Origin of the sequence: Rhizobium sp. NPDC090275, from assembly GCF_044772225.1 — a bacterium.
In the GTDB taxonomy this organism is placed as follows: Bacteria; Pseudomonadota; Alphaproteobacteria; order Rhizobiales; family Rhizobiaceae; genus Rhizobium.
The window spans coordinates 1-55,305 of sequence record NZ_JBIVYL010000012.1 but is presented as its reverse complement, the minus strand read 5'-3'; the positions used below and the strand labels follow the sequence as shown (position 1 = coordinate 55,305).

55 protein-coding genes (1 of these 55 only partly in view) are annotated in these 55,305 nt (G+C 62.2%); 23 read left to right on the top strand and 32 right to left on the bottom strand.

The window, feature by feature from the left end; translation table 11 throughout:
- Positions 1-7, top strand: partial view of a RidA family protein gene (locus ACIQUB_RS25650; RefSeq protein WP_047508761.1) — the 3' portion only. It extends 479 nt beyond the left edge of the window; only the last 7 of its 486 coding nucleotides appear in the window; the start codon falls outside the window, past its left edge; it ends in the stop codon at positions 5-7.
- Positions 8-240: 233 nt separating this feature from the next.
- On the opposite strand, the gene ACIQUB_RS25645 is transcribed toward ACIQUB_RS25650, so the two are convergent.
- Complete coding sequence (locus tag ACIQUB_RS25645; protein ID WP_113238951.1) at positions 241-1,488, bottom strand: MFS transporter; 1,248 nt, start codon at positions 1,486-1,488, stop codon at positions 241-243.
- A 108-nt stretch (positions 1,489-1,596) separates the two neighbouring features.
- On the opposite strand from ACIQUB_RS25645, the gene ACIQUB_RS25640 reads away from it, so the two are divergent.
- Positions 1,597-1,920, top strand: a complete 324-nt coding sequence (locus tag ACIQUB_RS25640; RefSeq protein ID WP_026283700.1) for a YggT family protein — start codon at positions 1,597-1,599, stop codon at positions 1,918-1,920.
- On the top strand, positions 1,887-2,228 hold the full coding sequence (locus tag ACIQUB_RS25635; RefSeq protein WP_113238950.1) for a DUF167 domain-containing protein: 342 nt from the start codon (positions 1,887-1,889) through the stop codon (positions 2,226-2,228). Before ACIQUB_RS25640 ends, ACIQUB_RS25635 begins: the two co-directional genes overlap by 34 nt.
- On the opposite strand, the gene ppa is transcribed toward ACIQUB_RS25635, so the two are convergent.
- The 5 genes from ppa to ACIQUB_RS25610 form a co-directional block, all read right to left on the bottom strand.
- Positions 2,229-2,765 carry an inorganic diphosphatase gene (gene ppa / locus ACIQUB_RS25630; protein WP_113238949.1) on the bottom strand — a complete coding sequence of 179 codons (537 nt, stop codon included), beginning with the start codon at positions 2,763-2,765 and terminating at the stop codon, positions 2,229-2,231. It abuts the gene before it with no gap.
- A gap of 176 nt (positions 2,766-2,941) precedes the next feature.
- Positions 2,942-3,448: a GNAT family N-acetyltransferase gene (locus ACIQUB_RS25625; protein WP_111562582.1), complete on the bottom strand. Its 507-nt coding sequence runs from the start codon at positions 3,446-3,448 to the stop codon at positions 2,942-2,944.
- A 204-nt stretch (positions 3,449-3,652) separates the two neighbouring features.
- Positions 3,653-5,470 carry a translational GTPase TypA gene (gene typA, locus ACIQUB_RS25620; RefSeq protein WP_018902288.1) on the bottom strand — a complete coding sequence of 606 codons (1,818 nt, stop codon included), beginning with the start codon at positions 5,468-5,470 and terminating at the stop codon, positions 3,653-3,655.
- Between the two features lie 135 nt (positions 5,471-5,605).
- Positions 5,606-7,183, bottom strand: a complete 1,578-nt coding sequence (locus ACIQUB_RS25615; RefSeq protein WP_402933531.1) for an alkaline phosphatase D family protein — start codon at positions 7,181-7,183, stop codon at positions 5,606-5,608.
- A 396-nt stretch (positions 7,184-7,579) separates the two neighbouring features.
- Positions 7,580-9,658 (bottom strand): M3 family metallopeptidase, encoded by a 2,079-nt coding sequence (locus ACIQUB_RS25610; protein ID WP_113235968.1) that lies wholly within the window; start codon positions 9,656-9,658, stop codon positions 7,580-7,582.
- 230 nt (positions 9,659-9,888) lie between these two features.
- Here ACIQUB_RS25610 and ACIQUB_RS25605 point away from each other — a divergent pair, with 230 nt between their 5' ends.
- Positions 9,889-10,320 (top strand): hypothetical protein, encoded by a 432-nt coding sequence (locus tag ACIQUB_RS25605; protein WP_111562585.1) that lies wholly within the window; start codon positions 9,889-9,891, stop codon positions 10,318-10,320.
- Between the two features lie 31 nt (positions 10,321-10,351).
- Here the strand turns inward: ACIQUB_RS25605 and ACIQUB_RS25600 are convergent, their stop codons facing one another.
- Positions 10,352-10,993 carry a LysE family translocator gene (locus tag ACIQUB_RS25600; RefSeq protein WP_018902284.1) on the bottom strand — a complete coding sequence of 214 codons (642 nt, stop codon included), beginning with the start codon at positions 10,991-10,993 and terminating at the stop codon, positions 10,352-10,354.
- A gap of 211 nt (positions 10,994-11,204) precedes the next feature.
- Between ACIQUB_RS25600 and ACIQUB_RS25595 the strand changes: the two genes are divergently transcribed.
- Positions 11,205-11,837 (top strand): CatB-related O-acetyltransferase, encoded by a 633-nt coding sequence (locus tag ACIQUB_RS25595; RefSeq protein WP_113235966.1) that lies wholly within the window; start codon positions 11,205-11,207, stop codon positions 11,835-11,837.
- Positions 11,838-12,014: 177 nt separating this feature from the next.
- Complete coding sequence (locus ACIQUB_RS25590; protein ID WP_402933525.1) at positions 12,015-13,199, top strand: multidrug effflux MFS transporter; 1,185 nt, start codon at positions 12,015-12,017, stop codon at positions 13,197-13,199.
- A 348-nt stretch (positions 13,200-13,547) separates the two neighbouring features.
- On the opposite strand, the gene ACIQUB_RS25585 is transcribed toward ACIQUB_RS25590, so the two are convergent.
- Positions 13,548-14,771, bottom strand: a complete 1,224-nt coding sequence (locus ACIQUB_RS25585; protein ID WP_018902281.1) for an argininosuccinate synthase — start codon at positions 14,769-14,771, stop codon at positions 13,548-13,550.
- A gap of 206 nt (positions 14,772-14,977) precedes the next feature.
- Here ACIQUB_RS25585 and ACIQUB_RS25580 point away from each other — a divergent pair, with 206 nt between their 5' ends.
- Both ACIQUB_RS25580 and ACIQUB_RS25575 read left to right on the top strand, forming a co-directional pair.
- Positions 14,978-15,829, top strand: coding sequence for an SDR family NAD(P)-dependent oxidoreductase (locus tag ACIQUB_RS25580; protein WP_113235964.1), 852 nt, complete (start codon positions 14,978-14,980; stop codon positions 15,827-15,829).
- Positions 15,830-15,927: 98 nt separating this feature from the next.
- Positions 15,928-16,569, top strand: a complete 642-nt coding sequence (locus tag ACIQUB_RS25575; RefSeq protein ID WP_111562623.1) for a LysE family translocator — start codon at positions 15,928-15,930, stop codon at positions 16,567-16,569.
- Between the two features lie 57 nt (positions 16,570-16,626).
- Here the strand turns inward: ACIQUB_RS25575 and ACIQUB_RS25570 are convergent, their stop codons facing one another.
- The 9 genes from ACIQUB_RS25570 to ccmA all read right to left on the bottom strand — a co-directional run bounded on the left by ACIQUB_RS25570 (position 16,627) and on the right by ccmA (position 24,631).
- Positions 16,627-17,421 carry an ABC transporter ATP-binding protein gene (locus ACIQUB_RS25570; RefSeq protein ID WP_018902278.1) on the bottom strand — a complete coding sequence of 265 codons (795 nt, stop codon included), beginning with the start codon at positions 17,419-17,421 and terminating at the stop codon, positions 16,627-16,629.
- The gene (locus ACIQUB_RS25565; RefSeq protein WP_037181912.1) at positions 17,418-18,299 is read right to left on the bottom strand and encodes an ABC transporter permease; all 882 of its coding nucleotides are present in this window, start codon (positions 18,297-18,299) and stop codon (positions 17,418-17,420) included. The genes ACIQUB_RS25570 and ACIQUB_RS25565 overlap by 4 nt, the downstream gene beginning before the upstream one ends.
- A 285-nt stretch (positions 18,300-18,584) precedes the next feature.
- Positions 18,585-19,541 (bottom strand): ABC transporter substrate-binding protein, encoded by a 957-nt coding sequence (locus ACIQUB_RS25560; RefSeq protein ID WP_113237075.1) that lies wholly within the window; start codon positions 19,539-19,541, stop codon positions 18,585-18,587.
- A 107-nt stretch (positions 19,542-19,648) separates the two neighbouring features.
- Positions 19,649-20,884: a 23S rRNA (adenine(2503)-C(2))-methyltransferase RlmN gene (gene rlmN / locus ACIQUB_RS25555; protein ID WP_018902275.1), complete on the bottom strand. Its 1,236-nt coding sequence runs from the start codon at positions 20,882-20,884 to the stop codon at positions 19,649-19,651.
- Positions 20,885-21,133: 249 nt separating this feature from the next.
- Complete coding sequence (locus ACIQUB_RS25550) at positions 21,134-21,778, bottom strand: DsbE family thiol:disulfide interchange protein (protein WP_402933516.1); 645 nt, start codon at positions 21,776-21,778, stop codon at positions 21,134-21,136.
- Complete coding sequence (gene ccmD / locus ACIQUB_RS25545) at positions 21,775-21,966, bottom strand: heme exporter protein CcmD (protein WP_113237076.1); 192 nt, start codon at positions 21,964-21,966, stop codon at positions 21,775-21,777. The genes ACIQUB_RS25550 and ccmD overlap by 4 nt, the downstream gene beginning before the upstream one ends.
- Positions 21,967-21,970: 4 nt before the next feature.
- Positions 21,971-22,732: a heme ABC transporter permease gene (locus ACIQUB_RS25540; RefSeq protein ID WP_113237077.1), complete on the bottom strand. Its 762-nt coding sequence runs from the start codon at positions 22,730-22,732 to the stop codon at positions 21,971-21,973.
- 47 nt (positions 22,733-22,779) lie between these two features.
- Positions 22,780-23,439: a heme exporter protein CcmB gene (gene ccmB / locus ACIQUB_RS25535; RefSeq protein WP_402933511.1), complete on the bottom strand. Its 660-nt coding sequence runs from the start codon at positions 23,437-23,439 to the stop codon at positions 22,780-22,782.
- A gap of 529 nt (positions 23,440-23,968) precedes the next feature.
- Positions 23,969-24,631, bottom strand: coding sequence for a heme ABC exporter ATP-binding protein CcmA (gene ccmA, locus ACIQUB_RS25530; RefSeq protein WP_113239808.1), 663 nt, complete (start codon positions 24,629-24,631; stop codon positions 23,969-23,971).
- A 256-nt stretch (positions 24,632-24,887) separates the two neighbouring features.
- Between ccmA and acnA the strand changes: the two genes are divergently transcribed.
- From acnA to ACIQUB_RS25515, 3 genes are all read left to right on the top strand, one after another.
- Complete coding sequence (acnA, locus tag ACIQUB_RS25525; protein ID WP_402933508.1) at positions 24,888-27,578, top strand: aconitate hydratase AcnA; 2,691 nt, start codon at positions 24,888-24,890, stop codon at positions 27,576-27,578.
- Positions 27,579-27,832: 254 nt separating this feature from the next.
- Positions 27,833-28,570, top strand: coding sequence for a thioredoxin family protein (locus ACIQUB_RS25520; RefSeq protein WP_113239748.1), 738 nt, complete (start codon positions 27,833-27,835; stop codon positions 28,568-28,570).
- Between the two features lie 471 nt (positions 28,571-29,041).
- Positions 29,042-29,443 carry a DUF2794 domain-containing protein gene (locus ACIQUB_RS25515; protein WP_112433406.1) on the top strand — a complete coding sequence of 134 codons (402 nt, stop codon included), beginning with the start codon at positions 29,042-29,044 and terminating at the stop codon, positions 29,441-29,443.
- A 6-nt stretch (positions 29,444-29,449) separates the two neighbouring features.
- On the opposite strand, the gene ACIQUB_RS25510 is transcribed toward ACIQUB_RS25515, so the two are convergent.
- Positions 29,450-30,007: a GNAT family N-acetyltransferase gene (locus ACIQUB_RS25510; RefSeq protein ID WP_113239749.1), complete on the bottom strand. Its 558-nt coding sequence runs from the start codon at positions 30,005-30,007 to the stop codon at positions 29,450-29,452.
- A 470-nt stretch (positions 30,008-30,477) separates the two neighbouring features.
- Between ACIQUB_RS25510 and ACIQUB_RS25505 the strand changes: the two genes are divergently transcribed.
- Positions 30,478-30,948 (top strand): hypothetical protein, encoded by a 471-nt coding sequence (locus tag ACIQUB_RS25505; protein WP_113239751.1) that lies wholly within the window; start codon positions 30,478-30,480, stop codon positions 30,946-30,948.
- 118 nt (positions 30,949-31,066) lie between these two features.
- Here the strand turns inward: ACIQUB_RS25505 and ACIQUB_RS25500 are convergent, their stop codons facing one another.
- The 3 genes from ACIQUB_RS25500 to ACIQUB_RS25490 all read right to left on the bottom strand — a co-directional run bounded on the left by ACIQUB_RS25500 (position 31,067) and on the right by ACIQUB_RS25490 (position 35,231).
- Positions 31,067-31,804: a Bax inhibitor-1/YccA family protein gene (locus ACIQUB_RS25500; protein ID WP_112946012.1), complete on the bottom strand. Its 738-nt coding sequence runs from the start codon at positions 31,802-31,804 to the stop codon at positions 31,067-31,069.
- 179 nt (positions 31,805-31,983) lie between these two features.
- Complete coding sequence (locus ACIQUB_RS25495) at positions 31,984-34,527, bottom strand: ABC transporter permease (protein WP_113239752.1); 2,544 nt, start codon at positions 34,525-34,527, stop codon at positions 31,984-31,986.
- Positions 34,524-35,231 carry an ABC transporter ATP-binding protein gene (locus ACIQUB_RS25490; protein ID WP_113239753.1) on the bottom strand — a complete coding sequence of 236 codons (708 nt, stop codon included), beginning with the start codon at positions 35,229-35,231 and terminating at the stop codon, positions 34,524-34,526. Before ACIQUB_RS25490 ends, ACIQUB_RS25495 begins: the two co-directional genes overlap by 4 nt.
- 56 nt (positions 35,232-35,287) lie before the next feature.
- Between ACIQUB_RS25490 and ACIQUB_RS25485 the strand changes: the two genes are divergently transcribed.
- Together ACIQUB_RS25485 and thpR are read left to right on the top strand one after the other, a co-directional pair.
- The gene (locus ACIQUB_RS25485; protein ID WP_113239754.1) at positions 35,288-35,932 is read left to right on the top strand and encodes an arylesterase; all 645 of its coding nucleotides are present in this window, start codon (positions 35,288-35,290) and stop codon (positions 35,930-35,932) included.
- Positions 35,933-36,000: 68 nt separating this feature from the next.
- Positions 36,001-36,594, top strand: a complete 594-nt coding sequence (gene thpR / locus ACIQUB_RS25480; RefSeq protein ID WP_018902269.1) for an RNA 2',3'-cyclic phosphodiesterase — start codon at positions 36,001-36,003, stop codon at positions 36,592-36,594.
- Here the strand turns inward: thpR and ACIQUB_RS25475 are convergent.
- The gene (locus ACIQUB_RS25475) at positions 36,501-37,001 is read right to left on the bottom strand and encodes a low molecular weight protein-tyrosine-phosphatase (protein WP_113239755.1); all 501 of its coding nucleotides are present in this window, start codon (positions 36,999-37,001) and stop codon (positions 36,501-36,503) included. The genes thpR and ACIQUB_RS25475 overlap by 94 nt on opposite strands.
- Positions 37,002-37,034: 33 nt before the next feature.
- Between ACIQUB_RS25475 and ACIQUB_RS25470 the strand changes: the two genes are divergently transcribed.
- Both ACIQUB_RS25470 and ACIQUB_RS25465 read left to right on the top strand, forming a co-directional pair.
- Complete coding sequence (locus ACIQUB_RS25470; RefSeq protein ID WP_113239759.1) at positions 37,035-37,340, top strand: 4a-hydroxytetrahydrobiopterin dehydratase; 306 nt, start codon at positions 37,035-37,037, stop codon at positions 37,338-37,340.
- A gap of 74 nt (positions 37,341-37,414) precedes the next feature.
- Entirely contained in the window at positions 37,415-37,819 is a 405-nt protein-coding gene (locus tag ACIQUB_RS25465; RefSeq protein ID WP_113239756.1) for a YkvA family protein, read from the top strand.
- Positions 37,820-37,871: 52 nt separating this feature from the next.
- Here ACIQUB_RS25465 and ACIQUB_RS25460 read toward each other — a convergent pair whose 3' ends face one another.
- Positions 37,872-39,827 (bottom strand): translation factor GTPase family protein, encoded by a 1,956-nt coding sequence (locus ACIQUB_RS25460; protein ID WP_113239757.1) that lies wholly within the window; start codon positions 39,825-39,827, stop codon positions 37,872-37,874.
- A gap of 138 nt (positions 39,828-39,965) precedes the next feature.
- Entirely contained in the window at positions 39,966-40,526 is a 561-nt protein-coding gene (locus ACIQUB_RS25455) for a sigma-70 family RNA polymerase sigma factor (protein WP_047508871.1), read from the bottom strand.
- 332 nt (positions 40,527-40,858) lie between these two features.
- Here ACIQUB_RS25455 and ACIQUB_RS25450 point away from each other — a divergent pair, with 332 nt between their 5' ends.
- From ACIQUB_RS25450 to ACIQUB_RS25440, 3 genes are all read left to right on the top strand, one after another.
- On the top strand, positions 40,859-41,410 hold the full coding sequence (locus ACIQUB_RS25450) for an invasion associated locus B family protein (RefSeq protein WP_113239758.1): 552 nt from the start codon (positions 40,859-40,861) through the stop codon (positions 41,408-41,410).
- Positions 41,411-41,707: 297 nt separating this feature from the next.
- The gene (locus ACIQUB_RS25445; RefSeq protein ID WP_018901925.1) at positions 41,708-42,151 is read left to right on the top strand and encodes an SRPBCC family protein; all 444 of its coding nucleotides are present in this window, start codon (positions 41,708-41,710) and stop codon (positions 42,149-42,151) included.
- Positions 42,152-42,480: 329 nt separating this feature from the next.
- A complete protein-coding gene (locus ACIQUB_RS25440; RefSeq protein ID WP_162737621.1) occupies positions 42,481-43,038 on the top strand; it encodes a hypothetical protein in 558 nt (185 codons plus the stop codon).
- 100 nt (positions 43,039-43,138) lie between these two features.
- Here ACIQUB_RS25440 and rplS read toward each other — a convergent pair whose 3' ends face one another.
- The gene (rplS, locus tag ACIQUB_RS25435) at positions 43,139-43,675 is read right to left on the bottom strand and encodes a 50S ribosomal protein L19 (protein WP_047508847.1); all 537 of its coding nucleotides are present in this window, start codon (positions 43,673-43,675) and stop codon (positions 43,139-43,141) included.
- 500 nt (positions 43,676-44,175) lie between these two features.
- Between rplS and ACIQUB_RS25430 the strand changes: the two genes are divergently transcribed.
- Positions 44,176-45,633: an NCS1 family nucleobase:cation symporter-1 gene (locus tag ACIQUB_RS25430; protein WP_113238123.1), complete on the top strand. Its 1,458-nt coding sequence runs from the start codon at positions 44,176-44,178 to the stop codon at positions 45,631-45,633.
- Between the two features lie 139 nt (positions 45,634-45,772).
- Entirely contained in the window at positions 45,773-46,576 is an 804-nt protein-coding gene (locus ACIQUB_RS25425; RefSeq protein WP_113238124.1) for an exodeoxyribonuclease III, read from the top strand.
- Between the two features lie 19 nt (positions 46,577-46,595).
- Here the strand turns inward: ACIQUB_RS25425 and ACIQUB_RS25420 are convergent, their stop codons facing one another.
- Both ACIQUB_RS25420 and ACIQUB_RS25415 read right to left on the bottom strand, forming a co-directional pair.
- Positions 46,596-47,051 carry a cyclic nucleotide-binding domain-containing protein gene (locus ACIQUB_RS25420; RefSeq protein WP_018901914.1) on the bottom strand — a complete coding sequence of 152 codons (456 nt, stop codon included), beginning with the start codon at positions 47,049-47,051 and terminating at the stop codon, positions 46,596-46,598.
- A gap of 2 nt (positions 47,052-47,053) precedes the next feature.
- The gene (locus ACIQUB_RS25415; protein ID WP_018901915.1) at positions 47,054-47,737 is read right to left on the bottom strand and encodes a response regulator transcription factor; all 684 of its coding nucleotides are present in this window, start codon (positions 47,735-47,737) and stop codon (positions 47,054-47,056) included.
- Positions 47,738-47,882: 145 nt separating this feature from the next.
- Between ACIQUB_RS25415 and ACIQUB_RS25410 the strand changes: the two genes are divergently transcribed.
- Entirely contained in the window at positions 47,883-48,431 is a 549-nt protein-coding gene (locus ACIQUB_RS25410; RefSeq protein ID WP_402933698.1) for a L,D-transpeptidase, read from the top strand.
- 150 nt (positions 48,432-48,581) lie between these two features.
- On the top strand, positions 48,582-49,412 hold the full coding sequence (locus ACIQUB_RS25405) for an aldo/keto reductase (RefSeq protein WP_113238125.1): 831 nt from the start codon (positions 48,582-48,584) through the stop codon (positions 49,410-49,412).
- A gap of 38 nt (positions 49,413-49,450) precedes the next feature.
- On the opposite strand, the gene ACIQUB_RS25400 is transcribed toward ACIQUB_RS25405, so the two are convergent.
- From ACIQUB_RS25400 to dapF, 5 genes are all read right to left on the bottom strand, one after another.
- Positions 49,451-50,038 (bottom strand): DUF2585 domain-containing protein, encoded by a 588-nt coding sequence (locus ACIQUB_RS25400; protein WP_113238126.1) that lies wholly within the window; start codon positions 50,036-50,038, stop codon positions 49,451-49,453.
- Positions 50,035-50,679: a septation protein A gene (locus ACIQUB_RS25395; RefSeq protein WP_113238127.1), complete on the bottom strand. Its 645-nt coding sequence runs from the start codon at positions 50,677-50,679 to the stop codon at positions 50,035-50,037. Before ACIQUB_RS25395 ends, ACIQUB_RS25400 begins: the two co-directional genes overlap by 4 nt.
- Before the next feature lie 133 nt (positions 50,680-50,812).
- Positions 50,813-52,456: a signal recognition particle-docking protein FtsY gene (gene ftsY / locus ACIQUB_RS25390; protein ID WP_113238128.1), complete on the bottom strand. Its 1,644-nt coding sequence runs from the start codon at positions 52,454-52,456 to the stop codon at positions 50,813-50,815.
- Positions 52,457-52,471: 15 nt separating this feature from the next.
- Positions 52,472-53,746, bottom strand: coding sequence for a tRNA (N(6)-L-threonylcarbamoyladenosine(37)-C(2))-methylthiotransferase MtaB (gene mtaB / locus ACIQUB_RS25385; protein WP_113238129.1), 1,275 nt, complete (start codon positions 53,744-53,746; stop codon positions 52,472-52,474).
- A complete protein-coding gene (dapF, locus tag ACIQUB_RS25380) occupies positions 53,743-54,654 on the bottom strand; it encodes a diaminopimelate epimerase (protein ID WP_112981904.1) in 912 nt (303 codons plus the stop codon). The genes mtaB and dapF overlap by 4 nt, the downstream gene beginning before the upstream one ends.
- Positions 54,655-55,305: the final 651 nt, after the last annotated feature.

Genomic DNA, 55,305 nt, shown 5'->3' with positions numbered 1-55,305 from the left:
GGGGTGAGGGTTGAGCGGGCGGGCGTTGTGCCGGGTCATACCCCCCTCTGCCCTGCCGGGCATCTCCCCCACAAGGGGGGAGATCGACTCGTGGCTTGCTCCCCGACCAAACAATGAGCGTGGAGCGAGCGGCTACGCCCAGCCAATCTCCCCACCTGTGGGGGAGATGCCCGGCAGGGCAGAGGGGGGTATCACACGGCACAGCGCTCCCCAGGCCCCCACGGCACAACGCCCCGAAAACTACCCCCGCGTCACATGCTCCGGCGCATCCAGCGTATCGATCTTCCGCAACTGCGGAAACCCGCTCGCCCACAACGCCGCCACAACCAGCGTCCCGATCCCGCCGATGACCACCGCCGGCACAGCGCCGAACACCGAGGCCATCGTGCCAGCACGGAACTCGCCAAGCTCGTTCGACGCCCCGACAAACACCATGTTGACTGCGTTGACGCGGCCGCGCAGTTGGTCGGGCGTCCAGAGCGCGATCAGGCTCTCGCGCACATAGACCGACACCATGTCGGCCGCCCCCATCAGCGCCAGCGCCGCGATCGACAGCTCGACATTCTTGGATAGGCCGAAAGCGATGGTCCCCAGCCCGAACAGCGCCACACCGACGAACATGTAGACCCCGGCGCGATGCTTCAGCGGATAGGTCGCGAGCAGCACGGCCATGACGATGGCGCCGACGCCGGGTGCCGAGCGCAGCAGGCCGAGACCCCAGGGGCCGAGCGTCAGGATGTCGCGCGCAAAGATCGGCATCAGCGCCGTGGCGCCGCCGAGCAGCACCGCGAAGAGATCAAGCGAGATCGCGCCCAACACCACCTTCTCGGTGCGGATGAACTTGAAGCCGCCGAGGATCATGTCCCAGCTCTTTGCCTCGCCCGTGGTCTTCTGCGCCGGCTTCGGAATCAGGAAGAGCAGTCCCGCCCCGAGGCCTGCAAACACCACGGCAACGGTGTAGGCGGTATGCGCATTGATGCCGTAGAGCAGGCCGCCGATGACGGGGCCGGTGATCGAGGCGAGCTGCCACGAAGACGAGTTCCACGCGATCGCGTTCGAGAGATCGTCGGCCGGCACCAGATTGGGCGCCAAGGACTGCACCGCCGGCGACATGAAGGCGCGTTCGATGCCGAAGACCAGCAGTACCGCGAAGACGGGGATGGGCGAGAAGGTCCCCGTCATGGTCATGCCAAGCAGCGTCAGCGTGCAAAGGGCGGCCACCAGCGAGCACAGCGAGGCGATGGCGCGGCGATTATAGCGGTCGGCCACCGAGCCGGTGACGAGGATGAGCAGCAGAGAAGGGAGGAACTGCACCAGCCCGATCAGCCCGAGATAGATGGCGCTGCCCGTCTGGTCGTACATCTGCCACCCGACCGCGACGCTGACGATCTGCTGCGAGAACGACAAGAGAAAGCGCGCGAAGAAGAAGCGGGTGTAGGAGGAGTGCCGGAAGGCCGCGAAGCGGTCGCCGTGAGCCGAGATGGACATGATGTCTTTCCAACAAACGGACCAAACATCGCTTCCCGACGCGCCCGTTAAACATGAATTGCCGCAGCATTGCACACGGCTCTTGCCGGTTTAGTCGCCAATGTCTACATGTCTGTCAACAACGAACTGGAGATTGCGATGCTTGCGCTTTTTCAAACCATTGATTTGGCTTTGAATCTTTACACCTGGATCTTGATCGCCAGCGCCATTTTCTCCTGGCTCTACGCGTTCAACGTGATCAATTCCAGCAATCAGTTCGTCAATTCGGTCGGCATGTTCCTCTACAACGTCACCGAACCGGTCCTGCGCCCGATCCGTCGCGTGCTGCCGAACCTCGGCGGCATCGACATCTCGCCGATCATCCTGCTGCTCATCATCTTCTTCATCCGCTCGTTCATGTGGAACACCATCGTGCCGATGGTGTTGCGATAAGGCCCTGGCAGGCCTTTGACGATCATCTCATCCTCGCCATCAGGCTGACGCCGAATGGCGGGCGGGATCAGATTGATGGAATTGAGCTGGATGCCGACGGCAGGGCCTATCTGAAGGCCCGCGTCTCGGTCGTTCCCGAAAAGGGCAAGGCAAACAAGGCGCTGGTCGCACTGGTGGCGAAGCAGCTCGGCCTCGCGAAGTCCTCGGTGAACCTCGTTTCTGGCGACACGTCGCGTAAAAAAATCCTCCGGATCGATGCCGAGCCGGAGGATATCATCAAAAAGCTGGAAGCTTTACTCGGCCTGTAATCAGGCCTTTTCCTTCTTGGCGCGTTCGATCGCCTCGAGGATCAGCTGGCCGGCTTCCTTGGCGTCGCCCCAGCCGTAGATCTTCACCCACTTGCCGGGTTCCAGATCCTTGTAGTGCTCGAAGAAGTGCTCGATCTGCTTGAGCGTGATCTCGGGCATATCCGTGTAGTCCTTGACCTTGTCGTAGCGCATGGTCAGCTTCGGCGACGGAACGGCGATGATCTTCTCGTCCTTGCCGGAATTGTCTTCCATCTTCAGAACGCCGATCGGGCGCACGTTGATGACGCAGCCCGGAACCAGCGGACGCGTGCTGGCGATCAGAACGTCGATCGGGTCGCCGTCCTCGGACAGCGTGTGCGGTACGAAGCCGTAGTTACCCGGGTAGGTCATCGGCGTGTAGAGGAAACGGTCGACAACCAGCGTGCCGGCGTCCTTGTCCATCTCGTACTTGATCGGGTGGCCACCGACGGGAACTTCAACGATGACGTTGACGTCCTCAGGTGGGTTCTTGCCAATGGAAATGGCGTCGATGCGCATGCGATTACTCCCGCGACGTGAAATCTTCGCAGCCAGATAATCGGATTCATGCCGCGAAGCAACAGAGCACGACCGCGCAGGCACATGATTGTTTTATGATCTGGCCTTCAAAATGCCGGAAAACTGGGCAGAGGCCGGCACCTTGCTCCCCCGCACCTTGTCGTTGAGCAGATCGATCAGTTCCAGATGAAGCCGATCTTCTTCAAGGGCTTCTCGTCGAAGGTTTCGGTACCCTCGCAATAATCGATGCCGCCATGGCCGCGATAGAAGTCCGCGCCGCCCTCGTTCTCTTCCAGGCACCAGACCACCATACCCTTGCAGCCGAGCGACTTCAAAAGCCGCCGCGCTTCGGAAAACAGCATGTGGCCGAGGCCGATGCCCTGATATTCTGGGCGTAGATAAAGCTCGTAGATCTCGCCTTCCTGCGGCAGCGCGCGGGCGCGGTTGAGACCGAGCGTTGCATAGCCGGCAACCGTTCCGGCGACATCGAGCACCAGAAGCGTCGCTGGTCCGCGTGTCGCCTTGCGCCACCAGCTCTCGCCGCGGCGCTCCACCATCTGCGTCAGCGCCTTGTGCGGAATGATGCCGGCATAGGTATGCTTCCACGCAAGCCGGTGCACCTCCGAGATAGCTCGGGAATCATGCGGCTCGGCCCGCCGAACATCGATCGACAACGTCTTCATAACGCTTACTCTGGCCCGGTCGCGGACAATTAACCATATGCGCTAACGCATTCAGCCGGATTGCCCACAGGGTTAACATGTGGACGACGGCTGAAATTTAACGCTTTTTTAACTATTGCGACAAGAAGGATTCGGCGAACCGCACAAAATAAAAACCCCGGCGCGATGGCCGGGGTTTCGAAGTCATTGAGAAGCCTGTTCGACTTAGGCGGTCTTCGCCTTGGCGAAGCGCTTGCGGTCGTTGGCGTCGAGATACATCTTGCGCAGACGGATCGACTTCGGCGTCACTTCCATCAGCTCGTCGTCCTGGATCCAGGAGAGAGCGCGGTCGAGCGTCATGCGGATCGGCGGCGTCAGCTTGACGGCTTCGTCCTTGCCGGCGGCGCGGATGTTGGTCAGCTGCTTGCCCTTGAGGACGTTGACCTCGAGGTCGTTGTCGCGGCTGTGAATGCCGATGATCATGCCCATGTAGACCTTTTCGCCGGGCTCGATCATCATCGGGCCGCGATCTTCCAGGTTGAACATGGCGTAGGCAACGGCTTCGCCGGCAGCGTTTGCAAGCAGAACGCCGTTCGTGCGGCCACCGATTTCACCCTTGTAGGGCTGGTAGTCCTTGAACAGACGGTTCATCACGGCGGTGCCGCGCGTGTCGGTCAAGAGTTCCGACTGATAGCCGATCAGGCCGCGGGTCGGAGCGTGGAACACCAGGCGAACGCGGTTGCCGCCCGAAGGACGCAGCTCGGTCATTTCAGCCTTGCGCTCGGACATCTTCTGAACGACGACGCCGGAATGCTCTTCATCGACGTCGATGACGACTTCTTCGATCGGCTCCATGGTCTGGCCGCTCTCGTCCTTGTGCATGACGACGCGCGGACGCGACACGGCAAGCTCGAAGCCTTCGCGGCGCATGGTTTCGATCAGAACGGCGAGCTGCAATTCGCCGCGGCCGGAAACGTAGAACGAATCCTTGCCTTCGGCTTCTTCGATCTTCAGCGCGACGTTGCCTTCGGCTTCCTTGAACAGGCGGTCACGGATGACGCGCGAGGTAACCTTGTCGCCTTCGGTGCCGGCGAGCGGGCTGTCGTTGACGATGAAGGACATGGTAACGGTCGGCGGGTCGATCGGCTGCGCGGTCAGCGCTTCGTTGACAGCCGGATCGCAGAAGGTGTCGGCAACCGTGCCCTTGGAGAGGCCGGCGATGGCAACGATGTCGCCTGCATGTGCTTCTTCGATCGAGGTGCGCTCGATGCCGCGGAAAGCGAGGATCTTGGAGATACGACCGGTTTCGATCGTCTTGCCATCCTGGCTGAGAACCTTGACGGCCTGGTTCGGCTTGATCGAGCCTGAATTGATACGGCCGGTGATGATACGGCCGAGGAAGTTGTTGGCTTCCAGGATGGTGCCGATCATCGTGAACGGGCCTTCGGCAACCTTCGGCTCCGGAACGTGCTTGAGCACGAGGTCGAGCAGCGGCGCAAGGCCTTCGTCCTTCGGACCTTCAGGATTGAAGTTCATCCAGCCATCGCGACCGGAACCGTAGAGGATCGGGAAGTCGAGCTGTTCGTCGGTGGCGTCGAGGCTGGCGAAGAGGTCGAACACTTCGTTGATGACTTCTTCGTGACGGCCATCGGGACGGTCGATCTTGTTGATCGCGACGATCGGACGGAGGCCGACCTTCAGCGCCTTGGAGACGACGAACTTCGTCTGCGGCATCGGGCCTTCAGAGGAGTCGACCAGAACGATCGCGCCATCCACCATCGACAGGATACGCTCGACTTCACCGCCGAAGTCGGCGTGGCCGGGGGTGTCGACGATGTTGATGCGAACACCCTTCCACTCGACCGAGGTCGCCTTGGCAAGGATCGTGATACCGCGTTCCTTTTCCAGGTCGTTCGAGTCCATCACGCGTTCCGCAACGCGCTGGTTTTCGCGGAACGAACCGGACTGTTTCAGGAGCTCGTCGACCAGTGTCGTCTTGCCATGGTCAACGTGCGCGATAATCGCGATGTTGCGAAGTGCCATATGTCTATATCTCTGAGGCTGGGGCGCCACGTTGGGAGGGCGCCAATTGCATTGGGGCGGCTCTTACAGTGTTTTTCGCGAATGCGAAAGGGGGGAGCCTGGAATGAGAGGAATGCACGTATAGCACGGATCGCATCAGCTCGTCCTTTCGGGGTCGAGCACCACACGCCAGAGCTCCTGGTCGTTGCGATCCATCAGCCGCACCGTCAGCTGCTCGCTGGCACCATCGATATCGACGAGACCGAAGAACTGCATCCCTGCTGATGGCGGCAGATTCTGCTCGGCGCCGCCGGGAGCGGCCTTCATGAACTTCACTTCAGGCCCGAAGGTCATGTCGAGCTCCTGCGGCCCATAGGTGCCCGAATGCAGCGGCCCGGCCACGAACTCCCAGAACGGCAGGAACTCGCGGAACTTCGCCCGCTCGGGACTATAGTGATGCGCCGCCGCGTAATGCACGTCGGCCGTCAGCCAGATCATGTTCGATATCCCGGCATCGCGGATGAAGCGCAGGAGGTCGGCGAATTCGAGCTCGCGACCGAGCGGCGCGCCATTGTCGCCATTGGAGATCGATTCCGATCCGCGCCGGTTGCCGTAGTCGTCCCAAATGACGAGCCCGATCGGCAGATCGCAGGCGATCACCTTCCACGTCGCCGTCGAGCGCACCAGTTCGCGCTTCAGCCACGCCACCTGCCGCTCGCCGAATATCCGCGACTGCGGCGAAAGCTTTTCATCCAGCCCATGGCTGTTCGGCCCGCGATAGGAACGCAGGTCGACGAAGAACACGTCGAGCAGCGGCCCATAGGAAACCTTGCGATAGATCCGCCCCGGCTCGGCCGCAACATGACGCGTCGGCGTCATCTCGTGAAAGGCTTGTGCCGCCCGCGCCGAAAGCACCGCGACCGACTTCTCCTTGTAGCGGTCGTCATGGCTGAGATCGGTTGACGGCGACCAGTTGTTCAGCACCTCGTGATCGTCCCATTGGTAGAAGATCGGGCAGACGGAATTGAGCTGCTTCACGTGCTCATCGAGCAGGTTATAGGTCCACTGCCCGCGAAATTGGTCGAGCGTCTGGGCGATCTCGCGCTTGGCTTCCGTGACGACGCGGTTCTTCCAGACCCCGCCGCCGCGCAGCGAGATTTCGTCGGGAACCGGATTGTCGGCATAGATCGTGTCGCCGGAATGGATCATGAAATCCGGCCGGTGATAGGCGATCGTCGAATAGGTCCGCATCCCCTCCTCATCGATCCCCCACCCCTGCCCCACCGTATCGCCCGACCAGACGAAACGGATATCGCGGCGGGCAGCCGGTGCGGTGCGAAACTGCCCGAGGATCGGCTCCGACCGGCTGTTGATGTCCTGGAGATCGGCCGCGCGGAAGCGATAGAACACCTCCTGATCAGCAGGCAGATCCTGAAGCAAGAGCTTGGCGGTCAGATCGCTGTCGGGCGTGACGTCGATCGGCGGCAGCCTCACGGCATTGGAGAACTTGTCTGATGTCGAGCATTCCACGAAGAGCCGCGACGGCCGGTCCACCCGCGTCCAGATCACCCCCGAGGTCTGATCGACATCGCCGGACTGCACGCCCGAGGTAAACACCGGCCGGCTGGACGATCCGCGCGCATAATAGGGCATCGCCAGCCCCGCCACGGCAAATCCGCCAACCGCTCCCATCGAGGATAAAAAACGGCGGCGGGTCGGTTCCGTCAGTGTCATCAGGTGGCGCATCCGGCTTGGCAATCGGGACGATCTCCCGCACCCCGCCTATGCCCACCCCACATGTCACCCACTTGACGCCGCCATGACGGTTTTCCGAAGGTTTGGCGACAGTTTTGTGTTGAGGTGAGTGGTGTTCGCTTGCACTGCACTAGGCGAGTGAGCTCTCACCTACGCTGCGGCCAGCATTACCCCCCTCTGTCCTGCCGGACATCTCCCCCACAAGGGGGGAGATCGACTCGTGGTTAAGCTCTACGCCAAACAATTGAAGTAGGAGCGAGCGGCTGCGTCTAGCCGATCTCCCTCCTTGTGGGGGAGATGCCCGGCAGGGCAGAGGGGGGTATCACACCCAAAAACGCCAAACGACTATCAACTCAGCCGCAAGAGCCCCCAACCCTAAGCATCACTCCCCGAAAGCTCCTCGAACGTCGCCAGCCCGCGCTTCACCAGCATCGCATCCGGGCTCGGCAGCTTGCCGCGGAATGCCCGGTAGGTATCCTCCGGATCGACCGACCCGCCCACCGAATAGACGTGATCGCGCAGCTTCCTGGCTATCTCGCCATTGAACGCATCACCCGTCTCCTCGAAGGCCGAAAACGCATCGGCGTCGAGCACTTCCGACCACATGTAGGAATAATAGCCCGCCGAATAACCGCCGGCGAAGATATGCTGGAAGTGCGGCGAGGCATGGCGCATGACCATCGACTTCGGCATGCCGAGCTCTTTCAACACCTCGGCCTGCACCGCCATCGGATCGGCGACCTTGTCCCGCGTATGGAACGCCATGTCGACCAGCGCGGACGAGGTGAACTCCACCGTGTTGAACCCGGCATTGAAGCTGCGCGCCGCCAGCACCTTGTCGAGCAGGTCTTGCGGCATCGGCTTGCCGGTCTCGAAATGCACGGCGTACTGCTTGAGGATCTCAGGCACCGTCAGCCAGTGCTCGTAAAGCTGCGACGGCAGTTCGACGAAATCGCGCGACACGCCGGTGCCCGACACCGAGGGGTAGGTCACGTTGGAGAGCATGCCATGCAGCGCATGGCCGAACTCGTGGAACAGCGTGCGGGCGTCATCCAGCGACAATAGCGCCGGCTTGCCCTCCGCCGGCTTGGCGAAGTTGCAGACATTGTAGATGATCGGGAGCTCGCCCTCGGCACCATTCTTAAGCGGCAGCTTGTGCTGCGACTGGAACGCGCTCATCCAGGCGCCCGAGCGCTTCGACGAACGGGCGAAATAATCGCCGAGGAACATCGCCACCAGCTTCTCGTCGCGGTCGCGGATCTCGAAGACGCGGACATCGGGATGATAGGCTGCAACGCCCTTCTTCTCCACCGCGTGAATGCCGAACAGCCGCCCCGCCACATCGAAGCAGGCGTCGATGATCTTTTCCAGCTGCAGATACGGCTTCAGCTCCGCCTCGGAGAAATTGAACTTTTGGGCCCGGATCTTTTCGGCGTAGAACCGCCAGTCCCAGGGCATGACCTCATGGTTCTTGCCTTCGTCGGCAATCAGGCTCGCGATATCCGCCTCTTCCTCGCCGGCGCGCTTCACCGCCTTCACCCAGACCTTCTTCAGAAGATCGTTCACGGCCTCGGGCGTCTTCGCCATGGTGTTGTCGAGCTTCAGTTCAGCGAAATTGCCGTAGCCGAGGAGCTTCGCAACCTCGCCGCGGAGCGCAAGCGTGTCGCGGATGATGCCGCGATTGTCCGACGGGCCGTCGCTTTCGCCACGGGCCACCCAGGCCTTGAACGCCTGTTCGCGCAGCTCGCGGCGCTCGGAGAAGGTCAGGAACGGCTCGATGATCGAGCGCGACAGCGTCACCGCGAACTTGCCCTCTTCGCCGCGCTCGCGCGCCGCCGCTGCCATCGCGTCCTTGAGAAATTCGGGAATGCCTGCGAGGTCGTCGCCGTCTGAAAGGATCAACGCCCAGCCCTTCTCGTCGGCGAGCACGTTCTGGCCGAACTGCGTACCGAGGCCAGCAAGCTTCTCGTTGATGCCGGCGAGCTTTTCCTGCTCGGCCTTCTCAAGCTTGGCGCCCGACTTGACGAAGCCCTTCCAGTGGCGCTCCAGCACCCGCGTCTGCTCCAGCGTCAGCCCGAGCGTTTCGCGCGCCTCCCACAGCGTGTCGATGCGCGCAAAGAGCGCTGCATTCATACCGATCTTCGAATAATGCCGCGACATCTTCGGCGAGATATCCCGCTCCAGCGCCTGGATGGTGTCGTTGGTGTGCGCGCCGGCGCGGTTCCAGAACAGGGCCGACACCCGTGAGAGATCGTCGCCCGCAAGCTCCAGCGCCACGATCGTGTTGTCGAAGGTGGGCGCTTCAGGATTGTCGGCGATCGCATCGATCTCCTCTTCGTGCCGGGCAAGGGCCGCATCGAAAGCCGGCGCGAAATCGCCGTCATTCAGCGCCTCGAAGCGCGGCAGACCATTGAGGCCGTTCCAATCGGTGAGAGCGGGGTTGGTGGCGGGCATACGGACATCCTTATTTGGCGGGCTTGTTTGGCGGGCGTGTTGTCTCGCAAACCAATATAGGAAGGCAGCACGGCGATTGGTATCGCCACCTTGAGTGAGCGGCTGCGCCACCTATACAAGAAGTTGATCCCTAAAAATGCTATATAAGAATTAACTATTTGTTAACGATTGACCATGGTGCGGCGCACACGGTATTTTTGCTCAATCTTTTTTAATCATGGATGCGGGCGATGGAAATCACATCACTGCGGTTTTCGCCGAATTTATCGTTCCGGAAATATTCCGATAATTCGCAATTTAACAACAGCTTGACTGAAACCTTCAGCTCGGTTTCGAGCGCTTCATCGACCTTCAGGATCGACGAAGCGACATCGGCTCAACCCGATTTTTCGGCCATTACAGCCGCCGATCTGCGCAACCACGCGCGCCAGAATTTCGACAACGGCACGCTCGACCAGGACACCTACGCGGCGATATCCGAACCGCTGCCGATGCGCACCATCGACCCCTCAGGCAACATTCTCGATCTCTCCGACGTCACCGACGGCACCAGCTTCAACTTCAGGGACTACTACAAGGACCAGCTGCAGATCGCCATGTCGATCGGCGATCCCGAGACGGTGAAGACCCTGAAATCGGTCGTCAGCTTCCTCGACGTCTGACGCGGTTTAGATTGCGCCCGGCGCAGGCCGATCAAGCCTTGCGCCACCCCATCAGCCCCGGCGTCGCATGCAAGAGCGCCTGCACGGCAAAGCCCATGAACAGCACGCCCGAGCAGCGCACGATCAGCCGCTCATGCGCCCGATAGAAGCGCCGCACGGCGCCTGTGCCGACAATCGCGATCAGGATCATGTCGGCGACGATGAAGCCGAGGAAGGACACGGCAAGCAGCACCGGCAGCGTCTGGAACTGCAAGGCGCTAGCAGACCCCGCGACCAGCGCCGTGAATGTCGCCAGCGCCACCGGATAGCCCTTCGGATTGGTGACGCCGAAGATCAGCCCGCGCCGGAACGGCCGCTCGACAACCATCAGCGCCTGCCCCTCGCCCTTCGGCTTGGCGCGAAACGCGTTCCAGCCGATCCAGGCGAGATAGAAGCCGCAGGCGAGCCCCAGCGCATCGAACACGAAGGTCCCGATCGTCTTGGCGCCGATGATCGCCACCAGCGCCAACGACGCCCACAGCGTATCGCCGACCAGATGCCCACAGACAAACTGCGCCCCCGCCTTCCGCCCTTGCCCGGCCCCGATACCCAACAGCGCCAGAAACGCCGGCCCCGGAATGAGCACGTAAAGAAGTGCAGCCAGAAAGGCGCCCGCGAGCAGCGATTGCGTCATGAAGAATCCCCCGTGAAAAGACCGAGATTATGCGGTGTGGCGGGGACGTCAAGCGGGAGCAAGAAAACCCCGCCGGGATCACCGAAGCAAGCCGCGCCACCTCATTCAAACTATTGATGAACGCGTTCCGCCGCCGCAATGGATTTCGCGGATCGCGCGGATTAGCCTTGGCCATCGATTGCGCTGGTTTCATGAGGAAAGCTGTTGCCCAATGCCCATTCTCGACGCGACCGCCGTCCACCCGATCACCCTCCCGGACGGCACCATCTACAGCGATACCGTCTATCTGAAGAATGTCATTGACCACCCGCGCATGGAGATCGGCGACTACAGCTATTACACCCACCCGGGCAAACCGGAAGACACCGCCGGCATGCTCGCACCCTATCTCGGGCATGGCGTCCGCGAGCGCCTTGTCATCGGCAAATTCGTGCAGATTGCCCGTGGCAGCTATTTCATCACCAGCTCGGCCAATCATCCGATGAATGGCTTCACCACCTACCCGTTCCGCATCTTCAAACCCGAAACCTTCGGCTACAAGGACTTGCCGGTGAAGGATACCGTTGTCGGGCATGACGTCTGGATAGGCCATGACGCGGCGATCATGCCGGGTGTGCGGATCGGGGCGGGTGCAATCATCGCTGCCGGATCGGTCGTTGCCCGTGACGTTCCGCCCTATGCCGTCGTCGGCGGCAACCCGGCCACGATCATCCGCATGCGATACCCCACGACGGTTATCGATGAACTGCTTGAGATCGCATGGTGGGACTGGCCTCTGGACAAGATCGAGGCGAACTTGGCGGCTCTTGAAAGCGGTGATCTCGCGTCGCTGAAAATGGCATAAAGCAAATATAGCAAGGGGTGCTCCCGCGAGCCTTTGCGCGCCTTCGCATTTTTGCATTGCCGGATCAAAAACCTTGCGTCAGAAAAGAGGGAAGCCCTCTTTCCAGGCGTTGCGACCGCCACCAGCCAATCGAGTACCCGCATGCCCCCATTCCGGATGAGCGCAAGGCGAACGAGCATGCTCGGCGCGCTGCTTGCCACCCTCGGCCCGATTTCCATGTCGATCTACACGCCCGCCATGCCGGAGCTGGTGGGAGCCTTCAACACCACGGATTCGGCGATCAAGCTGACGCTGTCGCTCTATTTCGCCGGCTTCTCGATTGCCCAGCTGCTCGCCGGCCCGTTGTCCGATGCCTTCGGCCGCCGCGCGGCGACGCTCATCTTCGTCGGCATCTACATGGTCGGAAGCCTGTTGTCGGCCTTTGCGCCCGGCATCGAATGGCTGCTCGCCGGCCGCTTGATCCAGGGGATCGGCGCCTCGGTCGGGATAACAGTGGCGCGCGCCATCGTCCGCGATCAGTTCACCGGCGTCGACGCCTCCAGGATCATGAACCTGATCGGCATCATGATCGCCATCGGCCCGGCCATCGCGCCGACCGTCGGCGGCCTGGCGCTCGCCGCCTTCGGCTGGCAGTCGGTCTTCTTCCTGTTGATCGGCTTCGGCCTTTTGATCTGCCTCTCCGTCCTCGTCTTCATGCGCGAGACCAGCACGCCCGACCGCCGCCGCGCCTTGCCGGGCCCGCTGCTATCCGCCTATGCCGAGCTTGCCCGCGAACCGCGCTTCATCTCCGCCTCGCTGGTGCTCGGCGGCTCGATCGGCGCGCTCTACGCGCAGGCAACGATGCTGCCCTTCATCCTGATCAAGGTGGTAGGCCTCTCGCCGACCTCCTTCGGCCTCGGCATGCTGATGCAATCCGGCTCATATTTCCTCGGCTCGGTCGTTCTCAGAATGACTTCTGCAAGGCTCGGCGGCGACGGCTCCGTCCGCGCTGGCCTAGGCCTGCTCGGCCTCTCCGGCATCATGATCGCGCTCTCGGTAGCACTCGTGACGCCTAACTACCTCTCGATCATGGGCCCGGTCGCCTTTCTGGCATTCGGCCTCGCCTTCCTCACCCCGCACATGACGACCTCGGGCCTCTACCCCTTCCCGCATATCGCCGGCTCCGCCTCGGCGATGATGGGCTTCATCCAGATGGGCGGCGGCTTCACCGGCGGCCTGATCGCCTCCCTGATCGGTGCGCCGCTTATGGCCTTTGGCACCATCATCCCGATGATGGCTCTGATTGCGATTGCAAGCTACCTATGGTTCCTCCACGCCAGCCGCCGTGCGGCGAGGGTGTCGCATTCCAGCCTGGGGGAATGAGGGCTTGGAGCCAGTCGCCGATAAATCATTGAAGTAAAAGCACAAACACCTCCACTGGCGTCATCCTCGGCCTTGTGCCGAGGATCTAACCACGCCTCCACGAGCTCAAGGTGAGTTGACACTTGGCACTCCCCTCCACAATGCCACTCCTCGTCGCCAAGCATCCATTGACGTCGCGTTCCGGGCAACGTGCTTAGATCCTCGGGACGAGCCCGAGGATGACGGCGGAGCGTGGGGCGATCATCGCAACCTATTGAATAAGCGATAAAATATACCCGCTCCGTCCAACCCCCTAAACGCAAAAAGGCCCGCACAAGGCGGGCCTTTCGAAACCAAACCGACAGTCGCTTACTTGCCCAGATTACGCTTTCCCAGCGTGCGCAGGCGCAGCGCGTTGAGCTTGATGAAGCCGGCCGCGTCCTTCTGGTCGTAGGCGCCCTGGTCGTCCTCGAAGGTAACAAGCGTGTCGGAGTAGAGCGACTTGTCGCTTTCGCGGCCGATGACCATGACGTTGCCCTTGTAGAGCTTCAGCGTCACTTCGCCCTCGACATGCTCCTGGCTCTTGTCGATCAGCGCCTGCAGCATTTCGCGCTCCGGCGAGAACCAGAAGCCGTAATAGATCAGCTCGGCGTAGCGCGGCATGATCTCGTCCTTGAGGTGGGCCGCACCGCGGTCGAGCGTGATGCTCTCGATCGCGCGGTGAGCGGAAAGCAGGATCGTGCCGCCGGGGGTCTCGTAGACGCCGCGCGACTTCATGCCGACATAGCGGTTCTCGACGAGATCGAGACGGCCGATGCCGTTGTCGCGGCCGTAGGTGTTGAGCGCTGCGAGCAGCGTCGCCGGGCTCATGCGCACGCCGTTGATCGAGACGGCATCACCCTTCTCGAAGCCGACCTTGATGATCGTGGCCTTGTCGGGTGCGGCTTCCGGCGAGATGGTGCGCATGTGCACGTATTCGGGCGCCTCGACAGCCGGGTCTTCCAGAACCTTGCCCTCGGAAGAGGAGTGCAGCAGGTTGGCGTCGACGGAGAACGGCGCTTCGCCCTTCTTGTCCTTGGCAACCGGGATCTGGTGGGCTTCGGCAAACGCGAGCAGGTCGGTACGCGACTTGAACGACCAGTCGCGCCAGGGAGCGATGATCTTGATGTCGGGGTTCAGCGCATAGGCCGAGAGCTCGAAGCGAACCTGGTCGTTGCCCTTGCCGGTCGCGCCGTGCGCGATGGCGTCGGCGCCGGTCTTCTTGGCGATGTCGATCAGGTGCTTGGAGATCAGCGGGCGGGCGATCGAGGTGCCGAGCAGGTAGACGCCTTCATAGACGGCATTGGCGCGGAACATCGGGAAGACGAAATCGCGCACGAATTCCTCGCGCACATCCTCGATGTAGATCTCCTTGATGCCGAGCATCTCGGCCTTCTTGCGCGCCGGCTCGAGCTCTTCGCCCTGTCCGAGGTCGGCCGTGAAGGTGACGACTTCGGCGTTAAGCTCGGTCTGCAGCCACTTCAGGATGATCGAGGTGTCGAGACCGCCGGAATAGGCGAGGACGACTTTCTTTACGTCTTTGTGCGATGCCATGATGATGAGATCCGTTGTGCCAGGAGGGTCGCGGCCAGCCGCAAGACCCGGTATCGCCGGGCACTTTTAGCGAGATTGACGCCGGACGCAAGGGCAAGGACGTCGCGGAAGCTCCCGCCGGTTCGGCTTTGCCCTTGGTTTGACTTGCCCTTCGAGATTACCATATCTGGCTGCGAGCGAACAATCCCAGGCGAAAGGCCCAAGCCGTGACCGATCTCACCAATATCATCAAGCCCTCCAACGTCGCCGTCATCACCGGTGGCGCCTCGGGCATCGGCCTGGCGGCCGCCAAGCACTTCGCAAGCAAGGGCATGAACGTCGTCATCGCCGATCTCGGCGCCGATAGACTGGCTTCCGCGGCAAAGGCAGTCGCTGCCATTTCCGGTGACGACCGTGTCTTGGCCGTCGAGACCGACGTCTCCGACAAGGCGGCCCTCAAGGCTCTCGAGCGGCAGGTCACGAAACGCTTCGGCAAGGTGCATGTGCTGATGAACAATGCCGGTATCGGCCCGGAGACGTCGATCTTCAGCGACGACAGCGGCTGGGACGCAATCCTCGGCGTCAACCTGATGGGCGTCGTCAACGGCACGCGCGCCTTCGGCCCCAATATGCTCGCCCATGGCGAACGGGGCCTGATCATCAACACCGGCTCCAAGCAGGGCATCACCACCCCTCCGGGCAACCCGGCCTACAATGTCTCGAAGGCGGGCGTGAAGGTGTTCACCGAGGCGCTGGAGCACGAGCTGCGCAACACCGAGGGCGGCAAGATTTCCGCCCACCTGCTGATCCCCGGCTTCGTCTTCACCGGGCTTTCCAAGGGCTTTGGCGGTGAAAAGCCGGCCGCGGCCTGGACCGCCGAGCAGACCGTCGACTTCATGATCGAGAGCCTTGAGAAGGGCGATTTCTACATCCTCTGCCCCGACAACGACGTCGCCCGCCCGGTCGACGAACGCCGCATGGCATGGGCGGTCGGCGACATCATCGAGAACCGCCCGCCGCTGTCGCGCTGGCATCCCGATTATGCCGATCGCTTCAAGGCGTTTCTTGAGGGCAAGTAAGAGCCGGAGCGATCGGGCCTATTAGAAGGTTTGATTGGTGCACTCCTTGAAACCCGGATATGAGACATTGCTTTCATAACCGGCTTTACGAGTGTGCCATGGATTTTCTGCCGAGCCTGCCGACGCTTCTGACCTTTTCCGCCGCGAGCCTGCTTTTGGCCGCGACACCCGGGCCCGACATGACGCTGTCGATCAGCCGGGCGCTGTCGCAGGGCAAGAAGCCGGCGCTTTACGTCGTGCTCGGCACCAGCCTCGGCATCGTCGTCCACACCATGCTGGTTGCCTTCGGCATCTCGGCGCTGATCACCGCCTCGCCAACGGCCTTCCTGATCCTGAAGACCGGCGGCGCCGCCTATCTGCTCTGGCTGGCGGTGCAGGCGATCCGCTTCGGCTCCAAGCTCTCGGTCGAAAAGGTGGAGGAGATCAAGGGCACGCCGCTGTCGAATATCGCCAGCGGCTTCTGGGTCAATCTTTTGAACCCCAAGGTCATCATCTTCTTCATGACCTTCCTGCCGCAGTTCGTCACCGCAGGCGATCCAGCCGTCACGCAGAAGCTGCTTTTCCTCGGCTTCTTCTTCATCGTCATCGGCATGCCCGTGAACGCGCTGGTCGTCCTCGCCTCCGACGGCCTGGCGACATGGCTGCAGAACAACAGGAAGGTGCTTCGCGGCATGGACTACACCTTCGCCGGCGTCTTCTCCGTCTTCGCGGCGAAGATCCTGCTCACCCAGGCGCGCTAAGGCTAGTAAAAACCCCGGGAGCGCCTGGCGGTCCCGGGGTTGAAGAAATGCCTGATATCAGCCGATCAGCAGCGCGTCGTCGTCGAGCGTCTGGCCGCGCATCTTGCGGAACATGTCGATCAGGTCCTCGACCTGCAGGTCCTTGCGGTTGTCGCCGGAGACGTCGAGCATGATCTCGCCGCCGTGCAGCATGATGGTGCGATGGCCGTAATCCAGTGCCTGGCGCATAGAGTGCGTCACCATCAGCGTCGTCAGCTTGCGCTCCGAGACCACACGGTCGGTGAGGCCCATCACGAACTCGGCCATGCCAGGGTCGAGGGCCGCTGTATGCTCGTCGAGCAGCAGCACCTCGGAGCCGGCAAGCGTCGCCATCACAAGCGAGATTGCCTGCCTCTGGCCGCCGGATAAGAGGTCCATGCGATCCTTCATCCGGGTTTCAAGCCCGAGATTGAGCTCGGCGATGCGTTCGCGGAAATGCTCGCGCCGGCGTGGGCCGAGCGCCGAGGTCAGCCCCCGCCGCTCGCCGCGACGTGCGGCCAGCGCAAGGTTCTCCTCGATCGACAGCGCGCCGCAGCTTCCCGTCAACGGATCCTGGAAGACGCGGGCGACGAGGCCGGCGCGGGCGGCGGTCGGCTTGCGGGTTACATCGGTGTGGCCGATCATCACCTGTCCTTCGCTTGCCAGCACATCGCCGGCGAGGACGCCAAGCAGGGTCGACTTGCCGGCGCCGTTGGAGCCGATGACGGTCACGAACGAGCCTTCCTCGATCGTCAGGTTGACACCATTCAGCGCCTGCTTCTGCAGCGGCGTACCCTTGCCGAAGACGACCTTGATATCCTTGAGCGAGATCATGACGAGGCACCTCCGCGACGCAGGCGGGGAAGAACGAGCGCCACCGTGACGAGGACGGCGGTGACGAAATTGAGGTCGGAGGCCTGCAGGCCGATCACGTCGCTGGAAAGCGCCAGCTGGATGGCGATGCGATAGAGGATCGAGCCGATGACGCAGCCGATCAGCGCGATCAACAGTCCGCGCTTCCCGAGCAGCGTCTCGCCGATGATGACGGCGGCGAGGCCGACGACGATGGTGCCGACGCCAGAGGTCACATCAGCAAAACCGTTGGTCTGCGCAAACAGCGCGCCGCCGAGCGCAACCAGCGCGTTGGAGATCGCCATGCCGAGATAGATCTGGCGGTTGGTGTCGACGCCCTGGGCGCGGGCCATGCGGGCATTCGCACCGGTCGCGCGCATGGCGAGGCCGGAATCGCTTTCGAGGTAGCGCCAGACGACGATGACGGCGATGACGACAAGCACGCCGACGAAGAGCGGGCGCACATAGAAATCGCGCAGGCCATGGCCGAAGAACGGGCTGATCATCGTATCGGCATTGATCAGCGCCACGTTCGGCTTGCCCATGACGCGCAGGTTCACGGAAAACAGCGCGATCATCGTCAGGATGGATGCGAGAAGGTTGAGGATCTTGAAGCGCACGTTGAGCATGGCGGTGACCATGCCGGCCGCAGCCCCCGCCGCCATGGCGATCAGCGCCGCCAGCCAGGCATTGACGCCGGCGATGATCAGCACCGCGGTGACGGCGGCGCCGAGCGGAAACGAGCCGTCGACGGTCAGATCCGGAAAATCGAGCACACGGAATGCGAGGTAAACGCCGAGCGCGACGAAGGCATAGACCAGCCCCAGCTCCACGGCTCCCCAGAATGCGATCTGACTCAAGGCTTTTGCCCTTTCTTGTGGTGTTTCCGTGGACAAGACCCTCTCTGGCCTGCCGGCCATCTCCCCCACAAGGGGGGAGAAGACCCGTGGCACTCGATTGCCTCAATTGGGCGCCGAGGGCTCGGCCAGGTTAAGCCCTCCCCCTTGTGGGGAGGGTTGGGGAGGGGTCTTTATTCCAAGGCGGTAAGGTCCGCTATCTTACTCGATTGTCTTCATCTCTATGCGATCAGCCGCCCCCGTGCAAACGGGAGCGGCTGATCATTCAGGTCTCTATAGTTGACTGTATCAGTCGATCGTCTTCGTCGCGCGCTTCAGCACGCTTTCAGGCAACGTCACGCCCATCTTGGCGGCAGCACCCTTGTTGATGACGAGATCGCTGCCGGCGGCGACCTTGACCGGGATATCGCCGGGGTTCTCACCTTTCAGGATGCGAACGACGATTTCGCCGGTCTGCTTGCCGACGTCGTAATAGTTGAAGCCGAGAGCGGCGACCGAGCCGCGCGAAACGGAATCGGTGTCGGCAGTGAAGAGCGGCAGCTTGGCCTCTTCGGCGACGGCCACGGCACCCTCGAGCGCCGAGATGATGGTGTTGTCGGTCGGGATATAGATCGCATCGGCGCGGCCAACGAGGGCGCGGGCGGCCCCCTGGACTTCGGCGGACTTGGTGGCGGCGGATTCGACGACCTTGAGGCCTGCCTTTTCAGCCTCGACCTTCAGAACTGCGAGCAGCGATACCGAGTTCGCTTCGCCGGAATTGTAGAGATAGCCGATGGTCTTGGCGTTCGGCAGGATTTCCTTGATCAGCGCCACATGTTCGGCAACCGGCGACATGTCCGAGAGGCCGGTGACGTTGCCGCCGGGCTTGTCCATGTTCTTGACCAGCTGCGCACCGAGAGGGTCGGACACGGCGGTGAAGACGACGGGGATATCGCGGGTGGAGGAAACCACGGCCTGCGCCGAGGGGGTCGAGATCGGGACGATCACGTTGGGGCCGTCACCTGCGAACTGGCGGGCGATCTGGGCTGCGGTCGCGGGATTGCCCTGCGCCGACTGGAACACGAACTTCAGGTTCTCGCCTTCCTTGTAGCCGGCAGCCGTCAGCACATCGAGAACGCCCTTGCGGGCAGCGTCGAGCGCCGGATGTTCGACGATCGCGGTGACCGCAACGGTCACGTCTTCGGCTTTCGCGGGAAGGGAAAAGGCAAGGGTCGCGGCCACGGCAGCGAGCAGTACAGAACGCATGGGTATCCTCCAATTATGATTTTGGGCCGCTTGTAGGAAAAGCGGCCCTTAAAATCAATCATTAGAAGATGCTGAGAGGATCAAACTTGCTGATCGGTCACCAGCACTCAGTCGTCCGAGCCGTGGTTGGCAATCATCATCGCCTCGAAGGCCAGGCGCTCGGTCTTGCGCATGCGTTCCGATTCCGACTTCAGCTGGCCGCAGGCGGCGAGGATGTCGCGGCCGCGCGGTGTGCGGATCGGCGAGGCATAGCCGGCCGAGTTGATGAAATCGGCGAACTTCTCGATCTGCGCCCAGTCGGAGCACTGGTAGTTGGTGCCCGGCCAGGGGTTGAACGGAATGAGATTGATCTTCGCCGGCACGCCCTTGAGCAACTGGATGAGACCCTTGGCATCTTCCAGGCTGTCGTTGACGTCCTTCAGCATCACATATTCGAAGGTGATGCGGCGGGCGTTGGAGAGCCCCGGATACTTGCGGCAGGCGTCGATCAGCTCCTTCAGCGGATACTTCTTGTTGATCGGCACCAGGATGTCCCGCAGGTCGTCGCGCACGGCATGCAGCGAGATCGCCAGCATGACGCCGATCTCGTCGCCGGTGCGGAAGATCTCCGGCACGACGCCGGAGGTCGAGAGCGTGACGCGTCTTTTCGAAAGGGAAAGTCCGTCGCCGTCGGTGGCGATCAGAAGCGCCTGCTTGACGCTGTCGAAGTTGTAGAGCGGCTCGCCCATGCCCATCATCACGATGTTCGAAACCTTGCGGCCCTCGGCCGGCATGATCGTGCCCTGCGGCGCTTCGCGATCCGGGAAGTCGCCGAGCCGGTCGCGGGCGAGCAGCAGCTGCGACAGGATTTCTTCCGCCGTCAGATTGCGCACCAGGCGCTGCGTGCCGGTGTGACAGAAGGAACAGGTGAGCGTGCAGCCGACCTGGCTGGAAATGCAGAGCGTACCGCGGCCTTCTTCGGGGATATAGACAGCCTCGATCTCGACCGGACGCCCGGCACCGCGCGCCGGAAAGCGCAGCAGCCACTTGCGGGTGCCGTCGTTGGAGACCTGCTCCTCGACGATCTCGGGTCTTGCGATGGTGAAATGCGTCTTCAGCGTCTCGCGCATGTCCTTGGAGATATTGGCCATGTGGTCGAAGTCGGAGACCCCGCGCACATAGATCCAGTTCCAAAGCTGCGCCACGCGCATCTTGATCTGCTTTTCCGGCACGCCCTTTTCGCGCAGCGCGGCGCCCATCTCCTCGCGGGTGAGGCCGATCAGCGACGGCTTCGGCAATGCTTCGCCGCGCGCCGGCTGGTTGCCTGCGGGCTTGAGAACGGTCATCGCATCCATGACGGACATTTAATCTAATCCCGAATTCAACATGCGATCCTCCCGATAGTCCGAATGACTGGCGGGCGGAGCGGGCATGAAGGCAGAAAGTGAATGCGGAACTTGGCGGCCGAGCCGCGATCCATCCGCTGTTGTGCGCGCCTTTAGCATCATTTTTGCCATCCGTCACTATACATGGAAACGACGAAGGCCGGTGCAAGGGGATGGATGGTGGCCGGCGCTGCGTCGAACGCGGTTATTTTGCGTTGATCGCCCGTCCTACGACCCCGCCTTACCCAACGCCTTCTCCATCGCCGGATAAAGCCCCTCTTTCAAACTGATATCGTCGAACGGTCCAACGCGCTTGTAAAGGATGGTGCCATCAGGGCCGACGAGGTAGCTTTCGGGGATGCCGTAGACGCCCCAGTCGATCGCGGCCTGGCCCTTGGGGTCGATGCCGATTGCCTTGTAGGGGTTGCCGAGTTCGCCGAGGAAGCCCAGCGCGTTGTCGTTCTTGTCCTTGTAGTTGATCGCGACGATGTTGAGCCGGCTATCTTTCGCCAGTTCCTTCAATATCGGATGCTCCTCGCGGCAGGGAATGCACCACGAGGCGAAGACGTTGACCAGCGTCAGCTTGCCCTTGACGGCGGCATCGGTGAGCGCCGGCAGGTTGGCGCCCTCGAGCGGCGGCAGGTCGAGCGACGGGGCCTTGGTGTTCAGCAGCGCCGAGGGGATTTCGGAGATGTTCTTGCCGTGCACATCCTGGTCGTAGAGCATCTTGCCCGCCGTGCCGGCAATGCCGGCGAAGACGAGAAGCGGGATCAGCGCGAAGGCGTAGCGGCCGAGGCCGCGCTTTTCCTTCGGCGTGCCTGGCGCGGGCTGCGTGGCGGACGGCGTCGGGTCGGTGTTCGGCGCGTCGGTCATGGGTTCGCCTGTGCGTTCGGCGCATCCTTGGCGCGGGCGGAGCGGCGGCGGATGCCGGAGGCTTCGAGCGCGGCCAGTTCGCGGCGGCGGGCGCGACCGTCAAGCCATGTCCAGAGCGTCACGGCGATGGTGACGAGGCCGGCGAAAAGGTAGGAGCCGTAGACGTAGAAGGCGTAGGACTGTGTCATCTCTTTAACCCTCGCGGCTTGCCAGGCGCGCGGCGAGCCGGCGCTGGGCGGCAATCCGGCGGCGCCAGATCTCGTTGCGGATCGCCATCACATGCAGCGTCAGGAAGAGCATGGTGAAGGCGATCGCCATCACCAGCAGCGGGCGCAGGAATTCCGGGTCGATGGCCGGACCGTCGAGGCGCAGCACGCTTGCCGATTGATGCAGCGTGTTCCACCAGTCGACCGAGAACTTGATGATCGGGATGTTGACGAAACCGACGAGGATCAGCACGGCCGAGAGGCGGGCGGCCTTGCTCGGGTCTTCCATGGCGCGGTTCAGCGCGATCAGGCCGAGATACATCAGGAAGAGGATGAAGACGGAGGTGAGCCGCGCATCCCAGACCCACCATGTGCCCCACATCGGCTTGCCCCACATCGAGCCGGTGACGAGCGCGATCAGCGTGAAGGCGGCGCCCAAGGGGGCGGCGGCCTTGGCCGAGACATCGGCCAGCGGGTGGCGCCAGACGAGCGTGCCGATCGCCGACAGGCTCATGATCGTGTAGCCCATCATCGACAGCCATGCCGCGGGCACGTGGATGTACATGATGCGGACGGTTTCGCCCTGCTGGTAGTCGCTTTCGGTCGTGAAGCTGAGATACAGCCCCACGATAAAACAGAGGGCGGTGATCCCGGCCATCCAGGGGATGAGGCGGGAAGCGAGCGCCAGGAACCGCGTGGGGTTGGCGAGATCGCTGAATTTGGTGATGGCAAGGCTATTCTCGGTCATGCCGTCTCCTTAGCGCGATCCGCCGCCACGGGCAATCAAGCCGATGATCAATCCGATGTGTTCCTGAGCGCCAATGCCGCCGCCGCCGGGCCGATGACGGCAAAGAACAGCGTGAGCGCGATAAGGATCAGGAAGGGCGGCAGGAAGGGGGCTGGTCCCTCGACGGCCGCATAGGTGGCGCTGACGCCGAAAATCAGCACCGGGATGGTGAGCGGCAGCACCAGGATCGACACCAGCAGGCCGCCGCGCGGAAGGGCCACGGCAACGGCGGCGCCCACCGCACCGATCAGCGTGATGGCGGGCGTGCCGACGAGGAGCGTCAGCATGGTGGCGCCGATCGCCTTTTCGCTCATGTTCATGAAGAGGCCGAGCAGCGGCGAGGCGATCACCAGCGGCAGGCTGGTGGCGAGCCAGTGGGCGAGGCACTTGACGAGAACGGTCAAGACCAGCGGCGTCTCCTGCATCAGCATCAGATCGAGCGCGCCATCGTCACGCTCCGCCTGGAACAGGCGGTCGAGGCCGAGCAGAGCCGCGAGCAGCGCGCCGATCCAGACGATGGCCGGGCCGATGCGGGCGAGCAGCGCCAGATCCGGGCCGACGCCGAAGGGGATGACAGCGACGACGGTGAGGAAGAAGAGCACGCCGACGAGAGCGCCGCCGCCGGCGCGGATGGAGAGTTTCAGGTCGCGCAAGAGGAGGGCGGTCATGGGTGGGGCCTCCTCGGGGTGGGGTGGTGGTGGCCTGTGGCGAGGTTGGTGGGTGGGGTGTTCGAGAGGTTGGTGGGTTGGTGGGTTTGGTCGTTTGAGAGGTTGGTGGGGGCGGTACCCCCCTCTGTCCTGCCGGACATCTCCCCCACAAGGGGGGAGATTGGCTGGGCGCGACCGCTCGCTCTACCTTCGTTGTTTGGCGGAAACCTCTCGGCGAGTCGATCTCCCCCCTTGTGGGGGAGATGCCCGGCAGGGCAGAGGGGGGTAATCCGGGCGCGACGGTGGCGTGGAGCCTCTGCAGGGCGGCTATAGGTGAACTCAGCGTCCGTGGCCCCCTCATCTGCCTGCCGGCATCTTCTCCCCGTCGGGGAGAAGGGACTCGTGGTGGGCCGCTCGCGCCGACCTTCCCTTCGCCCCAACGGGGGTCCGAAGGACGGGTCGAGACCAGCGGCTCGACCCCGGTCGGTGGCCCGAAGGGTCGGATGAGGGGGCCGCACCCGCTGAGCGGAATAATTGTCTCTCACAGCCATCACCCCCAAACCCCAGCACTCACCCCCGAAAACCCCGCCATCCGCAACTCCCTGGCATCGTTCAACCCCAGCGGCTGATGCGTCGCCGCAATCACGATCCCACCGGTCGCACGATGCGCCTCGATCAACCCGGCGAAAAGCTGATCGGCGCTGGCGTCGAGTGCTGCCGTCGGTTCGTCGAGGATCCAGACGGGGCGGTGGGAGACCAAAAGCTTGGCGAAGGCGAAGCGGCGTTGTTGGCCGGCGGAGAGGTAGCCGAAGGGGAGATGGGTGATGCCTGACAGCCCCACCGCGTCGGCGGCGTCTTCAATCGACATGCCGCGACCGCCGCCAGTGTCGCCAAGATGGCTGTCGCCGAGATAGCGGCGCCAGAAAGCGAGGTTCTCGTCCACCGTCAGCTCGCTCTTCATGGCGTTGCGGTGGCCGAGATAGTGGCTGATTTCGGGGAGCCGGATGTCGGTGTCACCGTTCGCATTGGTGACGGTGACCGTGCCCGTTTCCTGGCGCAGCAGGCCCGCCAGCACGCGCAGCAGGGTGGATTTTCCGGAGCCGTTTTTGCCAGTCAGAACCAGGGCTTCGCCTGAGGTCAGGCTAAAGGACACCCCTTCGAAAATCAGCTCTTCACCTCTGCGGGCGGCGAGATCGGAGGCTTGGAGATGCATGGGGGTTCCGGGGTTCACGTTTTCAGTCATGCGATGCAAAAAAATCAGAAATGGTTGGTCCCTCTCTGGCAGCTTTTGATGAAGTTATCTATATGTGGATTACCACGCCAGCGGTCGGCGTGAATTTCATCCTAGCGCCGAACATGAGGTCTGACTTCATGTGCGGACCGCGGAAATGGCCGTACCCGCATCCTGATGTGCCTTTAGTGCATAGGCGTCCGCACAATTGTGTTCGCGATCAGAAACGGGGTCTCTCGTGTCTAAATCACTTGATAGCTTCCACTGTCGTTCCGTCCTTACCGTCGATGGTAAGGACTATGTCTATTTCAGCCTGCCGAAGGCCGAGGCAAACGGCCTGCCCGGCGTTTCCAAGCTTCCCTATTCGATGAAGGTTCTGCTCGAGAACCTGCTGCGCTTCGAGGACGGCCAGTCGGTGACCAAGGAACATATCCTTGGCGTTGCCGAATGGCTGAATAACAAGGGCACGGTCGAAAACGAAATCGCCTATCGCCCGGCGCGCGTTCTGATGCAGGACTTCACCGGCGTTCCCGCCGTGGTCGATCTTGCGGCGATGCGCGACGCGATGGTGTCGCTCGGCGGCGATCCGGAGAAGATCAACCCGCTGGTGCCGGTCGATCTCGTCATCGACCACTCCGTCATCGTCGACGAATTCGGCACGCCGCAGGCTTTCTCCAGGAACGTCGAGCTCGAATACCAGCGCAACGGCGAGCGCTACCGCTTCCTGAAGTGGGGCCAGCAGGCCTTCCAGAATTTCCGCGTCGTGCCTCCGGGCACCGGTATCTGTCACCAGGTCAATCTCGAATATCTCGGCCAGACCGTGTGGACGAAGGAAGAGGACGGCGAGACGATCGCTTATCCTGACACTTGCGTCGGCACGGACAGCCACACGACGATGATCAACGGTCTCGGCGTGCTCGGCTGGGGCGTCGGCGGTATCGAAGCCGAGGCGGCCATGCTCGGCCAGCCGGTGTCGATGCTGCTGCCTGAAGTCATCGGCTTCAAGCTGACTGGCAAGCTCAAGGAAGGCGTGACCGCGACCGACCTGGTGCTGATGGTCGTGCAGATGCTGCGCAAGAAGGGCGTGGTGTCGAAATTCGTCGAGTTCTTCGGCCCCGGCATGGACAACATGCCGCTCGCCGACCGTGCGACGATCGGCAATATGGGCCCGGAATACGGCGCCACCTGCGGCTTCTTCCCTGTTGATGGCGAAACCATCAACTACCTCACCATGTCCGGCCGCTCGCATGACCGCATCGCGCTGGTCGAGGCCTATTCGAAGGCGCAGGGCATGTGGCGCGAAGGCGATGGCTCCGATCTCGTCTTCACCGATACGCTGGAGCTCGATCTCGGCGACGTCGTGCCCGCCATGGCCGGCCCGAAGCGTCCCGAAGGCCGCATCCCGCTGGAAAACATCGCGTCCGGTTTCGCCGGCTCGATGGATGCCGATTACAAGAAGCCCGGCCAGCTCTCCAATCGCTATGCGGTCGAAGGCACCGATTTCGATCTCGGCCATGGCGACGTGGCGATTGCCGCCATCACGTCTTGCACCAACACGTCCAACCCATCAGTCCTGATCGCCGCCGGCCTTCTTGCCCGCAACGCCGTTGCCAAGGGCCTGAAGACCAAGCCGTGGGTGAAGACCTCGCTGGCGCCGGGATCTCAGGTCGTCGGCGAGTATCTGGCGAAATCCGGCCTGCAGGCCGATCTCGACAAGCTCGGCTTCAACCTCGTCGGCTTCGGCTGCACGACCTGCATCGGCAATTCCGGTCCGCTGCCGGCGCCGATCTCGAAGACGATCAACGACAAGGGCCTGATCGTGTCGGGTGTTCTCTCCGGCAACCGCAACTTCGAAGGCCGTATCTCGCCAGACGTGCAGGCGAACTATCTGGCTTCGCCGCCGCTCGTCGTGGCCTACGCGCTGGCTGGCACGGTGCAGAAGAACCTGACCAAGGAGCCGATCGGCGAGGACCAGAGCGGCAACCCCGTCTATCTGAAGGATATCTGGCCGACCTCGCACGAAGTGCAGGCCTTCATCCAGAAATACGTCACCCGCGAACTCTACGAGACGAAGTATGCCGACGTCTTCAAGGGTGATACCAACTGGCAGGCCGTGCAGGTTCCCCCGGGCCAGACCTACGCCTGGGACGATAACTCGACCTATGTGCAGAACCCGCCCTACTTCGTCGGGATGGGCAAGACCGGCTCCGGCGTCTCCGATATCAAGGGTGCCCGCGTGCTCGGTCTCTTCGGCGACAAGATCACCACCGACCACATTTCGCCGGCCGGTTCGATCAAGGCTGCCTCTCCGGCCGGCGCCTATCTGCTGGAGCACAATGTCGGCGTTGCCGACTTCAACCAGTACGGCACGCGTCGCGGCAATCATGAAGTGATGATGCGCGGCACCTTCGCCAACATCCGCATCCGCAACCACATGCTCGGCCCGAACGGCAAGGAAGGTGGCTACACCATCCACTATCCGTCGAAGGAAGAGGAATCGATCTACGACGCGGCCATGCAATACAAGGCCGAGGGCGTTCCGCTCGTCATCTTCGCCGGTGTCGAATACGGCAACGGCTCGTCGCGTGACTGGGCGGCAAAGGGCACCAACCTGCTCGGCGTCAAGGCCGTGATCGCGCAAAGCTTCGAGCGCATCCACCGCTCGAACCTCGTCGGCATGGGCGTCATCCCCTTCGTCTTCGAGGAGGGCACGACCTGGGCGACGCTGGGGCTGAAGGGCGACGAGACCGTCACCATCGAGGGGCTCGAGAACATCAAGCCGCGCGAGAAGAAGATCGCGAAGATCACCTATGGCGACGGCACCGTGAAGGACGTTCCGCTGCTCTCGCGCGTCGATACGCTCGACGAGGTGATCTACCTCAACAATGGCGGCATCCTGCAGACGGTGTTGCGAGATCTCGCAGCCTGATCGGCGTTGATTTTTAAGAAATGCCTGATAATGGCCGCCGGAAAGCGATTTCCGGCGGCTTTTTCGTGGTCTGGAGGGCTACGAGGGGCCGGCTCACGGCGAAGTGTTGCGGAGTTGTCCCACGCGGGCGCCGTCTCACCCGTTCGTGATTTTTCGTTTGGATCGGGAGCGATTATCTCTAGGTTGAAGAGACGGAGACCCTGCCACGCTTTTTGGTCCGGCAAGGGTGGGAGAGGAAAAGAGGTAGAGGTGCAATGTCGCCGCGGTTTTTGATTTCGCTGATTGCAGGTGTCGCTCTGGCGAGCCCTTTGCTCGCCGACGAGGCGCCCAAAGGCGTGGTCGAACTGTTCACCTCCCAAGGTTGCGCCTCATGCCCTCCCGCCGACGCGGCTTTTCGCAAGCTCGTTGAGCGCGGCGATATCATCGCCCTCGCCTATCATGTCGATTACTGGAACTACATGGGCTGGGCCGATACGCTGAGCTCGAAGGAAAACACCGAGCGCCAGTACGGCTATGCTAAGACCATGGGCCGCGCCAATGTCTACACGCCGCAGGTGGTGGTGAACGGCCGCGATCATGTCATGGGTTCGGATATCGGCGGCATCGAGAAAAAGGTCGACGGTTTTCTGACCGGTGGCGAAGGTCTGACCGTTCCGATCAAGGCCGAGGTCAAGGGCGATCAGCTCGAGATCAACGTCGCGCCCGGCCAGGGCAAGGCCAATGTCGTCATGGTCTATTTCGATCGTGAAAAGACGATCGAGGTGCAGAAGGGCGAAAACAGCGGCCAGAAGATCTCCTACATGCACAGCGTTTCGGATGTCGAAACGGTCGGCATGTGGGATGGCAAGGCGACAAAGCTGACGCTGCCCGCCACCGTGCTGCAGAAGCCCGATCTCGAGGGCTGCGCCGTCATGCTGCAGTCGTCGACGACCGACGGAACGCCATCGGCGATCCTTGGCGCCACCGTGGTAATGGCCGGCAAGAACATCTGAGCCGTTAGGCGTAAGCATGTCGCGCAAAAGTGTGCAGCGGTTTTGCGGCGACGACATGCGACAAAACAAAGACTTGAAGCGTGACTAGCGAATCCGAAGGATCGCGACACGCTTCAAAGAATTTCATCTGTCTTATCAGGTGGAAGCGGGGCGGCCCGACCGATCGTATTCGGGGCTGGGGTTAAGGTCGATACGGTCAGCCGGGCCCTTTGGCGCGCTGGCGCCAAACAGTCACATCTCCTCCAAAGTGCCGAAAGACGATGCGCAGAATTCAGTGTCGGCGAATCCGCTGAGGATGCGCCGGTCAAGTGCGAGCGAATTTCACTTTTAATTGAGGCGCTGTTTTGACTGAAATGCGGCACGCGGCAGATTGCACAGACTATGCTTAATGCGCGCGAGGCCGCGCTTGCAATTTGTAAAGGCTAAGGCAAACTGTCACCCGCGTGTCACGAACGGAGGCATTCGAGACTGATGACAGATCAGCCGGATTTGCGGCGTGGGAATAATCGGGCCACCGATGGCGATTCCCCCGTCGTCGTGGATATCAGGGACTACAAGCAGAGCAAGGACCCGTTGCCGGTGACGTTTCACCGGAGAGAGCTGGATGCGATCCTGTGGATCTACGGGCGCATGGTCGGCGAGGGAGAGTGGCGGGACTACGCGATCGACCACCTGAAGGACCTTGCCGTCTTCTCCGTCTTCAAGCGTTCCGGCGAGATGCCGCTCTTCCGCATCGAAAAGAATCCCAAGCTCGCCGCCAAGCAAGGCGCCTATTCCGTCGTCAACACCCACGGCCAGATCCTGAAACGCGGCCACGACCTGCAGCAGGTGCTGAAGGTGTTCAACAAGTCGCTGAAGCTCGTCGAGAAATAGGCGCTATCAACCCAAGAACAGCGTCGCCGGATAGGTGTCTGGATCGGGATCGGTCGAGGTGCCGGCGCCGAGCGCCCGCTGCATCAGCATCGTGTCCAGCCAGCGCCCGTGCTTGAAGCCGGAACCCTTGATGCGGCCGATTTCCTCGAATCCATGGCTTGCGTGCAGCGCGATCGAGGCCGGGTGCGCACCGCCGATCACGGCGATCATCTGGCGGAAACCGAGCGCCGTCGAGCGCGCTATCAGTTCCTCCAGCAACCGCTTGCCGATGCCCCTGCCCCGCGCTGCCGGCGCCAGATAGATCGAATCCTCGACCATGAACCGATAAGCCGGCCGCGTGCGGAAGGCCGATGCGTAGGCATAGCCGATGAGCGCGCCATGCTCGTCCTCGGCGGCGATATAGGGGTAGCCCTTGTCGACAATGGCCTGGTATCGCGCCGCCATTTCCTCGCGGTCCGGCGGGGCGATCTCGTAGCTCGCAACTCCGTTCAGGACGGAATCGCGGTAGATGGCGGTGATCGCATCGATGTCGGAAAGGGAAGCGTCGCGGAGGAGAACGGGCATGGGGCGGGCCGATGTCTGGAGGGGCGGTTGTCTGGAGGGGTGGTGTTCGCTGCTTGAAGAGCATTCGCAGCGGCAGTTGGCAAGGGGAAAGCGGATGGGCTGCGATGGTTGGGAGGGGGGCGGATGGTCCATTGAGGTCGCATCTGTGGAAGCGCGCTTAGATTCTCGGGACGAGCCCGAGAATGACGACGGAGTGTGTGGTTGCCGCCGGTAACCTATTGAAACACTGAGATTTCCCAGCTCTCGACGTTATCCTCGGCCTCGTGCCGAGTATCTAAGCACGTCTCCAGGCGCACAACGTCGATGGCTGTTCATCACTTACTTCGCCGAGCACCGTTACGCCGTCTACCGCTCAGCCCGATACCCATCCCGATAACTCTCCCCTGGCTAGCATTGCAACTTCAACTTTCGCAAAGCCTTGCCTCTTGCTGCCGGCTGCTTTAGCTCATGAATGAAATGGAGCAGACCTAATGATTTTCATGGTAATCGCGGTCCCGATCGTCTTGATCTGCTTCCTGCTGTTTCCCCGCCACACGCTGATCGTCGTTGCCGCCCTTGCCTGCGTCGGCGCTGCCGTTGGTCTCTATCTCTATTTCCAGCAATCCGACCGGCTGAACTCCGCAAGCCTGGTGTCCGGCACAAGCAGCGGAACCAGCGGTTGCCAGGATCCGGACAAGCCGGTTTTCGTCGAGCTGTCGAATGCCTCCGACCGGCAGGTCAATATCGTGCGCTTCCGGCTGATCGCGAAGCGTCCGGGGTTCAGCGGCGAGGTCTATTCGGATTATTTCACCAGCGACAAGATCATCGCGCCGCATAGTGAGTACGGCAGCTGCTGGGCGCTCAACCGCTACAGGGGCCTGGACACCTTGCCGGGCCGACCCGCACCTAGTGATTTCGAATGGTCCGTCGATATCTCGTCGGTCGATTTCGCCGGCAACTAAGCGCACGTCCCAAGGCCGGTCCATCGGCCAAAGAAAAACCGCCTGCAACATCTCTGCTGCAAGCGGTTCTTAACGTCTGGATCAGGGGCGACAGCGTCGCCCTGTCTCGCTCTTCGTCTTACTTGCGGTTGCCCATGAACTGCAGAAGGAACATGAAGAGGTTGATGAAGTCGAGGTAGAGCGTCAGCGCGCCCATGATCGCCTTGCGGCCGGCCATGGTGGCGTCGTCGGCGGCGTAGTACATTTCCTTGATGCGCTGCGTGTCGTAGGCGGTCAGGCCCGCGAAGATCAGCACGCCGATCACCGAGATCGCGAACTGCATGGCCGAGGAGGCCAGGAAGATGTTGACGATCGAGGCGATGATCAGGCCGAAGAGACCCATCATCAGGAACGAGCCCATGGCCGAGAGGTCACGACGGGTCGTGTAGCCGTATAGCGAGAGCGCGCCGAACGAGGCGGCCGTCACGAAGAAGGTCTGCACGACGCTCTGGCCGGTGTAGATCAGGAAGATCGACGACAGCGACAGGCCGACAAGCGCTGCATAGACCGCGAAGGTCGTCTGCGCGGCCGATACGCTCATCGAATTGATCCTGAAGCTCAGGAAGAAGACCAGCGCCAGCGGAGCGAAGATCACCACCCACTTCAGCGGGCTGGTGTAGATCGCGGCGCCGAATGCGGTCAGCTGGCCGTCAGAGACGGCGAATGTGAATGCGAAATAGGCGGCCAGGCCGGTGATCGCCAGGCCGATAGCCATCAGGTTGTAAACCTTCAGCATATAGCTGCGAAGGCCCTGATCGATCTCGCCGGTCTGGACACCGCTCTGAACGCGGCCCTGGTAATTTCTTAGGTCAGCCATGATTTCCTCTTGTCAGCTCCGAATGAACACGGTGTCGGGTTTTCTTGCCCGGGCGCCGCTGCGGAGCTTCAGCATGCCTGCGGATAATATGAGCCTTTCGCCCTTTGCAAACAAGAGCCTTGCAACCCGCGATCGGGTTAAATCGCCGTAAGGTGCCGGAATTATTTCAACCCGGCCACTCAGAGCTCGCGCAAAACGGGTGCCGCCTTCTGGCCGAGAATGCGCCATGTGCCGATCAGGCCGATGCCGACGGTCAGCACCAAGGCCGTGACGATCGTCATTCCGGCGACATCGGGCAGGAACTGCGAGGGGATCTTCATGATGCGGGCGACGATGAACCAGGCGGCGACGCCGCCCGAAAGCAGCGCGAAGACCGCGGTCGCGAGCCCGAGGATCAGATACTCGTAGCAGAAGGCGCGCATCAGCATGCGCCTTGTGGCGCCGAGCGTCTTCAGCACCACCGCATCATGGGTGCGGGCACGGTTGCCGGCGGCAAGCGCGCCTGCGAGCACCAGCACCGAGGCGATGAGGGCGACGGAGGCGGCAGCGCGGATCGCGGTCGCCAGCTGCGCCACCAGCGAATTGACGATGTCGATCGCATCCTTGACGCGCACGCTCGTGATCGTCGGATAGGTGTTGGTCACCGATTTCAGGATCGCGGCTTCCTGCGAGGATGTCGCCGAGGGATCGGTGAGCGTCGCCAGCCAGGCATGCGGGGCGCCCTTGAAGGTGTTGGGCGAGAAGACCATGACGAAGTTGATCGACAGGCTCTCCCACTGCACCTTGCGCAGATTGGCGATCTTCGCGGTCATGTTGCGGCCGAGCACGTTGACGGTGACGGTATCGCCGACCTTGAGGCCGAGTTCGCCGGCCTCTTCCGCCGAAAACGAGACCAGCGGCTCGCCGCTGTAATCCTTGTCCCACCATGTGCCCTCGGTGAGGACCGCGTTCTCTGGAAGCGTCTCGGAGTAGGTGATGCCACGGTCGCCGCGCAACACCCACTGGCCAGATGGCGGCACCCTGCGCTTGGTCACGTCCTCGCCGTTGAAGGCAAGGATACGGCCACGCAGCATCGGCACCTCGACGAGCTTGCCCTCGGGCGCATCGGTCTTCACCAGATTGCGGAAGCCGTCGAGTTCGGCGCCCTGGATATCGACGAAGAAGAAGTTGGGTGCGCCATCGGCCATGCGGCCGGTGAGCTGCTGTCTGAGATTGCCGTCGATCAGCGTCAGGGTGACGAGCAGCGCCAGGCCAAGGCCGAGCGAGAGCACGACGGAGGGGGTGAGCGCGCCGGGGCGGTGGATGTTGCCGATCGCAAGCCTCAGCGCCGGCGAATTGACGCGCGGGCTGCGGCGGGCAAGCCAGGCGATGCCGGCAGCCACCAGCCGCAGAACGACGAAGGCAAAGGCGATGGCGCCGATGAAGACGATCGCGATGAAACGATCATGGGCGGTCGCCACCGCAAGGCCGGCAAGTGCTGCAAGGAAGACGGCGGCCATCAGAATGTAGGGCCAGGAAGGCAGGCGGCGGGCCTCGAAGCCCTGCTCGCGAAACAGCGCCGTCGGCGGCACTTCGCGGGCATGGCCGAGCGGCATGATGGCGAAGGCGAGCGTCGTCAGGATGCCGAAGAGGACGGCCAGCGACAGTGCCACCGGATAGAGCGTTGGCGCGGTCGAGACCGGCAGGAACTGCGCCAGGAACTGGGCGGCGAGAATAGGCGCGGCCGCGCCGATGACGAGACCGATGGCGATGCCGCCAAGCGCGATCAGGCCGATCTGGAAGAGGTAGATGAGGACAACCGTCGAGGCCGGCGCGCCAAGGCACTTGAAGGTGGCGATCGTCGTGCGCTTGGCGTCGAGGAAGGCGCGCACGGCATTCGCCACGCCGACGCCGCCGACGATCAGCGCGGTCAAGCCAACCAGCGTCAGGAACTGCGAGAAACGCTCGATGTTTTCGGTGAGCGAAGGGGCGGCGCGGTCGCTTGTGCGGATCGACCAGCCGGCCGAGGGGAAATCCCTGGTGGCGCGGTCGCGGATGCCTGCCATGTCCGACCGGTCGTTCAGCCTGACCTTGTAGCTGTGCTCGACGAGGCTGCCCGTCTGGATCAGGCCCGAGGCCTGCAGCGCCTGACGGCTCACCATCAGGCGCGGCGCAAAGCCGAAGCCTTCGGACACCGCGTCCGGCTCGGTCTTCACCGTGCCGGTGATGTTGACGATGACGTTGCCGAGCAGCAGTTCGTCGCCGATCTTGAGGCCGAGGCGTTCCAGAAGCAGCGGCGCGGCCAGCGCGCCATAGGTGCCATCCTGATCGGCAAGAAGCGTATGAAGGGGGTAGTTGGGCTCGGCCTCGAAGCTGCCGTAGAGCGGATAAGCGTCGTCGACGGCCTTGACCTCGACCAGTGCCTGGTCGGATCCATCAGGCTTGCGGGCCATGGAGCGCAGGCCCGTCGAGACAGAGACCTTGCCGAGCGAGCGCAGGAAATCCAGTTCGTTGGCGGCCGCCTCGCGGTTGTTGAGCTCGAAGCGGACGTCGCCGGCCAGAATCTCCTGGCCGCGCGTGGCAATGGTGTCGGTGATCGACTGCGAGACCGAATTGACCGCGGCAATCGCCCCGGTGCCGAGCGCGATGCAGGCGAGGAAGATGTAGAAGCCTCTCAGGCCGCCGCGCAGCTCACGAAGGGCAAGACGGAAGGCGAGCGCGATACGCGGGGTGATCAGCGTCATGCAATGGCCACTTCGGCTTCAATCGCGGCGCTGTCGCCTTCTATCTTGCCGGAGCGGACGCGGATCTGGCGCGAGCAGCGCTTGGCGAGCGCGTTGTCGTGGGTGACGAGGACAAGCGTCATGCCGCGCTCGGCCTGCTTGGAAAACAGGAGATCGGCGATCTGCCGACCGGTATCGGTGTCGAGATTGCCGGTTGGTTCATCCGCGATCAGGAGCGCCGGAGAGGGCGCAAGCGCGCGGGCGATCGCCACGCGCTGCTGCTCGCCGCCGGAAAGCTGGCCGGGATAGTGGTTCAACCGGTCGCCGAGGCCGACGGATTTCAGCTCGCGACGGGCGATCTCGAAGGGATTGGCGACATTGGCGAACTCAAGCGGCACGGCAACGTTTTCAAGCGCCGTCATGTTGGCGATCAGGTGGAAGGACTGAAAGACGATGCCGATGTTGCGGCCGCGAAAATCCGCGACCTGATCCTCGCTCATCGTGTGCAGGGGCGCTTCGTTGATATTGATTTCGCCGCTGTCCAGCCGCTCGAGGCCGGCAAGCACCATCAGCAGCGTCGACTTGCCGGAACCGGAGGGGCCGACGATGCCGACCGATTCACCGGCGGCGATCTCAAGGTCGATACCCTTCAGCACATGCACGGAGGCGGCGGCACTACCGAGCGTCAGATCGGCCCGTTTCAGATCGATGATGGTTTTTGCCAACGGTAAATGCCCTACCTATATGAAAGCCCAGCTGCCGCCAATTTAGGGACAATGGAATGAGATTTAAAGTTGCGGGTCTTCACATCGCTGTCATCGTCTTTTCGATGATGCTTTCGGTTTCAGCGCAGGCGCGCACGATCAATCTCGTCGGCTTCGGCGACAGCCTGATGGCGGGATACCAGCTGCCGCCCGGCGACGGCTTTCCCGAGAAGCTGCAGGCGGCGCTCAAGGCCAAGGGGCTCGACGTCTCGGTGGCGAACGCAGGCGTGTCCGGCGACACCACGACGGGCGGGCTTTCGCGCATCGACTGGTCGGTGCCGGATGGCACCGATGGGGTCATTCTGGAGCTCGGCGCCAACGACGCGCTGCGGGGGATCGCGCCCGAACAAAGTGAGAAGAATCTCGACCAAATGATTACCCGGCTCAAGGAGCGCGGGATCGCCGTCTTCCTCGCCGGCATGATGGCGCCGCCGAACATGGGTGGCGATTACGCGGCGCGGTTCAATCCGATCTACGAGAAACTCGCCAAAAAACATGGCCTTACGCTCTATCCGTTCTTCCTCGACGGCGTCGTTCTCGATGCGTCGCTGAAGCTGGAAGACGGCATGCACCCCAATTCCAAAGGCGTGGATACCATGGTTCAAAAGATGGAACCGGCAATCACACAATTCATTGGAACGTTGCCGACTGTGAAGAATTAGGGACTTGCGCACGTGATCAATGCGTGATTCCGTGTGAGCACCTGCAAAAGATTCGGGGAGTGCTCGTTATGCCGAGACTGTTTACCGCCCTCGAAATTCCGCGCAATGCGGCGATGAGCCTGTCATTGTTGCGCGGTGGTCTCCCTGGCGCCCGATGGATCGATGTGGAAAATTACCACATCACCCTGCGCTTCATCGGCGATGTCGATAATCGCACGGCCGACGAGATCGTCGACCGGCTCGACCGCATCGACAGGCCGGAATTCCAGATCAAGCTCGACGGTATCGGCGCTTTCGGCTCGAAGAAACCGCATTCGGTCTGGGCCGGCGTGACGCAAAATCCCGAAATGTATGCGCTGCAGGCCGAAATCGAGCGGATCTGCCAGCGGATCGGCCTTTCTCCTGATCCGCGCAAGTTCACTCCGCATGTGACGCTGGCGCGGCTGAAATCCTCGCGCGTCGACGATGTGGTGCATTATCTCGCCGGACGCGGCAATTTCCAGACCGCATCCTTCACCGTGCCGCGCTTCGTGCTCCTGTCGTCGCGCGATTCGGTCGGCGGTGGGCCCTATCTGACGGAAGAGGTGTTCCCGCTGCGCGAGGCGCTGTCGGCGCCAAGCGTCGACAACAGCTTCCTGCAGCCGGCCAAGAGCCTGGCATAAACCGCCTCGAAGCCGTCGGCGCCGCCATAATAGGGATCGGGGATATCCTCTCCGCTCCCGAGCGCCAGATCACCGAACAGATGGATGTTCCCTGCATCGGGATCGAGCGCCTTCAAGGCTGCGACATTGTTTCGGTCCATGGCAATAATCAGATCGAAATCGGCAAAATCATCCCTGCGGATGCGCCGCGCGCGCTGAGCTGATATGTCTATGCCGTGATGGCGGGCAGTCGCGATCGACCGTCTGTCGTGCTCATCGCCCTGATGCCAGCTGCCGGTGCCGGCGGAATCGACGAGAAAGCGGTCGGAGAAGCCTGCTTCGGAGGCGAGGTGGCTGAAGACGCCTTCGGCCAGCGGCGAGCGGCAGATATTGCCCATGCAAACAAACAGGATACTGATGCGTTTCATAAGAGACCCATGGTGAACGCAAAGGACAATCGCATGAAACGGGACAAACTGGAACGCCAGGCGATTAGCGATGAACTGGCGAAACTCGACGGCTGGTCGCTCGGCGACGGCGGAAAGTCGATCACCAAGAGCTACAAGTTCAAGAACTTCGTCGAGGCCTTCGGCTTCATGACGGAAGCGGCGCTGGCAGCCGAAAAGCTCGATCATCATCCGGAATGGTTCAACGTCTATTCCAAGGTGGATGTGAAGCTCAGTACCCATTCGGCCGACGGACTGACGGAGCTCGATTTCAAGCTGGCGGGCCTGATGGAGAAGGCGGCGGCGCGGCGGATCGATTGAATCGCGGCTGAAGACCCCCCATATTCTGGCCTGACCTCAAAAGGGCCAAGTGGAACATAAAGGGCCAACTGGACATGGACGACGTCAAATACGGTGAAATCCTGCTGCCGGGCGATGAAGAAACGCAGGAGCGGCGGGAGAAGAGCGTTCGGCAGAAATTCTGGCCGACCTTCCGCAAGGCGGCGCGCAAGATCCCCTTCTCGCGCGATGTCGTTGCCGCCTATTACTGCGCGCTCGACCGTGAGACACCGCTCAAGGTGCGCGGCACGCTGCTCGCGGCACTCGCCTATTTCGTGCTGCCCGTCGACATGATCCCCGACATGCTTGTCGGCATCGGCTTCACCGACGACATCGCCGTGCTTTCGGCCGCCTTCGCCATGGTCAACCGCCACATCCGCCCCAACCACTACGAAGCCGCCGACAAGGCGCTGCAAGACGCGCCCGACCGCGTGCGGCCCGAGGATATGAAGACGGTGTAGGCCGGCTGTTCGCCGGCGCCGGCCCCTCACGCTGACCTTTTACGCTGACCCTTCACACTTGGCGCGCGCCTTTCAGCTGCGCCAGATATTCGCTACGGGAAAACGGGTTCGGGCCCGATCGACGGCGCACCGGCGCCGCGCCCCTGACCGGCCGATAGCCTGAAAACTCCGTTTCCATCGTCCCGAGACCGCTTGTCAGCGACGGCAAAGCGCGCTGGATGTCGTGGACGTTGATGGCGGCGATGGTGCCAGCCAGCATCATCATCTCTCCCCTTGCGACGGGCGGTTCGAGTGCTGCGTCGAGACGCATCAGCAGGCTTTGCACGCGTGGCAGCGCGTCGGCGGGCATGTCTATCGTGATGCGGTCGATCGGCTCGCAGACTTCTGTTCCGGCGATCCGCAACGCCTGCGCCAGCACCAGAGGCGTCAGATTGCGATGGTCCGACGGGGTGCTCGTCGTCCATTTTCGGAGCCTGGTGATCTCGGTGATTGAAACCGAGGCGTTGATCACCTGCCAGCCATGGATGCCCTGACCGAACGCGGCTTCGAGGGCTTCGTCGATCGCCTTGAAGGCGAATGGCGGTGCCGCACCGGGCTCGACCTCGAAGGTCAGCCTGTGCCGGCCTTCATTTTCGCCGGCTTCGACGCGAAGCCCGATGGTTGCCAGAAACGGATCGGGCGCGTGCTCGATGGCGTTTCCGACGCCGAGGACGCGCTCGACATAGATCGGGGAGGTGTCGAGGAAGCGCACGGAAAGGCCATAGTCGGCCTTCAGCGTGTGCTCGATCACTTCCTTCTGGACCTCGCCATAGAGCGAGATCGACAAGCCGTCCTCGCCGTCGCCCTGGCGAAGATTGATCAGCGGGTCCTGTTCGGAGAGCTGGGACAGGGCCTTCCACAGCGCAGGCGCATCCGCCGTGTCATCCGGCACGATTGCCGCTTCCAGCATGGGCGGCGCGAACTGCCTTTGCGGAGCCGTTGCGCGGTCTCCGATCCAATCCCCGATCTTGATGTCCGAGAGACCTCTTATTCTGGCGATATCGCCCGCCTGGGCTACGTCGCTGCGTCTCACCCGTCCTTCAGCAAAGATCTCGATGTCGGTGACGCGGTTCTCCCTGTCAGCGATTGAGCCGGCGATCGGGATCCGGTCGCGAACGCGCAAGGCACCTGAGACCACACGAAGCAGCGCGAGCTTCTCTCCCGCCGCATTGCGCTCGACCTTGAAGACGGTTGCCGAGACCGGGCCATCCGTCGGCGGTATCGGCGCCGGAAGAAGATCAGTGATGCCGTCAATCAGCTCCTCGATCCCGGCGCCTGTTATGGCCGAGCCGAAATAGACCGGGAAGATCAGGCCATCGGCGGTCTGCTGCGCCAGCCGTTCGCGCAGCGTTCCGGCCTCCACGACGCGATCCTCCGCGAAGGCGGCAAGCAGGTCATCGTCGCGCTCGGCGAGCGCCTGCAGCACTGCGGCGCGGAAGTCGCAGTCGTCCCAGGCGCCGGGGTCGAAGCTTGCAAGCGGCGTTCCTGGTGCGCTGACGGACCCCATCGGTACGAGGGCTGTCGTCAGACGATCGCGGAGATTGGCAAGTGCCGTCTCGCCGTCGGCGCCGCGCCGATCGACCTTGTTGACGAAGATGACGGTTGGCACCTTCAGCCGGGCAAGGGCCCGCATCAGGACGCGGGTCTGCGCCTGCACGCCCTCGACGGCGGAGACGACGAGCACCGCGCCGTCAAGCACACCGAGCACGCGCTCGACTTCGGCAATGAAATCGGGGTGGCCCGGGGTATCCAGAAGGTTGATCCGCGTGCCTCGCGCGCTGAACGAAGCCACCGCCGAGCGGATCGTGATGCCGCGGTCGCGCTCCAGCTGCAAGGTGTCGGTCTGGGTGTCGCCGGTATCGACGCCGCCAAGCGTCTTGATGACACCGGCGTGAAACAACAGGCGTTCGGTGAGGCTAGTCTTTCCGGCGTCTACATGCGCCAGGATTCCAAGATTGAGTGTTCGCATCGCACAACATGTTCATGGCTACGGGAGTGGCTCCATTGGCTTCGAACATGTGACGGCGCATGTGATTACCTCCATCTGTGGATGAAGGCATCTGATACTACTCTTCCCTTCGTTGCAAGGGCGCGTTGGCGGTTCGGCTCAGGCGTTTTCCGCTTCCAGCACTTTCTTCAGCTTGCCGAAGGCCAGACGTATGCGGGATTTGACGGTGCCGAGCGGCAGGCCGGTCGATTCGGCGATTTCGGAGTGGGATTGGCCGAGGAAGAAGGCGGCGCGGAGCATTTCGCGCTGTTCTTCGGGCAATTGGCTGACCGCTTCACGAACTTGTGCATCGCGATCGCCATTGGCGACCAGCTCGTCAGCGCCGATTTCGGCGGTCGGCTGCAGCGCCGGATCGTCCTCGTCGAGGATGCGGGCGCGGGCGCGCCGCTGGAGATCGATGCGGCGGTTGCGGGCGATGCGGAAGAGCCAGGTGGACAGAGACGAGCGGGTGGAATCATAAAGATCGGCCTTGTGCCAGAGCACGATCATGACCTCCTGGACGAGCTCTTCGGCCTCGCTTGCGGTCATTTTCTGCCTGAGAAGCCAGGATTTCAGGCGTGGGGCGAAGTAGTCGAACAGGATGGCGAACGCCTGCTGGTCGCGGCGTTCCGCCACAGCCCCAGCTAGGGCAGCGAAGCGCTGTTTGTCCTCGGCGTCCATTCCGTTCGAAAGCCCCCTGGCTCGATGAAATCCTTGACGGATTTCCAGTCCTTATTCACGTACATCGGTTTTTCGAAACGTCAAACTCTTGCCGTTATCTTTATGTCTTAAATTCCTTAAGAGCGATGGTTTCAGATCATTTCCGGACTACATCATCCCGAGCGTTAATCCGGCGCTCAACATTGACACCCGGGTGGAAATGGCACAGGCACGGACTTCTCGCGGCCTGCGTTGACGCTTTGGTAACCTGAATTAAGTCAAAATAAAGCAGATCGTGATTATGCGCCGCCCGCTCGCTCGGGCTCGAATCGCAAGAACCGGCAGGAATATCCATGTTTGTAAAAAGTACCGTACTCGCCCTTTCCCTTGTTCTCGCCGGCGCCGGCATCGCATCCGCACAGTCCAAGAAGCCCGCAGCCGCGCAGCAGCCAGCCGCCGCCGCTTCTACCGCGCCGACCCGCATCCAGCAGTTCCAGGCCTGGGGCGCCTATTCCTACAAGCAGGGCAACAGCACCGTCTGCTACGTCCTCTCGGTGCCGACCGAAAAGAAGCCCGCCGGCATCGACCACGGCGAGAACTTCTTCATCGTCTCGCAGCGCCCGGGCCAGAACATCTCCTACGAGCCGCAGGCGATGATGGGCTACACCGTCAAGGACGCCTCGAAGATCAACGTCGTCATCGACAACAAGACCTTCGTGATGTTCACCAAGGACAAGGCCGGCTGGGTCGAGAACGCCGCGCAGGAGCCGGCGCTGGTTGCCGCCATGAAGGGCGGCCACTCGATGACCGTCAACGCCACCTCGCGCAAGGGCACGGCGACGTCCTACAGCTATTCGCTGGCCGGCATTTCGGCTTCGCTGAAGCAGATTGAAAGCTGCAAGTAAGCTTGTTGATTGCAGGTGAGAGCGGGCCGTGCGGCCCCTCTTCCGCCCCTTTCGGGCAAGCTTTTCCCAGCGCAGGCCGTTGCAAAAATACGGAAGCGCATCCCGCTCAAAAGAGAAGCGACATGATTTTGCCCCGCCCGGTCCCCCGAGCGGGGCTTTCGGTTTCGGGCGTGGGGTTCGGATTTGCTGGGCGCTATCTGCCGCCCCTTGAACAAAATGCCGATCGGATGTCGGATCAACCAGCAGCCACCCGTCCTTGGGGTCCTATCCATCGCATCAACTTCGGAGGAACAACCCATGCCAAGCACCATCCGCCTGCACCGCGTTCTCGCCACCAAGCCCGAGAAGGTCTACCGCGCCTTCATCGAAGCCGACGCGATGGCCAAGTGGCTGCCGCCGAACGGCTTCACCTGCAGCGTCCACCATTTCGAGCCGACCGTCGGCGGCACGTTCAAGATGTCGTTCCGCAACTTCACCACAGGCAACAGCCATTCCTTCGGCGGTGAATATCTCGAACTCGTGCCCGGCGAGCGCGTGCGCTATGTCGACCGCTTCGACGATCCCAACCTGCCGGGCGAGATGGAAGTGACGGTCGAACTGAAGAAGGTCTCCGTCGGCACCGAGATCAACATCACCCAGGCCGGCATCCCCGACCTCATCCCGCCGGAAGCCTGCTATCTCGGCTGGCAGGAATCGCTGCGCAACATGGCGCGGCTGATCGAGCCGGAGATTGCGGAGTAGAGAAAGGGTCCGACATTACGGAAGTCCCCTCCCCAACCCCTCCCCCCAAGGGGGAGGGGCTAACCCGTGGCACACCCGTTCCAAATCATCCGCCTTGAGACTACCGACAGGTTACGCTTGCCACCGACAGCGCGTCCAGCAAGCCCCTCCCCCTTGTGGGGAGGGGTTGGGGAGGGGTCTTCGCCACACCTCACCCAACGAGTAAATGCCTCTTTTGATTGCATTAACACAGAACCGCTATCCTGACGTCACCAAGGGGCGCGCATGATATCCGCCCTTGGTATTCGCCGTCTGCGGCCTTGCACAGGACTGACATAAGCGGGATGACAATGAGGGACCCACCAGAAGCCAGCTTTCCTCGCCGCGAATTCAAAAGAGCGAAGCGGCCCATCTATATCGGTCTGCTGGCTGGAGGCGTGATACTTCTGTATCCGGTTGCCATGGGCACCACGAAGATACTTGGCCCAGAGTTTGGCGTGGCTCCCCGAATATTGCTCACTATGGCATGTTTGGCCATCTACGCCGTCGGAGCCCGTGCACTTCTGTCACGGTTTGATTTTGATGAGGTTGTCTTGGCGTTTGATCACCAAGGCATCCACTTCACACCCCATGGCGCGGAACGCATACCCTGGGCGTCGATCGCCGGCATCAAATACTACGAAGTGGGGCGATTCCGGGAGAACAAGATCATCGCGATCAGCAAACGGGATGCCGAAACAAACGAGACCAGAATTGGTGCTCACCTTCTCCGCGGCAGCAGGCCGCGAGAACTATATGAGACCATGAGGCGTTACCATCGTCACTTTGCACCGGCGATGAATAGCAAGGACGACGCGAATGTCGGTACCTATGCCTCATCGTCGTGGACAGGACTGGACGACGATTGAAGCCATGCAGCGGCGGCCGCCGATTGGCGCAGCCAACCTCACGTGCAACAAAAAAGGCGACCCGGAGGTCGCCTTTTTCGTCAATCCTTGCGGATGAAGCTTATTCCGCTGCCGGCTCGGCTGCGGCGGCTGCTTCAGCGGCTGCTGCCTTCTCGGCGGCTTCCTGTGCTGCCTTTTCGGCTGCCAGAGCCTGAGCTGCTGCAACCTTCTCAGCTTCCAGACGTGCCTTTTCCTGGGCGAGAGCGGCGCGCTCGGCGTCGTTGAGCTTGCGGGCGCGAACGCCGGTGTCTTCAACGATACGGGCCGACTTGCCGCGACGGTCGCGCAGGTAGTAGAGCTTGGCGCGACGGACCTTACCGCGGCGAACAACTTCTACGCTTTCGATGGCAGGCGAGTAGACCGGGAATACGCGCTCGACGCCTTCGCCGTAGGAGATCTTGCGGACCGTGAAGTTTTCCTGCAGACCGCCGCCGGAGCGAGCGATGCAGACGCCTTCGTAGGCCTGTACGCGGGTACGCGTGCCTTCCGTGACCTTCACGTTGACGCGGACGGTATCACCAGGAGAGAATTCCGGGAGCGTGCGCTTGGCTTCGATCTTGGCGACCTGTTCGGCCTCAAGCTGCTGAATGATGTTCATGTGTCAACCTCATTGTTGGTTCGACAACCAGAGCGCCCTGCGATCAATCCTTGGGTCAAGCCTTGGATCTATGCCTCTTCAGGCAGGGGCGAATGCGTCTGTCTTTCTTTGCTTGGTTGATGGGAGATTCCCATTCCGGGGGTGCGCATACTCTATCGCGCGGGCTTTGTCACCCCTTGTGCGTGAGATTCATTGGCGGGTGATGGTGATTGGGTCGCTGCCGAGCCCGCGTTTAATCCCCTCCCCAACCCCTCCCCACAAGGGGGAGGGGCTTGCTGGGCGCACCCTCTCACCAAACAGAAGCCTCTCGACCATCGCCAGTGATATGAGTTCGCGCGGAGGGCGCAACAAGTTAACCCCTCCCCCTCGTGGGGAGGGGTTGGGGAGGGGTCTTCGTGTCGCGCTGTGCATTATTTGATTAAATATTTGTCAAATGCCCAAATCGGGAGCAAGTTCGATTGTGGCCATTTTGTGGCCCGCGAATCCTAGGAGGGGATTACATGACATCTGGCAATCCGTCGCCCTCGTTGTACAACGAGGATCTGGCGCCCGCTCGGGAGAGGAAGTGGGGCGCCTTCAGCATCTTCAACGTCTGGACCTCGGACGTTCACAGCCTGTGGGGCTATTATCTCGCCGCCAGTCTTTTTCTTCTGTGCGGCAGCTTCATCAATTTCGTCATCGCAATCGGCCTCGGTTCGCTTGTGATCTTCGTACTGATGAGCCTCGTCGGCAATGCCGGCGTGAAAACCGGCGTGCCGTTCCCGGTGCTCGCCCGCGCCTCCTTCGGCACCTTCGGCGCCAATGCGCCGGCGCTGGTGCGCGCGGTCGTCGCCTGCTTCTGGTACGGCGCGCAGACGGCCGCCGCTTCTGGCGCGATCGTGGCGCTCCTGATCCGCAACGAGAACATTCTCGCCTTCCACCAGAACAGCCATTTCCTCGGCCATTCGACGCTGGAGGTGATCTGCTACGTCATCGTCTGGGCGCTGCAGCTTTTGATCATCCAGCGCGGCATGGAAACGGTGCGCAAGTTCCAGGATTGGGCCGGGCCGGCCGTCTGGATCATGATGCTCGTCTTGGCTGTCTATCTCGTCGTCAAGGCCGGCACTTTCTCCTTCGGCAGCGAAATCCCGCGCGATGTGCTGATCGAAAAGACCAAGGATGCCGGCGTTCCCTATGAACCGGGCACCCTGCCTGCACTCGCCGCCGTCGCCGCTACCTGGATCACCTATTTCGCGGCCCTCTATCTGAACTTCTGCGATTTCTCGCGCTACGCCAAGGATGTGAAGACGCTGCGAAAGGGCAATCTCTGGGGCCTGCCGATCAACCTGCTCGCTTTCTGCCTGGTCGCGGGCGTGACCACCACGGCGGCCTTCACCGTCTATGGCGAGGTGCTGCTGCATCCCGAAGCCATCTCGGCCAAGTTCGACAGCTGGTTCCTGGCACTTCTCGCAGCGCTCACCTTCGCGGTGGCGACGCTCGGGATCAACGTCGTCGCCAACTTCGTCTCGCCGGCTTTCGACTTCTCCAACGTCTTCCCGCGCCACATCAGCTTCAAGCGCGGTGGCTATATCGCGGCGTTGATCGCGCTGGTGCTCTACCCCTTCGCCCCCTGGGAGACGGGTGCCGCCCACTTCGTCAACTTCATCGGCTCGACCATGGGGCCGATCTTCGGGGTGATGATGGTGGATTACTATCTCATCAGAAAGGGCGAGCTCGACGTCGCGGCGCTCTACCGCGAGGACGGTGAATTCCGCTTCCAGAGCGGTTGGCATGTGAACGCCTTCATCGCCTTTGCGATCGGCGCGCTCTTCTCCTCCATCCTGCCGACCTTCACCTCTGTCCTGCCGGAATGGTGGGGTACCTATGGCTGGTTCTTCGGCGTCGGCATCGGCGGCGGGGTCTATTATCTCCTGCGCATGACCACCCGCGGCTCCGCCGTCGGTGCGGCATCGCGATAAATGCAGTGCCCGGCTTCGGCCGGGCACTTTTCTTCGCAACGGATGCGGCTGCCTGCATCCATTTTCTTCACTCCCGTCCGTTCCATCCACGCGACCTTTGCTCTAAAGCCCTTCCAACAGAATTGGAAAAGGCAGCGCAATGGGCTTCTCGATCACCACCTGGAACATCAATTCGGTCCGGCTGCGCATGCCGATCGTCGAGCAGCTCTTCCTCAAGCATCGCCCCGATATCATCTGCCTGCAGGAAACCAAGGTGCCGAACGAGCTGTTCCCCTTGGCGCCGCTGAAGGCCATGGGCTACGAGCACATCATAATCCATGGCCAGAAGGGCTATCACGGGGTGGCGATCGCCTCGCGCTTTCCGCTGGTCGAGGATCACAGCACCGATTACTGCAAGGTCGGCGATGCCCGGCATATCTCGGCGGTGTTCGAGCGCGGCGGCAAGCGTATCCGCATCCATAATTTCTATGTGCCAGCCGGCGGCGACGAGCCGGACCGGGCGATCAATCCGAAATTCGGCCACAAGCTCGATTTCATCGAGGAGATGAAGCTCTTGAAGGCCGATGGCGAGGCCAATACCTCGGCGATCCTCGTGGGCGATCTCAATATCGCGCCGATGGAGCACGACGTCTGGTCGCACAAGCAGCTGCTGAAGATCGTCAGCCACACGCCTGTCGAGACCGAGGGCCTGCTTGATGTCATGAAGCGCGGCCAGTGGCTCGACCTGATGCGCCAGAACGTGCCGGAGACACAGAAGCTCTATACGTGGTGGAGCTACCGCGCCAAGGATTGGGAAGCGGCGGATCGTGGTCGGCGTCTTGACCATATCTGGTCGTCGCGCGATCTTGGGCCGCATCTGCAGCGCATCGAGATCCTGAAAGAGGCGCGCGGCTGGGACCGGCCGTCCGACCACGTTCCGGTGACGGCGCATTTCGATCTCTAAGGGTCGTTAGGCAGGCGCCTCAGGCGAAGCGGTGAAGCTCGGCGGCGGCCTTGGCCGCCAATGCCGCGATATTGTCGCGGATGCGCTGCTGGATCAGCAAAGCCGCATCCGGATATTCCTCGATCAGCCGGTGAAACAGCGCGCGGGTGATGCGGATGATTGCCGTGTCCTCGCGAGCGATCGCCGTGAACTTGCGCTCGACGAGCGTGACCAGCGCAAGCTCCGACAAAAGCGTGCCGGACCCGACAACCGCCTGAACCTCAGGCTTGTTGTCGCGTCCGGTGTGGCTGAGTTCAACACTGCCGCTGACGATGACGTAGGCGCTGTCGGCGGGAGAGCTTTCGCGAAAAAGCATCTGCCCGTTCGAAATCACGCGCCGATCCGCGCCGAAGGCGATCAGCCGCAGCTGATCCTCCGACATTCCGTTGAAAAGCGGAAGCTGCGCGAGCAGCTGGATATCGTCATTCAGCGCCATGATTACGGAACGATCTTGTAGCCGCCGTTTTCCGTGACCAGGATTTCGGCGTTCGACGGATCGCGCTCGATCTTCTGGCGCAGGCGGTAGACGTGGGTTTCGAGCGTGTGGGTGGTGACGCCGGAATTGTAGCCCCAGACTTCTTCGAGCAGCACGTCGCGGGTGACGACCTTCTGTTCGGCGCGGTAGAGATAACGGATGATCGCCGCCTCCTTTTCGGTGAGGCGGATCTTCTGACCGTTTTCCGTGGTCAGCAACTTCTGGCTCGGCTTGAAGACATAGGGTCCGACACTGAAGGTGGCGTCCTCGCTCTGCTCGTGCTGGCGCAGCTGCACGCGGATGCGGGCAAGCAGAACCGCGAAGCGGAACGGCTTCGTCACATAGTCGTTGGCGCCGGCCTCGAGGCCGAGAATGGTATCGCTATCGGTGTCATGGCCCGTCAGCATGATGATCGGCGCCTTGAGGCCGCCCTTGCGCAACAGCTTCACAGCCTCGCGCCCATCCATGTCGGGAAGGCCCACATCCATGATCAGGAGATCGATGGCCGTCGCGCGGGCGCGTTCGACGCCCTTGGCAGCCGTGGATTCCTGGAGAACCGTGAACTCGTCATAGAGCGAGAGCTGCTCCGTGAGGGTCTCGCGGAGGTCGTCGTCATCATCCACCAACAAAATGGTGCGTGCTGTCATGCGGCTATGTCCCTCGCCATCTGGTCCCCTTACTCCTACGCCAACTTGAGAGTGTTGGCAAAGATCAGGATACCAAGCTGTTGTCGTATATGGTGCTATATGATTTCAATCATTGCCCCGGCAATTGCAAAAACATGTGAGAAACATGGAAAAAACAAGGCGGAAACCGTCTATACAACCAACGATCATCACGGTTAGACCCGCACCGGGGCAGAAAAGCCGGGCTTTGCTGCAATTCGGCACAGTCGTGATACCCGCGGCAGTTGGTCGCTCCGGGCGCACCACACGCAAGCGTGAGGGTGATGGGGCCACTCCGATCGCCGAAATGCGGCTGATTTCGGGTTTCGTGCGCGGCGAAAAAACCTCCGGTTTGCGAACGCGGCTACCGATTCGCCTTATCCGCGAGGACATGCTCTGGTGCGATCAGCCTGATGACGCCAACTACAACAGACCAGTCAAGGCGCCGTTCAGCAAAAGTCACGAAAAGATGAAGCGCGACGACGGGCTCTATGACGTCTGCCTCGTCATGGACTGGAATGTCACCTCGCGCGCCCGCAATCGCGGCTCGGCGATCTTCTTCCATCTGATCCGCCCCGGCTACCAGCCGACGGAGGGCTGCATCGCCATTCACCCGCGCGACATGAACCGCATCCTGCCCTACTTGCGCAAGGGCACCGTCGTCAGGGTTTTGTAGTCTTCAGCCAGGGAGCAGGGGTGATATCGCGCGCCGCCTGACCTATATGCAATGCGACCGACGCCCGGGCTGAGAGGCGTTTTGGGAAACGGCGGGATACCCGCCGTTCAACACGCCCCGTTCCATTCATCGCTTTCGCGGAGATTTATTGTGGCACAGCAATCCATCATTACGTTTCACGACGGACATTCCATTCCCCAGGTCGGCCTCGGCGTCTGGCAGACACCCAACGACATGGCGGCACCCGCGGTGCGCGCTGCTATCGAAGCCGGCTATCGCCATGTCGATACGGCCGCCGTCTACGAAAACGAAGAGGGCGTCGGCGAGGGCATCCGCTCGTCGGGCGTCGACCGCAAGGACATCTTTCTGACGACCAAGCTCTGGAACGCCGACCAGGGCTACGACACGACGCTGAAGGCCTTCGACAAGAGCCTGAAGCGCCTCGGCACCGATTATGTCGACCTCTACCTCATCCACTGGCCGGCGCCGAACCGCGACGCCTATGTCGATACGTGGAAAGCCTTCATCAAGCTGCGCGAGGAAGGCCGGGCGAAATCGATCGGTGTCTCGAATTTCTATCCTGAACATATCGAGCGACTGATTGCAGAGACCGGCGTCGTGCCCGTCATCAACCAGATCGAGCTGCATCCGGACTTCCAACAGAAGGTGGCGCAGGAAGCGCACAAGAAGCTCAACATTGCCACGCAGTCCTGGAGCCCGCTCGGCCAGGGCAAGCTGATCGCCCACCCACTTCTTGCCAAGATCGCCGAGAAGCACGGCAAGACGCCGGCGCAGGTGATCATCCGCTGGCACATGGATAGCGGCCTCGTCGTCATCCCGAAATCGGTAACGCCGTCGCGCATCGTCGAGAACTTCCAGGTCTTCGACTTCAAGCTCGATGGCGATGACATGGCCGAGATCGCCAAGCTCGACAGCAGCTCGGCGCGCATGGGTCCGGACCCGAAGACGGCGACGTTCTAAGGATTTGAATTGAGGGTTTGGGCCTGGAGCTTGTGGCTCTAGGCCCCGCCCTGCCAGGTCTTCACCGCCTCCAGCGGCCAGACCAGCATCAGCACGTTGAGCGTCAGGTTGTCCCGGATCATGTAGCCGGTGAATATCTCAAAGAAGATGGCGATCGTGACCGTCAGCCAGACCGGCGCGCGCCAGGCGAAGAAGAAGCCGAGCACCATGAACACCGTGTCCATCGCCGAGTTCAGAATGCTGTCGCCGTAGTAGTCGAGCGAGATCGTCGCCGTGCGATAGCGGTCGATGATGATCGGCGAGTTTTCGAGTAGCTCCCAGCCGGATTCGATCACCAGCGCCAGAAGCAGCTTCATCGCGATCGGCTTTCCGCGCAGCACGAGGTGCGCCAGGCCGTAGAACAGGAAGCCGTGGATGATATGGGACGGCGTGTACCAGTCCGACATGTGCTGCGAGTTGCCGCTGGAATTGACAGTGCCCTCCCACAGCTTGACGTAGCCGCAGGTGCAGATCGGCGTGCGCCCCATCAGATATTCGGCGAGGATCTGCGCGATGAGCACCGCGGCGCAGGCGATGAACCAGTAGGTCTGGTGCCTGGCTCTTTCAGTCGCCTGAAGCGCCGTCACTGGCCGGCCTCGCCCTCGGGCGCGATCGTGTGCTTCATGATGACAGGCATCTGCGCCAGCGTGAACAGGATGGTGATCGGCATCGTGCCCCAGACCTTGAAGGCGACCCAGGTGTCGTCAGAGAAATTGCGCCAGACGACTTCGTTGAGCACCGCCAGGAACAGGAAGAACACGCCCCAGCGAACGGTGAGCTTGCGCCAGCCTTCGGCATCGAGCTGAAAGGCGGCGTTGAAGACATAGCCGAGCAACGACTTGCCGAAGAGCAGCCCGCCGAGCAGCGTGAGGCCGAACAACGAATTGATGATCGTCGGCTTCATCTTGATGAAGGTCTCGTCCTGCAGGTAGATCGACAGCGAGCCGAAGATCAGGACGACGATACCCGAGACGAAGGGCATGATCGGCAGATGGCGCAGCACGACCTTGGAGATGACCAGCGAGATCACCGTCGCCGCCATGAACAGCGCGGTCGCGACGAATAGCGGGCCGCCGAGGGAACCCAGAACCGGGAACTTCTCCACCAGCCAGGGGCCGCGCAGATTGGCGAAGAAGAAGATCAGCAGCGGCCCGAGCTCCAGCGCCAGCTTGAGCATCGGGTGATGCTTGTCTGTCGCCGACGGGGTGATATCGCTCTCGGTCGTCATGAGGTCCCTAATCCGTTCCCTAACCAGTCTTTGTCGTCAGTTCTTATCGTCAGTCTCTATCCCGGACGCTTGCGCGCCCTTGCGGGCATATCTGTGGCATCAATCGCTTTTGACGGCAATGGCGACGATTTGATCAGCCCCGCGCGTCGCCGAGGCCCGCGATCGCATGGGCGAAATCCTCGGCCTCGAAGGGCTCCAGATCGTCCACGCCCTCGCCGACGCCGATGAAATAGACCGGCAGCTTGTGCTTGGCGGAGATGGCGACGAGGATGCCGCCGCGCGCCGTGCCGTCGAGCTTGGTCATGATCAGCCCATTGACGCCCGCGACGTTGCGGAAGATCTCGACCTGGCTCAACGCATTCTGGCCGGTGGTGGCGTCGAGCGTCTGCAACACGGTGTGCGGCGCGTCCGGATCGAGCTTGCCAAGCACGCGCACGATCTTCTCGAGCTCGGCCATCAGCTCCGTCTTGTTCTGCAGGCGGCCGGCTGTGTCGATGATCAGCACATCGCATTTTTTCTGCTTGGCCTGCTCGAAAGCATCATAGGCAAGCCCCGCCGCATCGGCGCCGAGCTTGGTGCCGATGAATTCCGACTTGGTGCGGTCGGCCCAGATCTTCAGCTGCTCGATCGCCGCCGCGCGGAATGTATCTCCGGCCGCGACCATCACCTTCAGCCCAGCGCCGGAAAGCTTGGCGGCGAGCTTGCCGATGGTGGTGGTCTTGCCGGTACCGTTGACGCCGACAACCAGGATGACATGCGGCTTGTGGCTGAGATCGAGCTGCAGCGGCTTGGCCACCGGCTTCAACACCTTGGTGATCTCGGCTGCCATGATGCGGCTCACATCCTCGCCCGACACGTCCTTGCCGTAGCGTTCCGACGCCAGCGTATCGGTGACGCGCAGTGCCGTCTCGACGCCGAGATCGGCCTGGATCAGGAGGTCCTCGAGATCCTGCAACGTGTCGTCGTCGAGCTTGCGCTTGGTGAAGAGCGCGGAGATCTGGCCGGTCAGCTGCGACGAGGTGCGGGCAAGGCCGGCGCGCAGGCGCTGGAACCAGTTGAGCTTGGCCGGGGGGACGATGGTGACGGGTTCGGGGGTCTCGTTGGCGGTGGAGAAGCCCTTGGGGAGGATGGGAGAGTCGGAGTCGGTCTGAGTTGGTTCGGGGGCGTCGATAGAAGCTGGCTCGGCGGGTGTGATACCCCCCTCTGCCCTGCCGGGCATATCCCCCACAGGTGGGGAGATTGGCTGGGCGGGCTCGCTCGCTTCATTCTCGACCGTTTCGTCGGTTGACGCCTCGGCCTTGCCACTCTCATCAGCATCAGAGGTCTGGTCGGGCGCCCCCAACGAGTCGATCTCCCCCCTTGTGGGGGAGATGTCCGGCAGGACAGAGGGGGGTACCGCGCCCACTGCGCCAACGTCTCCCGCCTCAGCATCAGACTCCGCCTCAGCCTCCAGCAAGGACAACGGCACCAACCCGACATCATCTGTCGCCAGCGCCGTCGGCAAATCCTCGGAAACCTCGTCCTCGGCAACACCCTCGCCATCAGCCGAAGGTCCACCCGCGGTCTCCACCTCCTCCGGCAACACCGGATCGGCGGCAACAGGCAGCTCCTCCACCGGCGCGGACGGCACCGGCGCCGTCACCTCGGCAACAGGTGCCTCCGCAACCGGCTCGACCGCAACCTCGGGGGCCTTGGTCTCGACCGTATCCGGCGCCTGCTCTTCCACCGTCTTGTCGGGGCCGAAGGTGAAGACCTTTTTGATGAAGCTGAACGCCATGAGAATTCCGTCAGGTCAGGCCGCGGAGGCGGCCGTCAGTTGCATGTCGAGGTGCTTGCCGTTGTGGCCGACGATGTCGACCTCGACCAGCGCGCGGGGGCTTAAGCCCGGCGCTGCGACAAGCGTGAAGTTTTCCGTATGCGCCAGTCCGTTGTTTTCCACCAGCAGCCATTGCCGCGTGCCGACCATGCGATCGAGATGGGACTGATGCAACATATGTCCAGTGGCGCGCAACCGTGCGGCCCGCTCCTTAACGAGCGCCCGGTCGAGCTGCGGCATCCGTGCCGCCGGCGTTCCCGGTCGCGGGCTGTAGGGGAAGACGTGGAGATGCGCGATCCGCGCGTCTTCGGCGAGCCTCACGGCATTGCCGAACATCTCTTCCGTCTCGGTCGGGAAACCGGCGATCATATCGGCGCCGATCGAGATCTCCGGCCGCAGCCTTCTGACCTCGTTGACGAAATGAAGCGCATCGGCGTTGGAGTGGCGGCGCTTCATCCGCTTCAGGATCATGTCGTCGCCATGCTGCAGCGACAGGTGCAGATGCGGCATGAAGCGCGCTTCGTCGGCGATGAGATCGAGGAGATGCCGGTCCGCCTCGATGCTGTCGATCGACGACAGACGGAGACGCCTTATATCCGGCACCTGCTTCAGAAGCGTCTTCGCCAGCAGCCCGAGCGTCGGCTCGCCTGGCAGGTCGGCGCCGTAGCTGGTGGCGTCGACGCCCGTCAGCACGATCTCGCGATAGCCGCTCTCGGTGAGCTTGCGCGCCTGATCGACCACCGATCCCATCGGCACCGAGCGGGAATTGCCGCGGCCATAGGGGATGATGCAGAAGGTGCAGCGATGGTCGCAGCCGTTCTGCACCTGGATGAAGGCGCGCACGTGGCCGTCGATGTGCTTGACCATCTGCGGCGCGGTCGCCTTGACGCTCATGATGTCGTTGACGCGCAGCTTCTCTTCCGCCGAGACGCCGAAATCCGGCAGCGCGCGATAGTTGGCGCTCTTGAGCTTCTCTTCGTTGCCGAGCACCGCATCGACCTCGGCCATCTCGGCGAAGGTATGTTTCTCGGTCTGCGCGGCACAGCCGGTGACGATGATACGGGCTTCAGGATTGTCGCGACGCGCGCGGCGGATCGCCTGGCGCGCCTGGCGCACGGCCTCGCCGGTCACGGCGCAAGTATTGACCAGAATGGCGTTGTTGAGGCCGGCCTTCTCGGCCTCGGCCCGCATCACTTCGGATTCGTAGGTATTCAGACGACAGCCGAAGGTGATGACCTCGACCCCACTCACTTGGCTTCCGCCCCCGGAGCCTCGACCGCCTCATCGCGCTGCCATGCGCCGGTCACGGGATCGACGGTGCCCGACCATTCCCATTCGGCGGGACCGGTCATGACGACATGGTCGTCCTCACGCCATTCGATGATGAGCGGCTGCCGGCTTGGCGCGGTTGCGACGTCGATCGTGACCTTGCGCCCGGTGCGGCCGGTGCGCGCCGCGGAAACGCCGGCGGCGCAGGCGGCCGAACCGCAGGCAAGCGTCAGGCCTGCGCCGCGCTCCCAGGTGCGGGTGCGCAGGCTCGCATCGGACGTCACCTGCGCCAGCGTGATATTGGCCTTCTCGGGAAACATCGGGTGATTTTCGAGCAGCGGCCCGAAGCGCTCCAGATCGAAGCTCATCGGATCCCTGTCGACCCAGAAGATCGCATGCGGATTGCCGATCGACATGGCCGAAGGCGAATGCAGCACCGGATTGTCGATCGGGCCGATCTGCAGCTCGATGCGACTGGTATCGAAGAACTCTTCCGCCAACGGGATCTTGTCCCACTGGAACACCGGCCTGCCCATGTCGACCGAGATCGTTCCATCCTCGTGCTCGGCGGCATTCAGGATGCCGGCGACGGTCTGGAAGGTGAAGACCTTCTGGCCCGTCTCGGCCGAAAGCGCCTGCACCACGCAGCGCGTGCCGTTGCCGCAGGCCTGCGCCTTGGTGCCGTCGCAGTTCAGGATATCGATCCAGGCATCGGTGCCCTCGGCCTTCGGATCATGGATCGCCATGATCTGGTCGAACTGGGTCTCAGAGGCCGCATTGAGCGCGATCGCGGCTTCGGGCGTCACCTTGTCCTTGCGCCCGCGCATGTCGACAACCAGGATCTTGTTGCCAAGCCCGTTCATCCTCGCGAATTCGACCGTTGCGCTCATTGTCTCATGTCCATGTGTGTTTGGGCTGTATATGGCGGAAATGCGCGGGAATTACCAGTGGCGGCGTGCGCGGCGCATCCGCTGTCTCCGTCAGCGTGACGACGGGGAAAATTTCACGGCTCGACCAAGAAACATCCCGACATTATCAGCATGATAGCCGAATTCGGCGTGCGCCGTTATCCCCGCCCTCCGCAATCGCCACACACTGGTGACGTCATCGGACAGGGAGCCGGGTTCGCGAACCGGTCACGCCAAGGTTGGCATCCGGCGTTCGGTGATGGTTGTGAAGAGGTGTTTCCAAGGCCGTCAGGGCCAAGGAAACATCCGGCAAGGAAAGGCCGAGAGACGCTCCTGTCGGCCCGGACGACCCGGAAACCTTGACGCAATCGGGCAGGTGGAAACGCCTGACACACATACCATCCACATACTGCCGCCTGCCCGCTCCCATTTTATGGGGTCCCGCCTGCTGCCGTCGCCGAGCTTTGCTCCGCGCGGGGCTTGGTGGTGTCGTGATGGTGCCAAGTGTCCACGCACGTCGAGCAAGTGGGACCGTGCTTAGCACTACTTTGGCAGATTCGGGCAAGGCTGGTTTGAGATGATTTGTGCTCTCTTCATTTGAGGGCGCGACATGGCAGATTGGGATACGGAGCT

What these genes read in the sequence shown, in the direction of transcription:
- ACIQUB_RS25645 (WP_113238951.1), bottom strand. Translation starts at nt 1,488, where the DNA reads ATGTCCATCTCGGCTCACGGCGACCGCTTCGCGGCCTTCCGGCACTCC.
- ACIQUB_RS25640 (WP_026283700.1), top strand. Translation starts at nt 1,597, where the DNA reads ATGTCTGTCAACAACGAACTGGAGATTGCGATGCTTGCGCTTTTTCAA.
- ppa (WP_113238949.1), bottom strand. Translation starts at nt 2,765, where the DNA reads ATGCGCATCGACGCCATTTCCATTGGCAAGAACCCACCTGAGGACGTC.
- ACIQUB_RS25625 (WP_111562582.1), bottom strand. Translation starts at nt 3,448, where the DNA reads ATGAAGACGTTGTCGATCGATGTTCGGCGGGCCGAGCCGCATGATTCC.
- typA (WP_018902288.1), bottom strand. Translation starts at nt 5,470, where the DNA reads ATGGCACTTCGCAACATCGCGATTATCGCGCACGTTGACCATGGCAAG.
- ACIQUB_RS25615 (WP_402933531.1), bottom strand. Translation starts at nt 7,183, where the DNA reads ATGACACTGACGGAACCGACCCGCCGCCGTTTTTTATCCTCGATGGGA.
- ACIQUB_RS25610 (WP_113235968.1), bottom strand. Translation starts at nt 9,658, where the DNA reads ATGCCCGCCACCAACCCCGCTCTCACCGATTGGAACGGCCTCAATGGT.
- ACIQUB_RS25605 (WP_111562585.1), top strand. Translation starts at nt 9,889, where the DNA reads ATGGAAATCACATCACTGCGGTTTTCGCCGAATTTATCGTTCCGGAAA.
- ACIQUB_RS25600 (WP_018902284.1), bottom strand. Translation starts at nt 10,993, where the DNA reads ATGACGCAATCGCTGCTCGCGGGCGCCTTTCTGGCTGCACTTCTTTAC.
- ACIQUB_RS25595 (WP_113235966.1), top strand. Translation starts at nt 11,205, where the DNA reads ATGCCCATTCTCGACGCGACCGCCGTCCACCCGATCACCCTCCCGGAC.
- ACIQUB_RS25590 (WP_402933525.1), top strand. Translation starts at nt 12,015, where the DNA reads ATGCTCGGCGCGCTGCTTGCCACCCTCGGCCCGATTTCCATGTCGATC.
- ACIQUB_RS25585 (WP_018902281.1), bottom strand. Translation starts at nt 14,771, where the DNA reads ATGGCATCGCACAAAGACGTAAAGAAAGTCGTCCTCGCCTATTCCGGC.
- ACIQUB_RS25575 (WP_111562623.1), top strand. Translation starts at nt 15,928, where the DNA reads ATGGATTTTCTGCCGAGCCTGCCGACGCTTCTGACCTTTTCCGCCGCG.
- ACIQUB_RS25570 (WP_018902278.1), bottom strand. Translation starts at nt 17,421, where the DNA reads ATGATCTCGCTCAAGGATATCAAGGTCGTCTTCGGCAAGGGTACGCCG.
- ACIQUB_RS25560 (WP_113237075.1), bottom strand. Translation starts at nt 19,541, where the DNA reads ATGCGTTCTGTACTGCTCGCTGCCGTGGCCGCGACCCTTGCCTTTTCC.
- rlmN (WP_018902275.1), bottom strand. Translation starts at nt 20,884, where the DNA reads ATGTCCGTCATGGATGCGATGACCGTTCTCAAGCCCGCAGGCAACCAG.
- ACIQUB_RS25550 (WP_402933516.1), bottom strand. Translation starts at nt 21,778, where the DNA reads ATGACCGACGCGCCGAACACCGACCCGACGCCGTCCGCCACGCAGCCC.
- ccmD (WP_113237076.1), bottom strand. Translation starts at nt 21,966, where the DNA reads ATGACACAGTCCTACGCCTTCTACGTCTACGGCTCCTACCTTTTCGCC.
- ACIQUB_RS25540 (WP_113237077.1), bottom strand. Translation starts at nt 22,732, where the DNA reads ATGACCGAGAATAGCCTTGCCATCACCAAATTCAGCGATCTCGCCAAC.
- ccmB (WP_402933511.1), bottom strand. Translation starts at nt 23,439, where the DNA reads ATGACCGCCCTCCTCTTGCGCGACCTGAAACTCTCCATCCGCGCCGGC.
- ccmA (WP_113239808.1), bottom strand. Translation starts at nt 24,631, where the DNA reads ATGCATCTCCAAGCCTCCGATCTCGCCGCCCGCAGAGGTGAAGAGCTG.
- ACIQUB_RS25520 (WP_113239748.1), top strand. Translation starts at nt 27,833, where the DNA reads ATGTCGCCGCGGTTTTTGATTTCGCTGATTGCAGGTGTCGCTCTGGCG.
- ACIQUB_RS25515 (WP_112433406.1), top strand. Translation starts at nt 29,042, where the DNA reads ATGACAGATCAGCCGGATTTGCGGCGTGGGAATAATCGGGCCACCGAT.
- ACIQUB_RS25510 (WP_113239749.1), bottom strand. Translation starts at nt 30,007, where the DNA reads ATGCCCGTTCTCCTCCGCGACGCTTCCCTTTCCGACATCGATGCGATC.
- ACIQUB_RS25505 (WP_113239751.1), top strand. Translation starts at nt 30,478, where the DNA reads ATGATTTTCATGGTAATCGCGGTCCCGATCGTCTTGATCTGCTTCCTG.
- ACIQUB_RS25500 (WP_112946012.1), bottom strand. Translation starts at nt 31,804, where the DNA reads ATGGCTGACCTAAGAAATTACCAGGGCCGCGTTCAGAGCGGTGTCCAG.
- ACIQUB_RS25495 (WP_113239752.1), bottom strand. Translation starts at nt 34,527, where the DNA reads ATGACGCTGATCACCCCGCGTATCGCGCTCGCCTTCCGTCTTGCCCTT.
- ACIQUB_RS25485 (WP_113239754.1), top strand. Translation starts at nt 35,288, where the DNA reads ATGAGATTTAAAGTTGCGGGTCTTCACATCGCTGTCATCGTCTTTTCG.
- thpR (WP_018902269.1), top strand. Translation starts at nt 36,001, where the DNA reads ATGCCGAGACTGTTTACCGCCCTCGAAATTCCGCGCAATGCGGCGATG.
- ACIQUB_RS25475 (WP_113239755.1), bottom strand. Translation starts at nt 37,001, where the DNA reads ATGAAACGCATCAGTATCCTGTTTGTTTGCATGGGCAATATCTGCCGC.
- ACIQUB_RS25470 (WP_113239759.1), top strand. Translation starts at nt 37,035, where the DNA reads ATGAAACGGGACAAACTGGAACGCCAGGCGATTAGCGATGAACTGGCG.
- ACIQUB_RS25465 (WP_113239756.1), top strand. Translation starts at nt 37,415, where the DNA reads ATGGACGACGTCAAATACGGTGAAATCCTGCTGCCGGGCGATGAAGAA.
- ACIQUB_RS25460 (WP_113239757.1), bottom strand. Translation starts at nt 39,827, where the DNA reads ATGCGAACACTCAATCTTGGAATCCTGGCGCATGTAGACGCCGGAAAG.
- ACIQUB_RS25455 (WP_047508871.1), bottom strand. Translation starts at nt 40,526, where the DNA reads ATGGACGCCGAGGACAAACAGCGCTTCGCTGCCCTAGCTGGGGCTGTG.
- ACIQUB_RS25450 (WP_113239758.1), top strand. Translation starts at nt 40,859, where the DNA reads ATGTTTGTAAAAAGTACCGTACTCGCCCTTTCCCTTGTTCTCGCCGGC.
- ACIQUB_RS25445 (WP_018901925.1), top strand. Translation starts at nt 41,708, where the DNA reads ATGCCAAGCACCATCCGCCTGCACCGCGTTCTCGCCACCAAGCCCGAG.
- ACIQUB_RS25440 (WP_162737621.1), top strand. Translation starts at nt 42,481, where the DNA reads ATGAGGGACCCACCAGAAGCCAGCTTTCCTCGCCGCGAATTCAAAAGA.
- rplS (WP_047508847.1), bottom strand. Translation starts at nt 43,675, where the DNA reads ATGAACATCATTCAGCAGCTTGAGGCCGAACAGGTCGCCAAGATCGAA.
- ACIQUB_RS25430 (WP_113238123.1), top strand. Translation starts at nt 44,176, where the DNA reads ATGACATCTGGCAATCCGTCGCCCTCGTTGTACAACGAGGATCTGGCG.
- ACIQUB_RS25425 (WP_113238124.1), top strand. Translation starts at nt 45,773, where the DNA reads ATGGGCTTCTCGATCACCACCTGGAACATCAATTCGGTCCGGCTGCGC.
- ACIQUB_RS25420 (WP_018901914.1), bottom strand. Translation starts at nt 47,051, where the DNA reads ATGGCGCTGAATGACGATATCCAGCTGCTCGCGCAGCTTCCGCTTTTC.
- ACIQUB_RS25415 (WP_018901915.1), bottom strand. Translation starts at nt 47,737, where the DNA reads ATGACAGCACGCACCATTTTGTTGGTGGATGATGACGACGACCTCCGC.
- ACIQUB_RS25410 (WP_402933698.1), top strand. Translation starts at nt 47,883, where the DNA reads ATGGAAAAAACAAGGCGGAAACCGTCTATACAACCAACGATCATCACG.
- ACIQUB_RS25395 (WP_113238127.1), bottom strand. Translation starts at nt 50,679, where the DNA reads ATGACGACCGAGAGCGATATCACCCCGTCGGCGACAGACAAGCATCAC.
- ftsY (WP_113238128.1), bottom strand. Translation starts at nt 52,456, where the DNA reads ATGGCGTTCAGCTTCATCAAAAAGGTCTTCACCTTCGGCCCCGACAAG.
- dapF (WP_112981904.1), bottom strand. Translation starts at nt 54,654, where the DNA reads ATGAGCGCAACGGTCGAATTCGCGAGGATGAACGGGCTTGGCAACAAG.